Genomic DNA, 57,671 nt, shown 5'->3' on the forward strand with positions numbered 1-57,671 from the left:
CGTCAGACTTTCGTCCATTGCGGAAGATTCCCTACTGCTGCCTCCCGTAGGAGTCTGGGCCGTGTCTCAGTCCCAGTGTGGCCGATCACCCTCTCAGGTCGGCTACGCATCGTCGCCTTGGTGAGCCATTACCTCACCAACTAGCTAATGCGCCGCGGGCCCATCTATAAGTGATAGCCTAAGCCATCTTTCAATAAGAAATCATGTAATCTCTTATATTATCCGGTATTAGCTCCGGTTTCCCGAAGTTATCCCAGTCTTATAGGTAGGTTGCCCACGTGTTACTCACCCGTCCGCCGCTGTTCTTAGGAAGCAAGCTTCCTAAGAACCGCTCGACTTGCATGTATTAGGCACGCCGCCAGCGTTCGTCCTGAGCCAGGATCAAACTCTCCAATAGAGTTGAACTAGCACATATAAGTGCTGACATCGATGTTCACTACTTCATTTTTTTAAAACAAACATTGACGCTTGTGTTGTGTTCAGTTTTCAAAGAACTTTTTTTGCAGCTCGTCTTACCTGAGCAGCTTTATTATATTAACATTTTGTATTTCATCTGTCAACAACTTATTTCAGTTGTTAACTTGTTCCATCGCGTTCATCAGCGACGAATAATAATATAACATCTCATCAAAAAATAAGCAACATGTTTTTTCAAAAAAACTCAATTTAACTTCCTTTATTAAACCTTTACCCAAGAAATCTTACTTTAAACACAGAAAAAAGGTGATCCTACTTTTAATAGAATCACCTAAGGCAACTACTTATTACGCATTTGCGGGAATAATAGTACGTCTCTAATAGAAGGAGAATTAGTTAACAACATGACTAGTCGATCTATCCCAATCCCTAATCCACCAGTTGGAGGCATACCATACTCTAATGCTTCAATAAAGTCTTCATCCATTAAATGAGCTTCATCATTTCCTTGCTCACGTTCTTTTAATTGCTCTTCAAACCTTCCTTTTTGATCAATCGGATCATTTAATTCCGTGAAGGCATTTGCATATTCACGCGCAACAATAAACAATTCAAATCGATCTGTAAATCGAGGATCTTCAGGATTTTTCTTAGCAAGCGGTGAAATTTCAACTGGATGACCATAAATAAATGTTGGTTGTATAAGTTTTTCTTCAATTTTTTGCTCAAAAAACTCGTTTACAATATGTCCGTATAGCATATTGTCTTTTATCTCAACTCCATGCTCTTTCGCAAGTTGACGAGCTTCTTCAACACTCATTTCTTTCCAGAAGTCTACCCCTACGTATTCTTTAATAGCATCAACCATATGTAGTCTTGTCCAACCTGGTTTAAGTTCAATTTGTTGGTCACCATACTGTACATTGGTAGTCCCTAATACCTCTTGAGCTATATGTGCAATTAGATTTTCCGTTAAGTTCATGATGTCTTTATAATCAACATAAGCTTCATATAATTCAATCATCGTAAATTCTGGGTTATGACGAGTTGATACACCTTCATTTCTAAATACTCGTCCAATTTCATAAACCTTCTCTAGTCCACCAACAATTAACCGTTTTAAATGTAACTCGATTGCAATTCTCATATATAACGGAATATCTAACGCATTATGATGAGTTACGAAAGGACGGGCTGATGCTCCACCAGGGATAGAGTGCATCATTGGTGTTTCTACTTCTAAATAGCCTTGGTCATCTAGGTATCTACGCATTGATCTAATAATCTGGCTTCTTGCAATAAATGTTTCTTTACTTTCTGGATTCATGATTAAATCCAAGTATCGTTGACGATATCTTTGTTCCACATCTTTTAGTCCATGAAATTTTTCAGGAAGTGGTCGTAAAGATTTTGTCAGTATTTCAAAGGATTTGACTTTGATTGAAAGTTCGCCTACTTGTGTTTTAAATACATCTCCTGTAATCCCTACGATGTCCCCTAAGTCAGCTGTATCAAAAACATCATACTGATCATCACCGACAGCATCCTTACGAACATAAAGTTGAATTTGGCCAGTTAGATCTTGGATGTGTGCAAAGCCCGCTTTTCCTTTTCCACGCTTAGTCTTAATACGCCCTGCGATTGTAACAGAAATATCCTTTTCGTCTAACTCTTCTTTAGAAAGCTGATCATATAAATTTATTAATTCTTTTGCAGTATGTGTACGTTCAAATCTTTTACCAAAAGGGTCAAGTCCTGCTTCAGTAAGTTTATGTAATTTCTCTCTTCGGACTCGCAGCTGGTCATTTAATTCTTCATGACTCATAAAATCAACTCCAAAATTTAATTTGTATTATTAATACTAAAGCTAGTATATGTAAGCAGAAAAACTGCCAGTAAAGACACTGGCAGTAAGTAGCACGTTACGGGTATTATAGGCTAGCTAGATTGCTATGTCAAACAACTCGGACACAATTCTCTGTCTTTTCCTCTATTTCGTTAACAAAGTCAGTTAATAATGTTACTAATTGCTCTCTCGTATTACACTCATTAACCTTGTTACGTACTTTAGCATTTCCTCGTATTCCTTTTAGGTACCAGGCAGCATGTTTACGCATTTCTCTAACTGCAATATTTTCATTTTTTAAGTCTATTAAGCGATCAAGATGTAACACACAGACGTCGATCTTCTCACGAACTGAAGGTTCACCCATTAGTTCACCAGTTTCAAGATATTTAACTGTTTGATAAATGACCCACGGGTTACCTAATGCCGCTCGGCCAATCATTACTCCGTCAACTCCTGTTTCTTCAAGCATGCGTTTCGCATCTTGTGGTGTTTGAATGTCACCATTACCAATAACAGGGATTGAAACAGATTGTTTTACTTGTTTGATGATATCCCAATTCGCTTTACCTTCATACATTTGCACACGCGTTCTTCCATGTAGAGCTACAGCTTGACCACCAGCTCGTTCAACTGCTCGCGCATTCTCAATCGCATAAATGTGGTCTTCATCCCAACCCATACGCATTTTCACTGTTACCGGTTTATCTACAGCATCTACAACAGCAGAAACCATTTCATAGATTTTATTAGGGTCTAAAAGCCATTTCGCACCAGCATCACATTTTGTTATCTTAGGAACTGGGCATCCCATATTTATATCAATAATATCTGCTGTTGTATTTTTATCGACATACTTAGCTGCCTCTACAAGCGTTTGTTTTTCTCCACCAAAAATTTGAAGACTTAGGGGTTTTTCTCTTTCATCGATATAAAGCATATCCATTGTCTTAGCATTATTAAACAAAATGGCTTTATCACTTACCATTTCTGCACAAACAAGACCCGCTCCAAATTCTTTAACCGTCAAACGGAAAGCTGCGTTACATACTCCAGCCATTGGAGCCAACACAACTTGGTTTTTCATTTGAATGTCACCAATTTTAAACATTGTGAAACCTCCTTTTTATTCATCACTATTCTTTGGTGTTAATTCTTCTAAAGTTACATTTAACCTCTCAGCCACTTCAAGGAGAAAGTCATCACCCGGAACACGATTCCCTCGTTCAACTTCACCTAAAATAGACACTGACACACCTAAACTTTTTGCAAACTCTTCTTGTGTATAACCTTTTAACTTTCGAAAAGCCCGTATACGCCTACCCCATTTTTCCGCTTCCATACCCGTACACCTTCTCTATCTAGTAATTCATTTATGATTAAGGATATTTTTCCTTGATTGGGTATTTCTAGTGTTGATTCCACTTCTTCTAAAGGAACAATGACAAACGCTCTTTCTGTCATACGTGGATGTGGAATAATTAGTTCTTTCGTTTCAATATTTTCGTGATTATATAGCAAAATGTCAAGGTCTAATGTTCTTGGACCCCACCTGATTTCCCTTTTTCTCCCTAGTTTATGTTCGATTTCCTGATTAACACGCAATAATTCATAAGGTGTCAATTCTGTTTTTACTTTAATTACCATATTCAAAAAATGATCTTGATCTTCAAATCCTACTGGATCTGTTTCATATATTGACGAAACTTTGATAACTACAATTGAGTCATGAATATCTAGAGCTTTAACAGCTTCATGTAAATAGTATAAGCGATCACCTATATTAGAGCCAATTGAAATAAAAGCGATACTGTTCATTTAGCGACCCCTTGTTATTTCTACTGCAACTGATTGATAATGGCCTGGAATTGGCGGATCAGGTTTAATGATTTTAACAGTGCATGAATGAATATTTGAAAACCTTTTTAATGTAGCCTCTGCAATTTTTTCAGACACTGATTCTACCAGCTTATAGGGTGAACCTTCTACAATCTCTTTACAGATATTATATAGTTCAGCATAATTAACAGTATATTCTAGTTGGTCTGTAGTTCCAGCTTTCTTCAAATCTAATTCAACCGTTAAATCTGTGATAAAACGCTGGCCTAATTTATTTTCTTCAGGAAATACGCCATGGTAGCCGTAAAACTCCATCCGATTAACGTATATTTTATCGATGGTTTTCGCCTCCTATTTACCAACCAAGGCATCTGTCATTTTTGCCAATCTTGCATTTAATAAAACATCGTGCACCCTTACAATATTACAACCCTTTTGTATTCCCATACATGTTGTTGCACCTGTTCCTTCTCCTCTATCTTCAGGGGGTAAATCTAAAACTTGTCCAATAAAGGTTTTTCGGGAGGTAGCAAGTAGAACAGGATAACCAAGTGTTGTTAACTTCTCTAATTGACGCATTACCTCTATATTATGTTCAAAGGTCTTCGCAAATCCTACACCTGGGTCTAAGATGATATTTTCATCTTTCACTCCCGCCGCCTTTACAACCCTGATACTTTCCTGTAAATCTGCAATCATATCTGGCAGGAGGTCCTGATAGTCTTTATTGTCTCTGTTGTGCATTAGTATAATAGGAACATTGTACCTGGCAGCTACTTCAGCCATCTTGTCATCTGCCTTAGCCCCCCATACATCGTTAATAATATGTGCACCAGCTTCAATTGCTTGCTTTGCTACCTCTGCTTTATACGTATCTATAGATATAGGGACTTTAACCCGATTAGAAATAGATTTAATAATTGGAATGACACGCTCTAACTCTTCTTCAACTGAAATATATGTAGAACCAGGTCTAGTAGATTCTCCACCAATATCAATGATATCAGCACCTTGTTTTACGATTTCCTCCGCACGTTGAACAGCTTGATCATGGGCATTGAATTTCCCACCATCTGAAAAAGAATCTGGTGTGATATTTAAAATACCCATGATTAATGTTTTTTCACTGTAATCAAATGAAAATGGACCACAGGTAAGTTTGGAGTGCTTTAGGTTACCACGTTCAGATTTCATCTAAGCCGCTCCTTCCCTCTAATGCGCTTCGACTCCATAGAGTTTTTCTATATAAAGTATATATTTCTTGTAATTTCCTAGTTATTACACCATTCTTCCCATGTAATAAAACATTGTTGATCTCCCTAAGTGGGACAATCTCTTGGATAGAATTTGTAACAAATGCTTCATCGCTACTTAGTAGTTCTTCGACATTATAACACCCTATGTGTACCTCTATACGTAGACTCCTAGCGATTTTTATAACAAACTGTCTAGTAATGCCATCTAATATGCCCGTTTCTAGCGCCGGCGTAAATAGCTCATTACCTTTTACCCAAAAAAGATTTGAAGTTATCCCCTCAGCTGCATAGCCCTCTTTTGTTAAAAAGATCCCTTCTGTTGAAGGATTACTGCCTATTTCACGTTTGCCTAAAATGTTATTTAAGAAATGATGGGACTTAATTCTGAATTTTCCTTCAGGAGTATTTCGGACCTGTTTTAGGATGACACCTTTTTTTTCATAGCCAGCTTCAACTGCACTTGGGAGCGGTTTTATAAATACAATAACGGTCGGCTCCTGGTAGTGACCCGTCTGCAACCCGATATCACCTACACCAGCCGAAACATTAAACCTAACATAGGCATTGTTTATATCATTTGCATGTAGTAGTTTAGTTATGATTTCTACTACATCTTTACGAACAGGTATAAAATCGATAGATAACGCACTTAAACCTTCACGTAAACGCGCAAGATGGTCATCGAGTAAAAACGGATGACCATCGTAAATTCTAAATGTTTCAAATAAGCCCAACCCATAGATATACCCATGGTCATAAGGAGAGATTTTTGCTTCCTCTTGGCGCTCTATCCGACCGTTTATATAGATGTACATATGCCCGCTTGATCTTTCTTTTTGTACTTTTCTATAAAATTACTAAGCATTTGTTTCCCATAAGAAGTCATGATTGATTCAGGATGGAACTGCACACCCTCAATAGCTAGCGTTTTATGGCGTAATGCCATGATCTCATTTTCATCTGTCCATGCCGAAACTTCTAAGCAGTCAGGTAGTGTTTCTTTCTTAACAATTAACGAATGGTATCTTGTTGCAACAAAAGGGTTTTCTAAACCATCGAAAATTGTTTTCCCATCATGGTTAATTAATGATGTTTTGCCGTGCATAAGCCTTTGGGCACGTACTACATCTCCTCCGAAAACCTGTGCAATTGATTGATGACCTAGACAGACTCCAAAAATCGGTATTTTACCAGCAAAGTATTCAATTGCGTTCATACTAATCCCAGCTTCATTAGGACTACAAGGACCAGGGGAAATCATTAAAAAGCTTGGATTAAGTTTTTCTATCTCTTCTATCGAAATCTCATCATTACGCTTTACACGGAGCTCCTGCCCTAATTCTCCTAAATATTGAACTAAATTAAATGTAAATGAATCATAGTTATCAATCATCACGATCATGTTGGCTCACCTCATACTCATATTTTTCTCATACTCTTCTTCACTCAACTCTTTAGCTTTCCAAAGCGCAAATGCTTTTTTCAATGACTCTTTATATTCGTTTTTAGGATTTGAATCAATCACAACACCAGCACCAGCTTGAACATGGGCTAACCCGTCTTTGGCGATAAGTGTTCTTATCGTAATGTTTAATTCCATTTCCTCTGAAAAACTAATCCAACCAATGCTTCCAGTGTATAGACCTCTTCTAACTGGCTCTAATTCTTCTATAATTTCCATCGTTCGTACTTTTGGTGCCCCTGTAATAGTACCGCCAGGAAATGTTGCACGCAGTAAGTCATATACGCTTTTTTCTTCTGCAATTTTCCCTCTAACATTAGATACAATATGCATTACATGAGAATATTTTTCGATTACCATAAACTCATTTACTTCTACACTACCGTAAGCACTTACCCGTCCCAAGTCGTTTCTCTCAAGATCAACTAGCATAACGTGCTCGGCTCGTTCTTTTTCATCTACAATAAGTTCATTTGCTAATTGCAAATCTTCCTCATCATTTAAGCCTCGTGACCTCGTACCTGCAATAGGTCTTGTACTTATTTCGTCACCCTTCTTTTTAACAAGCAACTCGGGTGAACCACTGACTATTTGAAATTCTGGCAATTGCATATAGGCCATATATGGGGAAGGATTTAGACCTCTTAACGTTTCGTAAATTTCGAGTGGGTGTGTCTTTAAAGGTCTGGATTGTCGGACAGATAAATTGACTTGAAAAACATCACCTTGTGCAATATAGTCTCGAACCTTCTCTACAGCTTTAATAAATTCTTGTTCGGTAAATGAAAATGGTTTCTCTACTGTCTCCTCGCTTAACTTCAAATAAGGATATGACCAATCGTTAACCTCATTTGTCCATTCTATTTCTAATTTGTTTAGTCTTTCTTCGGCCTCATTTTGTTCACCTTCAAAATAGTGAGTTATAAGCCATAATACATTTTCGGTATGGTCGAAAACGAACACATCATCAAAAACAAGGAAATACAGATCTGGTGTATGTAAGTCATCCTTTGATGTATTCTCGAACTTCTCAAAATACCTTGCACAATCGTAACTAAAAAATCCAATTGCACCACCTTGGAATTCAGGATAAGCTGGATTTTGATCTGTCTTGTATTGACTCATCCATTTTTCCATTAAATCTATCGGGTTCCCAGTCAACTCTTCTGTATGATTGTTCAACGTAATCTTAAGCTTATTATTTTTCCCGTTTAAAACCGCAAAAGGTCTTAAACCCATAATACTATACTGACCCCCACGCCCACTTTCTAACAATACATGGTAGGGCTCGTTTCTTGATAGAGCCTTATATTGTTCAAACCATTTTTTTGAAGAAAAAGGTATATTCTTTGCTAATGAAGCTCTTTTAAGCTGCATTATGTCACACTCCTCATAACACTCGATAGACATATTGTACATGATTCTTTAAAAGTGTTCACCATTTCCACCCAAAAAAATGCGTTAAAAGGAATTGAAAAAAAAAACAGCCTGAGGCTGTCTTTTTACTCTTGGTCAAATTGATAAAGTGGAGTACTTAAGTAACGTTCACCATTACTAGGAAGAATTGCAAGAACTTTTTTACCTTTTCCTAATTTCTCTGCAACCTTTATGGCTGCACAAATGGCTGCACCAGATGAGATACCACCTAATATACCTTCTTCACGAGCTGCACGCCTTGCATACTCAAAGGCTTCTTCGTTCTTTATTGTAATAACTTCATCATATATTGTCGTATCTAATACATCTGGAACAAAGCCTGCTCCAATACCCTGAATTTTATGTGGCCCTGGTTTCCCGCCGGAAAGAATAGCAGAGTCTGTTGGTTCAACAGCTATAATTTTAATACCAGGGAAATTTTCTTTTAAAACATCGCCAGCACCAGTTATTGTTCCACCTGTACCAATACCTGAGATAAATGCATCTAGCCCCTCAGACATTTGTTCAACTATTTCTTTCCCAGTGGTCAAACGATGAACCTCTGGGTTTGCTTCATTTTTAAATTGTTGCGGCATAAAGTAACCATGCTCATTTGCAAGCTCTTCGGCTTTGCGAATCGCACCATTCATTCCATCAGCTCCTGGCGTCAGAACTAACTCTGCACCATAAGCTCGTAACAAATTACGTCTTTCGATACTCATCGTATCAGGCATAACAAGTACTGCTTTTAAACCTTTAGCCGCAGCTACCATTGCTAGCCCTATGCCTGTATTTCCACTTGTCGGCTCTATTAATGTATCACCTTCAGTTAATTTACCTTCTTTTTCTGCAGTTTCAATCATAGCCAGGGCTATTCTGTCCTTCACACTGCTTCCAGGATTCATAAATTCTAGTTTTAAATAAACATCAGCACTGTTTTCTCCAACCAGCCGATTTAATTTTACTATTGGTGTTTGCCCCACTAACTCATTAATTGAATTTGCCACACGTGTCATAACGTCCACCCCTAATCCCTAGTATTTGTATTGGTTATATAGAATTTATCAACTATTATCTGATTTGTCAATCAATATGCTACAAATTACTATAATTATTGTTGTTCATCATAAAACCATGACACTTCAACTTCATCCCAAAAAGGTTGGACAGAGATTGACCCTCTCATTTGTTCGATTGCAATTTGACGGCGAATTTGATTTTTCACTTCATCATAAGAATATTTGACCCCATCAATGGTTTCATGAAGCAGAATAATAGCATATCCGCCCTCGACCTTTATTGGGTCACTCCATTCATTTTCACTCAACGTTTCAGCGGTTTCAAAGTACTCAGCAGGTAAGTACTCAATATCTTCAGACATGTAGCCGAGCACTCCTCCTTGGTTTGCTGAAAACTCATCCTGTGACATTTCCATAGCTAATGCTGTAAAGCTTGATCCACTTTTTAATTCCTTATTTACTTTTTCGGCCTCTTCTTTTGTCGGAACTACTATATGTGAGAGTTGATACGTTTTAGGAATGTCATATAGTTCTTTATTATCGTTATAATATTTTTCAAGTTCTTCTTCTGAAATAACAACATCTTTTGTTAAAAGCTCTTCTAGCAGCAAACTTGATTCGATTTGTTCTCTAAAGCTTTGCTCATCATTAATCTCCTCATTGTCAAGAGTATTGTACATTGTTTTAATCATCTTTACTTCACGTTCAAGGATGTCATCAGAAATCGTAATATTGTATTTCTCTGCCATTTGTTTTATAACTTGTTTATCAATCATATTCTCTAAGGTTTCTTTTCCATAACGAACTTCTAATTCATTTAGCCATTCCTGCCTTGTGATTTGAGTATCTCCGATTTTTGCAACATTTTCCCCAGAAGATACATCTGCATTACTTATACTTACTACCTCCTTGATTTTTTCCCCTTGGTTAGATATAAAATAAGCTATTGTAAGAAAATTCAAGACTATTAGCCCTACAATCATTGACCATAATACCTTTGTATTCATACTCCCCCACTCCCACATTTTAGTCTACTTTGACTCCTCTTTTAGTTCGATAAGTTCTTCTTTTGAAAAATGGTATGTTTCATTACAGAAATGACATTGCGCTTGTGCTTGTCCATCTTCCTCTATCATTGATTGAATTTCTTCATTACCTAGGCTAATAATAGCGCTTGATATACGTTCTCTTGAACATGGGCAGCTAAACGTTATAGGCATCTTTTCAATAATTTGGAGGGTATCATCCCCCAATATCTCTTCCAAAATCCCTTCCGGAGATAACCCCTTTTGTATTAATTTTGAAATTGGTTCTATCGATCCTAAACGATTCTCAATTTTCGTTATTGTCTCGTCATCTGTTCCCGGAAGTAATTGAATCATAAACCCTCCAGCAGCTAAAATTGTATTATCTGGATTAACAAGCACTCCAACGCCAACTGATGAGGGTACTTGTTCAGACGTAACAAGGTAGTATGTAAAGTCTTCTCCTAGTTCACCTGACACAATTGGAACTTGTCCTGAAAAATGTTCCTTCATTCCTATATCTTTAACTACCGTTAACGTTCCAGTTGTACCAACAGCTCTTGCTACATCAAGCTTACCCTGATCATTTAAATCAAAATGAGTTTGTGGGTTTGTAACGTATCCTCTAACTTCACCTTTAGCATTGGTATCAACAAGGATTAGTCCGATTGGACCGCCACCTTCTATTTTAATCGTTAGTTTATCCTCTCCCTTAAGAGCCGCTCCCATCATTACACTTGCAGACATAGCACGGCCAAGAGCAGCCGAGGCAGTTGGCCATGTATTATGTCTTCTTTGTGCCTCTCCAACCGTGTCTGTTGTTTTCAGAGCAAATGCTCTCACTTGTTTGTTATATGCCAGTGCTTTTACCAAATAATCTCCCATATTTAATACCCCTTTCATATACTGTGCTTTTTCAGGCTGATGGCTTTTATTAGTAGGTATTTTATTGCGATATTTCCTATCATACGAATTTTTCCATGTTACTTTTTAGCTTCAGAGTTTCTTTCATATATTAGTTGAAGGCCCTTTAATGTTAAAAATGGTTCTACGTAATCAATTGCTGGCGATTCTTTAGCTATTAGAGTAGCTAGTCCACCCGTCGCTATTACTTTCGGCATAACCTTTGATTGTTCCTTCATTCTTGAAACAATTCCTTCAACCTGGCCTACATATCCGTATAATATCCCTGCTTGCATTGCACTAACCGTATTTTTTCCGATAATTTCATTCGGTCTCACTATTTCTATGCGAGGTAGCTTCGCTGCTTTTGAATATAAAGCTTCTGTTGATATAGCTATACCAGGGGCAATCGCTCCACCCATATACTGTTTATCTTCATTTATATAACAATAAGTAGTAGCTGTCCCAAAATCAACAATGATAAGTGGGCTACCATATAGATGAATACCAGCAACAGCATTAACAATTCGGTCAGCTCCTACTTCCCGAGGATTTTCATATTTAATATTTAATCCGGTCTTCATTCCAGGTCCAACAATTAGTGGCTTTAAATGAAAATATTTATAGCACATTCTTTCTAAGGCAAACATAATCGGTGGAACTACAGAGGAAATAATTATTCCTTTAATATCATCAAATTCTAGTCCAACATGCGCTATTAAAGAGTTGATAATCATTCCATATTCATCTTCTGTTTTATTTCTATTTGTTTCAATTCTCCAATGGAATTTTAATTCGTTATTTTGATATATACCTAAGACAGTGTTTGAATTTCCTACATCTAAAACAAACAACATGATTAATCACCCACTCTTACCATTCATTTTTACAAACACCCTATCATCATAATAGGTAGGAAAGTAAATGAGTTCAAAAGACACAGATGCTAGAACACTAACCCTCATAACTTTTGATTTCCTTTCCTAATAACATAAAAGAGGGTGCTAAATACATTAGTATGTATCAGCACCCAGTTAAAAAATTATTTATCTTCAGTGTTAGTTGTATCATCTTTTTTTGAATTAATATTGATCTTCACATCATCAGCAGGTTTTGTTGTTGATTCATTAGCTAAGTCATATGGTCGATCAGGAAGTTTACCTTCTTCAAAAAGACTCTTGATTTGCTCAGCATCTAATGTTTCTATTTCTAGCAAAGTCTTAGCAACTAGTTCTAGTTTTTCTCGTTGCTCAGTAAGAATTTTCTTTGCTTTTTCGTAACATTCTTTGATAAAGCTTTGGATTTCCAAGTCTATTTGATGTGCAATTTCATCACTATAGTTTTGCTCATTATGAATGTCGCGTCCTAAGAACACTTGGCCACCTTGAGGTTGACCAAACTGAACTGGACCTAGTTTCTCACTCATTCCATATTCAGTAACCATTTTTCGAGCTATTCCTGTAGCACGTTGGAAGTCATTGTGAGCGCCTGTACTCGCCTCACCAAAAACAATTTCCTCAGCTACACGCCCCCCCAGCAAACCAGTTATTTTATCAAGAAGCTCTGGTTTTGTCATAAAATAACGATCTTCCCTTGGAAGCATAACAGCATACCCACCGGCTTGACCACGAGGTACGATTGTTACTTTATGTACCATATCAGCTTCATCTAATACACAACCAATAATAGTGTGTCCTGCTTCATGATATGCCACAATATTACGTTCTTTCTTAGAAATGACACGGCTTTTCTTAGCAGGTCCGGCGATTACTCGATCAGTTGCTTCATCAATATCTGACATATCAACTTTCTTCTTGTCGCGCCTTGCTGCAATCAGAGCAGATTCATTTAGTAAATTTTCTAAATCCGCACCTGAAAAACCTGGAGTACGAGCTGCAATAGCTTTAAGATTTACAGATTCATCTAATGGTTTGTTATGAGCATGTACCCGAAGAACAGCTTCTCTACCTTTTAAATCAGGGCGATCGACAGTAATTTGACGGTCAAATCGGCCTGGACGTAAAAGGGCTGGATCAAGAATATCTGGACGGTTAGTTGCAGCAATAATAATGATACCTTCATTCGCACCAAATCCATCCATCTCAACTAGTAATTGGTTCAAGGTTTGCTCACGCTCATCGTGACCACCACCAAGTCCAGCACCACGTTGACGACCAACTGCATCAATTTCATCAATAAAAATGATACAAGGGGCATTCTTCTTAGCATTTTCAAATAGATCGCGGACACGGGAAGCCCCGACACCAACGAACATTTCAACAAAGTCAGAACCACTAATAGAGAAGAACGGAACCCCTGCTTCACCTGCAACTGCACGTGCAAGTAACGTTTTACCTGTACCTGGAGGTCCAACTAATAGAACTCCTTTTGGGATTCTAGCTCCCAGTTCAGAGAACTTTCTTGGATCCTTTAAGAATTCAACAACCTCTACCAGTTCTTGTTTTTCTTCATCAGCACCAGCTACATCCGTAAATCTAACCTTTTTCTTCTCTTCGCTATAAAGCTTGGCTTTACTTTTCCCAAAGCTCATAACTTTGCTGCCGCCACCTTGTGCTTGGTTAAGCAAGAAAAAGAATAAAATAAAGATAATGACAAAAGGAATAATTGAAGTAAAGAAAGTTACCCATCCACTTGTTTCTTCCGCTTGAAGTATCTCAATATTCGTATTCGTTGCAACCGCAGCATCAATGCGTTCCATCACCCTTGGCATATTTGGAACAGACGTTAGGAAGAACTGTTCTTCCTTATAATTTTGCAGTTGCCCTCTTACCTCATAAACTCCACGCACTGGCTGCATAGAAAGTGACTTTACGTCTCCGTTCTCAAGATGAGTAACGAATTTATTATAGTTCATTTGCTCTGTTTGCTGATTCGTTCCATTAAAAAAACTAACAACACCTATAATTACCAAAAATATAAGCAAATAAAAGATTGTATTTCGAAAAATCCGATTCATCCCTTACCTCCTCCCACGATGAACAAACTATAGTCAATACTATCATAGTGAATATAGTCAATACAAATTATAGACACTAAAAAATGTACAATTTTACGTGACCGCTACCTACTAATTCAGAATTATGCCTTTTCTCCACTATAAACATGCGGCTTTAATACACCGATATATGGAAGATTTCTATATTTCTCAATGTAGTCAAGACCATATCCGACTACAAAAGCATCTGGTACATTAAATCCAACATAATCTGCTTCTACGTTTGTTTTTCTGCCAGATGGTTTATCTAATAAGGTTACAATTTTAATTGACTTTGCTTTTCGGTAGCGGAACAATTCTACTAGATAACTCAGTGTCAGGCCACTGTCAATGATGTCCTCAATAATTAGGATATCTCTGCCCTCAACTGACGTGTCTAAATCTTTTAGAATTTTCACCTCTCCTGAAGATACGGTTAGATGGCCATAACTAGATACATCCATAAAGTCCATCTCTAAATATGTATCAACACGTTTTAACAAATCTGCCATAAATGGCATTGCGCCTTTCAAAACGCCGATCGCTAATGGAAAACGATCTTTATACTCTTCTGTTAACAACTTACCTAACTCTTTTACTTTTTCTTGAATTTCTTCTTCAGTAATTAGAACTTTTTCAATATCTTGATTCATTCTTCACTTGCCCCCTAGCCCTTGGTCCTGTGTTGTAATACTATGTACCTTCTTTTCGTCATATCAGCTGCTTCGTATGAGGACTTCTTTAAACTTGGCAACCAAATGATTGTTCCATTAGAATCTTCAATTATAGGCCATGTTTCTCGATCCGTAATTGATATTTTTAGATCAATGAAAATATCTTTTACTTTTTTACTTCCCTTCATGCCCTTTAGTGTCATTTTATCACCATTTTTTCTACTTCTAACAAATAAAGGCAACACAATGGAATCAGGGTCAACAATAAAGAAGTCATTGCCACTCTTTGCCTTAGGATAGTGTTCCCAAATCTCACTAATAATTTCATTCCCATTATTAAGGAGAATGTGAGCAGCTTCATCCATCAAATAACAATAAGGCATTGATTTTTCCTCATGAAAAGTTAGTGTGCATTCATCATATGACCGAATAACCCGTAATTGATTTGGGAAATATAATGTACCTGATGAACGCTCAACCTCCAATAAGGTTAACAAATTATCAATATGTATTGATGAAAGAGTAGGAGGAATTTCCTTATAAAGATAGTTTAATATTAGATGAATCCCTCTTCTTTGTAAAGATTTTGGCATGGACCAAAATAAATTCACATGAATCCGAATTTCACCTACCTCTTTCTTTTTAATAACTCTATTCAGTTTTTGTATCGTTAATTCCTCTAGATACTGTTCATCTTCTGTTAACCTTTCACTAAATTGTTGAAATCGCTCATGAACATTCGTATTCTCTTTTTTTAAAAAAGGTAAAACTGAAAGTCTAAACCGATTTCTAGTATACGTCTTTTTTTCGTTGCTTGGATCACGTCGCGGCTTTAGATTGTGTTCATGACAGTACGCCTCTATTTTATGTTTATCAACAGAAAGAAAAGGGCGAATGATATAACCCGTAGAAAAAGGTCTTTTCACCTGAATCCCAGCCTGACCAAGCATTGTACTACCTCTTACCAAACGCATTAATATGGTTTCAATTTGATCGTCACCATGATGGCCCAACGCCAGGCAATTAGCGTTATATTTCCTCATTACTTCATCTAAAAATTGATACCTACACTCTCTAGCTGCAACTTGGGGACTTAGCTTTTTTTCCTGTTGGTAAGCAGTAACATTTATTTGTGTCGTCTCGGTCGTGATACCCTTTTTATCACAAAACAACCTAACAAAATTCAAATCTTCCTCAGATTCTTTGCCCCTAAACATATGATCAACATGTGCTGCGACTATATCTACGTTCCAGACATGCTTCTGGTTCCATAAAAAATGCAGCAACGCTAATGAATCTGGTCCGCCTGATACTCCAACAATAATAGTAGAGTTTTTTTCTATTAGTTGGTGCTTTTTAACAAAGTGGTTGACTTCTTTCAACATTCCCTGATTCATTCCTCTATTATTTTATGATTCCATCGTACCATTTTCCTTTCTGGTACTGCAAAAAGAATGAGAAAATTTTTTGTCTAATTATAGACACGGTCATAAGCGTATAATTGTTTTTTGTACAGGAAAATATTAAAGTTTGAATTTAGTTTTTGGTGTCTAGCTTTGTGCTTTTCAAATCTCGGCTATAGGAGTTGTCCATATATATATAGAACATAGGCCAACGTAAGAAAAATTAGAATAAGAACCGTTTCAACAAATCCACCTTTTGATTTTTTTGAAGGTTGGTTTGGTCTTACTGCACTAGGTTGTGGAGATTTCGATTTTGCCTTCTTCTGACTGTTTCTTCGACTTGATTGACTTGGCGTATTTGCCTGACTCAACAATATAACCAAGTCCTTTCTCATGTCTGATGCATGACTATATTCCCCACTAAGTGCTTTTAGCAAAACTTTTTCATATTTCCGTAACGACTCATTTGTACGAATAATCTCCCTAAGTTGTTCCTCACCTTTACCAACCTTTGAGAATCTCTTAGGTAAAGCTGCGTTAATCATAATCATTGCAACAGCAAATAAATCATATGTAGGTTCTGCTTTTCTAGTACCCATCCCCCAGTAGCCTCTATCGAAAAACTCAGTAAACTCTTTAATTGCCCTACCTTGTATAGTTGTTCCACCAACATCAATACATCTAATCTTAGGTGTTGGACCAGTGACAATTAGATTATCTGGTTTTAAATCACCAAAAACCCAACCTTCTTGGTGTAGTCTTTCTAGGTCTGATAGTAATTGTAAGCAAAGGATCCCTGTCCATTCTTTCCCTCTTTTCTCAATAAATGATAAGAAGCTTTCACCTTTAATATATTCCATGACATAAAATGGAACAGGCTGTGGACTACCTGGCCGTAACCAATCGTCAACATCTAGTAAAGAAGGTCCAAGGGCAGATCCCTGGACCTTAGAAAAATGTTTTAACACATTTACTTCAGAAGTAATAGACATGCTATTTTCACTTATTTTCAAAGCGGCATAGCCATTTACACTTTCTGCTAAATATACAATCCCTGTTGCACCATAGCCTAATGATTTAATAATCTTATAGGATTTTTTATGCCATTTACCTGAAACAATTGTCCCCGGTGAAACCTTACATACCTGACTCTTCGATATATTGTTCATCACGAGAAATCAAGCTCCTTAACGAACGTTTTTTCTTAAAGTACGTGAGAGCCTCCCGAATAGCTGGACCTGTTGGAGTAATACCTCCTGTTGTTAGCTTTGGAAAGATACTCGTCAATGATTCGAGCTTAGGTGTCCAATCTAGCACTTTTTCGACATCTTTCCTTTTCCCAGGAAATACGAAAACCCCAAAACGATTATCTCCCATTCTTGCATTTAAACTTAACGATAGATCTAGCAGGGCTTCCTTAACAGTTGGAAGCTTATGTTTCATACTTGCACTCGTGTCTACCAATATTAGCACTTCAAGTTCTACTGTTTCACCAAGCTCATCTACCACTTCCATTACTTCTCCGCGTTTATCAGGAGGTAAATCCTCCATTGATGAACTGGATCCTAGTATCTGTTGTAGCTCTTTATTAATAACACCTTGTAGCGTTTGTGTCATTGCTTTTCTTGTAACCATTTGCACTGTATGTGAAAGCTGCTGCGCATAGACTACCTGATTGACTCCTCCACTTGCCATCGCAATTCCTTCAATTTCTTGCATACCCTGCTCATCTATTGTATCTTGATCCATCACACCAATAACATTTACCGTGATTCCTTGTTCTTTAGCAAGGGCTGCCATTGCTACTGGGTCATCACCTTGGTTTGAACATCCATCCGTAATCAATAGAATTTGTTTAATTGTACCTTTAGCCATCTTTCATCCCCTCCTAGTAAAAGTTATTACCATCTTTGACGGAATGATTATATTTTAAACCCCTTAGTATATGAATCTTTTCCAATTCTATTCATTTCTATTTACGTAATCTAGGCACTGGGAGCACAGACTATTCTTCTTAAAGGCACCTTTTTTGAAGATTGGTTTTTCTACCAAACGATAGAAGCTAGTATAAAGTTCGTATTTTTTGATATGATTAGGGAAGAAAAGCTGACACGATGCTCCGTTTTTATGGAAACTTCAATATTTTTGTTAAAATGCCTTCTTAAATAACAAGTTATTGAGCCTTTTTCTTATATGAATAGGCAGGAATAGCTGCCCATTTCGGAATATTTCTTTTGATTTGGGTCACAACAACTGTCATATCATCCTCTATATTTCCAGCTCTTGATCTTATAACCTCTTCCATTAAAACATCAGCAATTTCTTGCGGATCCTGTGACCTAATTTCGCCAATTTTTCGTTTCATCCACATATCATAGTTTTCGACATGTTTCGGCCCTTCAAAAATTCCATCACTCATCATAATTAAAATATCCCCTGCTTTTAACTGTTCACTTACTACATCCACATCAAACTCTTGAATGATGCCCATTGGCAAATTACTTGCCTGTACTTTTATGATTTTCTCGCCACGTTTAACATAACTTGGTGTAGAGCCAATCTTTAAGAACTTTGCACTAGCATCCTGTAAATCAATTACGGCCAAATCCAGTGTAGAAAAAATTTCATCTGTTGTGCGCAGCGACAATATTGAGTTCATGGATTTGATTGCGACCTTTTCTTCAATTCCGGATTTTAATATTTTTTGTAATAACTGTAATGTTTCATTGCTTTCGTGATGCGCACGTTCACCATTTCCCATGCCATCACTTATGGCAACTGCATATTTTCCAAACCCAAGCTCAATAGTTGAAAAACAGTCTCCTGAGACTAGCCCACCACCCTTAGCCGCGTGTGCTACTCCCGTGTCAATTACAAACGCTTTTACTGAACCGAAGGAAACATGACAGTAACTATTTGGGTATGCAGCACATTCTTCTTTTTTAACAGAGATTGTTTCTCCTAAAATATCGGACAGCATTGGTGCAACCAATTTTTCACACTCTCCACTTCCGTTACAATAGGGTATACTCATTTCAATATCTACATTACCTTGTTCCAAACTGTAAATTTCGACATGTCCAATTTCTACTCCAAAAGCCTGTAATGCTTCTAATATTTGTTCTTCTTGTATATGGTGATTTTCACGTTCACGTTGTATCTCTTTCGCAAAGTCACCCATGACTTGTGAAACACCAAGAAGCTGGTCTGCAACTAACCTTCTACTTTCATGAACTTGTCGCTTAAGCTTTTGGTTGGCCTGATAATGTGTTAGTTCTTGCTGAATTGCATCTATTACTTTTTTCGATTTTACACAATGCTTGTCCCACTCTCGATTTAACTGATGATTAAAAATGAGTGATTCACTATCACTTTCATGCATAATCTGTGTCATATAATCATATGTTTTAGTAAAGTTCTTTGACCAACATTGTTCTTTCTTAAAACAAGTTTGGCATGTTTTTTCGGTAACGTTACTTAGAAAGTAGTCGATTTCCCGCTCCTGGTCGACTTCTTCCAATGGAAGTCCGTAATTAGAAAAACTATTTGATAAAGCCTGAAACACAGTAGAAAATTGTGAAACTCTGTTTGCGGTTACGTCCCTTATTTTTCGTAGATATAGCTGTTGTTCTGCTGAATATTCAGAGGTTCCCGGAATATACTTTGCTAATTTACTCGTTAACATTTGAGGTGTAAGTAAGAAAAATGCGATGGCGACCAAGGATTCATATAAGGTCGATAACAACTGAGCGGACCCTTCTCCATAAAGACCGATAAGAAGTGTACCTATAATTAACCCAATTGAGACACCGATTTTTTTTCCATCTTTAAGTAAACCGCCAAGCAAACCCGAGAATGCTAATAAACTCATCTGATATAAACTAGCAACATTGGCTAAACTTAAAATTAATCCAGTCACGACACCAACTGTTGAGCCGGTGGTTGCACCTGCAACCAACGCAAAAACTAAGACAAGATATCTTGACATAATATGTTCAATAGATAAATCATATATAGACCAGCCAATCGTACCTGTCATTACGGATGCTATTAAAATAATTAAACATATAACTTCCTCTGTCTTTAGGGCTTGTTTTCTTTTCTTAAAGGTTAAAAGAGGAACACTTTGTAAAAAGATAAGTGTTAAGATAAAGCCTAATCCTGCTTCTACTCCTGCAAGCATTCCATCATATAATGTAATCCCCCCTACCGTTGCATATGTAAGTAGGAGTTTTGTCGAAAGTGATGAAAATAATACCAAGAAGGGCAGTGCTCGAATAGGTTCTTGCTTAAATTTAGTAGCTAGTTTTTGGACTAGCAAGAACAGAATTATAGATGCAAAGGTAAATATAGTTACGTTAACAGAAAGAGTCATAGCCCCTGCGAGTACTGAAAGCATTGCTATTCCTGCTCTGTCTCTCCTCATTAAATAAACTGAAGCGAAAAATGGTAAAGCAAATGGTGTGATTTGCGTAAGGATCAATGCTCGTCCAAGTAAAAAACCTATTACCATAATCATTAATCCTTTATGTAAAAACACATGTTGAATCATAGATTGAAAACGCTGAAACCAACGAGATAGTGCAGCCTGAGTTTTTCCGAAGTCTACTTCTTGAATCGGCTCGATAAGATTCCTTTCTATTTTCTCCATTTTCCAAACACTCCCTGTATTTAAATAGTTGATTTTTATTATACAAGGTAAATTTTTAATATTTTGTCAAAACAACAGGACAGAATGTAAAAAACATTCGACTTGTTTCTAGTAATCCTTCTAAAAGAATACAGGATATGTAGAATTACATAGATATTTTCGGGAATTACAACGGAAAAAGTAGAAAGATATAAGAAAAGCTCAGGGGCGCGCCCGGAGCTAGACACTAAAACTAGGTACAAACTTTTATACTTTCTTATCTTTTTAAGAAAACTCGCCGATTTGCGAGCTTGAAGGGCGAAGACAGAGGCGTAGTTGCACTTATGCGGTTTAGAATTTATGGATATAAATTCTGATTAGCTAAGAGAGGCGGGGGGCACTCAGAGCTTGACTCCAAAACTATGTTCAAACTTTTCTAACATTTAAATCTATAAATAGGATAGCGGCGGAGGGAGTCGAACCCACGACCTCACGGGTATGAACCGTACACTCTAGCCAGCTGAGCTACACCGCCATAGTAATATTATCTGAACTAAGATTTCATTAGTTCTTAGTTTTCTTGTGTCCCGATTTCAGGAAACCTAGTCAAGTAGCAGTTCAATCGGTACAACTCGATGCCGATTCGGTGGAGCTTTGCTCGTCGCTCTAGCAAGCTGATCTACACCGCCATAGTATAAGTTAAAGCATAAAATTAATAATACAAACTGGATATATTTTCGTCTTTCGTCAATAGTTTTACATAAACACAGAATAATAGAAAAGATGCGGTTCAATTGTTTTGTCTTGATTATATGCCATGTTCGGCTGACAACTTTAAAATGAGTTCATAAATAACAATAAAACACCCAAAAAGGGTGCATTTTCTATAATCATCTATATATAAGTGCAGCAAGTTAGCCTCTTTTAGCTCCGCGTCCACCACGTTTAGATTCAGTATTACGCTTTAGTGAAGTTAGTCGATCTTCACTATCTTTTAAGAAACGACTCATTTTTTGTTCAAAGCTTTCCTTTGGACGAAATTGGTCATTTCTACTGTTGTTACGAGGGCCATTGTTACGTGGACGTTGTTCGCGTTGTTCACGTTGCGGTTGCTCTTTTGCTTTTTTAATAGATAAACCGATTTTGCCATCTTTTTCAACATTTATGACCTTAACTTCTACTTGGTCACCGACTTTAAGATGCTCATTAATATCTTTAACGTAATTATCTGCAACCTCACTAATATGAACAAGGCCTGTTGAGCCACCTGGCAGCTCCACGAACGCTCCAAAATTAGTTATCCCTGTAACCTTTCCCTGCAACTTGCTGCCTACTTCGATTGACATAAAAAAATTGCTCCTCCTTAAAATTTAAAAAATCATCTTATTTTATTATACATAAAATTAAAAACAGGTGTCAATACTACGGGGATTCGCTCCCTATTTTGAAGATAATCTCATCCTCTTCAGAAAGAAAATAATCTCTACGGGCAATTTTTGCAATATACTCATCGTCATTTAATTTAACAATCTCTTCTTCAAGGTAAACCTGTTCCTGCTTCAATACAACAAGTTGCTCTTCAAGTTTAATTTTTTCTGTTTCTTTATCCTTAATTATTGCTGATTGAGTGATAAGTGTAGAGACTAAGCCATATGACATAATTACAGCAAAAATGGCAAAAGCCGCTAACCTTCGGATCAAGCCTCGACGCTTTATATTATTTGATTGCTCCTGCCCAGTTTGTTTCGAAACGTATGAAGACTGTATTTGCGGTACCTTATGTTTACGTATAGCACTCATCCCTAAAACATTCCCTCCTTTTGCTGTATAACTCCCTATATATTAAGATTTACTTATTTTTTTCCACCATTTGATTATCACATATTTGATATTCTTTATCTTTCGTAAAATTCCTGCATAGTTGTAAAAATACTTTACCAAAAGTTTCTTCAAATTTCGCGGTACTAGCTTCCATAATAATACACCAATCCAGTGTATTGGTGAAAGTATAATCTTTAATAAGACTAGTAAAATATTATAAAGAATCTTGCTAAGTGCCGTTAGTAAGTTGAAACCACCTAGAGCCAAGACAATTAGAAATTGAATTAGCAACTGTAACGGACGAACAATAAGTAAGTAAATTGTCTTAGCTATAAAACGATAGGTGCTAATTACCCCACTTATCAGCACATCTAGCAACCTCAAATAGCCTGTACGAAATAAACTCTGATATGCGGCATATCCACAAAGAAGAGCTAAAAACACATAAACTCGTAGCTCTCCTTCATTCACTGATAATAGTGTATAAAATATAATAAGTCCTTGTAGCACCCAAAACAGGATATCATTAATAAATACAAACCATTGTGCCCGCTTCGGCCGCTTTAGGAAGCGACCATATGTATCAAGCGCAGCACCCAACCAACTTCCCATGCCAATCATGGCAATCATGGTATAGAATTGGGTCGTTAAGCTCATCGAAATAACTTGCTAAAGAAGCCTTTAGCCTTCTCCGATTGTTGCTCATCCAAATACACGATGTCATATACCTTCCCTTTGATCGATACTATTCCTTTTTCTACGTCTAGGTTTTTCATTTGAAGGTTTTGGCCACGAATTGCAAGGAAGCCCATTACTGTCTCTAAAAGGAACTCTTCATTATCAAAACTTTCGACTTGTTTTACCCCTGTAATATCAAGTAATCTTCTACTCCTCACAATTACGTCATGTTCCTGGACAGTGCCTTTGTTTGAAGCATTCATTTCATAATATTGACTCATCATCATCCCACGCTTTCTACAAGTTGGAAGTAAGAGGTGAGACGGTCATTTACGATCGCATGTCTTTGTACAATCACAATGCCTCTCCTTCTTTGTTGGTATATGTTTATGAAAGTGAGATGATATTTAGAACAAGCCCTACAAGAAAAGCGCAGGGCGCTAGACACAAAAACTAGGTATATAATTTAGACGAGTCCTTTTTAAGAAACTTTACTCCCCAAGTCTCTCTTCACTAATGATTTCATATAACTCAGAAGCAGCATCTTTTTTTGTTGTTTCCTGTAAATCATTGATTTTTGCTGTTATTAGTTTTTGGCCAAATCGTATAGTAAGGATATCTCCAATTTTAACGTTTGAACTAGCTTTAGCTTGATCTCCGTTAATTGAGATACGGCCTTGGTCTGCTACTTCTTTTGCCAATGTACGACGTTTTATAATTCGAGACACTTTTAAGAATTTGTCTAAACGCATTGCCAATCACTTCTTTCTTTTTAGTTCTTCTTGAAAATTATTTACTGCATTAAGTAATTCTGTATATTTCCTTAAAGTCCTTGTTTTTTTGCAGTTTCCCATATCGAATCTAACGTTTCTAATGATTGTAACTCTATTTGTACACCCCGTTTTTTGACCTCTTGCTCAATAAATGCAAATCGCCGATAAAATTTTTGATTCGTCAAGGAAATGGCTTCTTCTGGGTTGATTTTATAAAATCTAGCGACATTTATTAGCGCAAACATTAGATCTCCAAATTCTGAAATGAGCTTATGATCATCTACTGTTTCTTTCTGTAGTTCATCTTGGAATTCCTTAATTTCCTCATAAACCTTAGCCCACATAGGGTCTATATCCGACCAATCAAACCCAACTTTGGCAGCCTCATGTTGGTATTGGTAAGCTTTAAGTACACCCGGAAGACTTTTTACGACATTATCTAGACGCGATTCCAATTCGTTTAAATTTGATTTTTCTTCCTTTTTGATAGCATTCCAGTTTTTCATAACATCTCCGATATTATCTGCTGAAACATCCCCGAAGACATGTGGGTGTCTTCTAATCATTTTTTCAGTTACTCCACTAATGACATCGTTAATTGTAAACATACCTTCATCTTCTCCGATTTGTGAATGAAGAACAACTTGAAGTAGCACATCACCTAGCTCTTCAATCATATGGTCCTCATCTTCATTATCAATTGCTTCCAATAGCTCATATGCTTCTTCAAGTAGATATTTCTTTAATGATGTATGTGTTTGTTTCAAATCCCAAGGACAGCCACTAGGTCCTCTTAATTTAGCAATCACTTTTCGTAACGTAGAAAACTCTCTGTATAATAACGTTTCGTCCTTGACCGGGGGCACATAAACACTTGTTAAATTATTCAAATCAACACTTCGGTCAAGTTCATACAGAGGAACTCGATTTATTTGTTCCTGATTACTACCTACAGCAGTCACTATGTAGATTTCATATTCATCTGGCAGCTGTTCCATTAATGCTAGCTTAACATTTGAAGCAATCATTTGATCGTATACCTGACAAATTACAATATGTTGATTTAACTGAAGCTGGTCATTTCCAAGGGAAAGTGCATCAACAAACTGAAATCCCTCAATTGGATCAATTTCCAATGATGCAAACAAGGGATCTATGAAGCTTTGCCCACCCTCAATTGTTATATTAAGATCGGATTCTCCTTTTTTCTGCAATAACAGCTGGACTGTTTTTTCCGCTACTAAAGGATGGCCCGGAACCCCGTAAACAATATCCTTGTCTTTCGCTTCGTGACATAGTATATCGACAATTTCGTTATAGACTTCCTCAAATTGATCATATTTTTCATAAATATCATCAAATGCTGTGTATGAGATACCTTCACTCTCTAAGTCGACAACAACAGGATGTTCTTTTGTTCGCAAGTATAAAAACGCTGTATCTTTGATCGATCGGTATATACCTAACGACAGTTGGTTAATATCACCTGCACCTAAACCAATAATACTAATTCGTTTTACCATATAGTTAACCGCCTTTTTTAGTTCTCATAAAGTATGCTGCCTTTTTACCCATAGGAAAAAAGGAGAGCTCAGTTTTCGTAAATACATTTCCTTTAATAATAACTAGTATGTATACAATTGCACCGAGTATAACTGCTGAGATAGATTGAAAAGTAGCAAACAATCTAGAGTCAACAGATTGCTTAAACATAGCCTGAAATAATTGTTGATGTGCAACGATTACCATTACCATCATTATAGCGCCTAGTATGGACATACCTATCGTTTTCCACTCTAAAATTGAGATAGATAATTTTGATTGCAAATAAAAGTAATTTAATAAGGTTATTAGCGCAAAAGCAACAACCGTGGCTACAGCTGCTCCCATAATTGAAAATTGTGGGATAAGTACACTATTTAAACCTGCTTTAACAAGCATACCAATGATTACACTGCCCGCTGGGAAAAGGAGAAAACCTAAACCCTGAAGAATAGCCGCAATCGTTACTATTATTGATGTAAAAAAGATTGAGATTCCTAAAACCATTAACACCTCGTTGCCCAATGAATCTTGAAAGAGCATAATATTGGTTGGAGTGATAATACTAGCCAAACCAACTGCTGCTCCTATCCCGATAATGGTTGCCACACGAAGGGATAAGTTTACTTTATCAATAATAAATGGATAATCATTTCTTTTTTTAGCACTTGATATTAATGGTACTAATGTTAAAGATATCGATGTTGCTACAACCGTACCTAATTGAATCAAAGGTTGCCCACGATCGTAAATACCCTTCACTTTTTTAGCTAGCAGCTCATCCATTCCGTTTGAAACTAAAAGTGAGTAAAGCGTAAACGCATCTACTAATTGGATAAGAATTAATAATAAACTACTCACGCAAATGGTAAAGCCTTGGATCAGTAGTACTTTTATAATGTCTTTGGACGTCGTAAATAAATCCTTTCGATTTTGTCTTTTAAACAAGAGCTCTTTCTTTTTAAATAAAAAATATAATAATACTAGTATAGCTGCAAATCCACCTGTTATAGAGCCAAAAATTGCTCCTGCTCCCGCTTCATAGACTCCATAACCTTTTCCAAGCAAAATGTATGAAAACACCAATATCGTTGTAACTCGAATTAGTTGTTCTATAACTTGGGAAATCGCAGTTGGCAACATATTATTACGTCCTTGAAAATACCCCCTGAGCATGGAAAGTACAGGTAAAATTAAAAATGAAAACGAGATTACTTTAATTAAAGTTGCAAGTTTTTCGTCACCCATCATACTCGAAATATAATCAGCACCAATATATAGGAAACAAAACAGAAAAATTCCTAGGATTAACAATACTACAAAGGAAATAGCTAAAATTCTTTGTGCCCCTGCATCGTCGCCCTGTTCATATTTTTCTGCAAGAAGCTTTGATATAACAACAGGGAATCCATATGTAGATAAAACTAAGGCAATTCCATAAATGGGGTAAACCTGCTGATAAATATAAAAGCCAATATCTCCAACGATGTTTTGATATGGCACGCGGTATGCCGCACTCAACACTTTAATGATAATACCGGCAATTGTTAAGATAAAAGCACCTTCCAAAAACCTCTGAAGCCGTTTCATGGATTGGACGCTCATTGCGATCTCCTTCCAATCTAAAAAATCCTAAAGTCTAAAAAGCGTAGTGCAACCGCTTAGCTGTGAAAAAACGTGTATATTGCAATAACATTCTACGCTTATATTCTCTTCTTTCATAATAAAGAAAAGGTAGCTAATTAAGCTACCCTTTACACTAAGTATTTTTTTAGTTTTAATTATTGTTCCATCTGTCTTGCTAAAAATCCAGCTGCTGTTTCAACAGCCTTTTGTTCGACTTCGCCAAGTGTTCTTTCCTTAGAAAGAATAACTACAGCCCCTATAGGATCACCATTTGCAACAATAGGACCTGCTGTATACGACGTTAAGGTTTCTTCATTTCCGTCAACTATCGATACTTGACGTTCTTCAGTTTCTAATACAGAGCTTCTATCATCCATCAATTTTTCAATTAATTCACTTACATTCTTATTTAGATAATCTTTTTTAGAACCACCTGCGACTGCTATAAATACATCTCTGTCACAAATGAGAACAGGCTGTCCCAAACTGTCAAACAAGGCTTCTGCATATTCCTTGGCAAAATTACCTAATTCACTAATAGGAGAGTATTTTTTTAGGATAACTTCACCGTCTCTATCTACAAAGATTTCTAACGGATCTCCTTCTCTGATTCGTAAGGTTCTACGAATTTCCTTTGGAATAACTACTCTACCTAAATCATCAATACGACGAACAATACCAGTTGCTTTCATCTTATGTTGCCTCACTTTCATCTGATGATTAAAGATTTGGTGATGTACATATTGTCTTTAATTGAATATATCACCATTTGTGTGTTGATTTTAGTATAAGTAACCTACAAAGTTCTATTCACGATGAAAGTGATTTTTTCTATTTAAGTGAAAAACCCCATTTTCATATTCGCCATATGATGTGATTCTTAATCGAAAAATGTAAAACTAAATTTTTTGTTCCGGCTTAACTAGCATTAACATTTTCCTTTTTTGCATGTTCGAGCCCTTTAATCATCTCATAAGCAATTGAGAGCCATTTATCAACTTCGTATCCTTTTATATGGAGGACAATTTTTAATTTATGTCCTTCCATACCAAGGCTAATCATTCTTCCATACTTAGTACCAAATTGGAAAAGTTTATGACCATCAATTTTACTACTTGCAGCTTCGGATAATAGAAGAGTTACCTCTTGTTTGACTTGCTTAATCATTTCAACCTTTTCTATTTTAGCGAACACTTTCATTTCAGCTATCCTGAACAAATAGGATACCTCTACTGGATATTCACCAAAACGATCTACCATATCATCTTGGAGCTCCTCTACATCCTCAAGTGAAATAATTCCTCTAAAACGTTTATACATATCAATTTTTTGACGCCCATCAGAGATATATGAGTCTGGTATATATGCGTCTACTTCAACATCAATTTCCACTTCGAATTTCTCTTCCTGCGGTATATCTGTTTGCCTTTGTTCTATTGCTTCTTTTAGCATTTGAGAATATAAATCGAATCCAACTGAGTCAATAAAGCCATGCTGTTGTGCGCCTAGAATATTACCTGCACCACGAATTGATAAATCCCTCATTGCAATTTTAAAACCTGAACCAAGTTCGGTAAATTCCTTAATCGCTTGGAGTCTCTTTTCTGCTACCTCAGTTAACACATTGTCTTTTCGATGGGTAAAATAGGCATATGCTACTCGATTTGATCTTCCTACCCTACCACGTAGCTGATAAAGCTGTGATAAGCCCATGCGGTCTGCATCAAAGACAATTAGCGTATTAACATTCGGGATGTCTACTCCTGTCTCGATGATCGTGGTGCTTACTAGAACATCATATTGCCCATCTAAAAAATTAAGCATGACGGACTCAAGCTCATTTTCAGTCATTCTTCCATGTGCAACTGCGACCCGTGCATCAGGCACTAGCATAGTTATCTCTTCAGCTTTTCTCTCAATATCTTCAACTCGATTATAAAGAAAATATACCTGTCCATCTCGTGCCAGTTCACGTTCAATTGCCTCTCGAACTAGCCCACCATTATATTCCACTACGTATGTTTGTACAGGGAATCGGTTTTCTGGTGGTGTTTCGATAACCGACAAGTCCCTAACTCCTAACATCGACATATGCAATGTTCTTGGGATCGGAGTAGCGGTTAAGGTTAGAACATCAATATTTGCTTTTAACTGCTTGATTTTTTCCTTATGCGTTACTCCAAAACGTTGCTCTTCATCAATAATTAACAGGCCAAGGTCTCGGTACGTTATATCCTTAGAGAGCAGTCTATGTGTACCTATTACTAAATCAATTGTTCCCGCTTGCAAACCTTTAATCGTATCCGTTTGCTGTTTTCTGGACCGGAAACGGCTTAGGAGGCCGATACTTATAGGGAATTCTTGAAACCGCTCTCGTATCGTTTCATAATGTTGCTGCGCTAGGATCGTTGTTGGAACTAAGAGCGCTACTTGTTTGCCATCCGCAATTGCCTTAAATGCAGCACGAATCGCAACCTCTGTTTTACCGTAGCCTACATCTCCACATAGAAGCCGGTCCATTGGTCGTTCACGTTCCATATCAATTTTAATTTCATGGATGGATCGTATCTGATCTTCTGTTTCTTGATAAGCGAAGGCAGTTTCAAATTCCCGCTGCATATCTCCATCAGGAGAAAAAGCATATCCTTTACTTGCTTCACGTTCGGCATATAATTTAATGAGGTCATCAGCAATATCTTGAACGGACGATTCGACTTTCTTTTTAACTCTTTTCCAATCATTTCCGCCGAGCTTATAAATTTTTGGTTCCTTTCCTTCAGAACCCACATATTTTTGAACCTGATCAATTTGATCAACAGGTACATAAAGCTTGTCATCACCCTGATAACGAATGTGAATATAATCCTTATGAATACCATTTATCTCTAATGTTTCAATACCTAGATATTTCCCAATACCGTGATTTACATGAACAACATGATCGCCTATTTGTAGCTCTGAGTAGTTTTTTATCCTCTCAGCATTTGACATTTTTTGTCTGCGCTTTGATTTTTTTAGCTTTTTCTTAAAAAGTTCTTCCTCAGTAATGACTGCTAGCTTTTGAAGTGGTAGCTCAAATCCATCATTTAAATCCCCTTGAATAATTTGAACCTTTCCCTGTAACAACTCTGTATCATTTTTAATAGGAATTGCCTCTATCTCGTAGTCCTCTAAGACGTTTTGGAGTTTTTTTGCCCGATCCTCACTTGATCCTAGGAAAATAACAGAATAGTTTCCCTTTTTCCACCGTTCAAGTTCGGATTTTAAAACGTGCATTTGCCCATGAAAATTCTGCATCTGTTTACATGCCATATTTAAGATATTCTGAGGACTCGTATGTGGAACATGCCTCAAAAATAAAGATAAATACAGTAAAGGTCGTGAAGACTTTTGAATAAGAGAATTAAATTTATGCGAATGGTTTAACCCGTGGATAATTTCCCCATTTGCCAGTAAGCTTGTGTACCACTCTGCTTCTTCTTTATCAAGAGAGTCTGACATTTCTTGAATTCGGCTAATCTCATCAAGTATGACAATGCCATTATCAGGTAAATAGTCTAGTAAACTAGTAGGGCTATCATAGAAAAGTGTTAAATACTTAAACATTTTTTCTATAAACTGACCACTTTTTAATAAATCTATTTCATGTGAAAGATTCTCTATCAATCCTTCCTTTACCCTTTCATCTTTTATCTTTTTTAAAGTCTTAGATAAACCCGCTGAAAGTGCTGTAGCTCCCTTATCTAACTGTTCCTTAGATAGTATAATTTCTGTTGCAGGTCCAACCGTTATCGTTTGTAACTTTTCCTTAGAACGTTGGTCTTCTAATACAAAAGTTCTGATAGAATCAATTTCCATATCAAACAGTTCTATTCGTATCGGCAATTCTTCTGTCAGAGGATAAATATCAATGATTCCTCCACGCACACTAAATTCACCTGGTGTTGAAACCATCGATGCTCTTTCATACCCCATAGATACTAATCTTTCTAAATAGGCTTCATTAATTTCTTCGCCAACAGTAAATGCTATTTGACTACTATTCCAAGCTTTTTTCGTAGGTAATAACCGTTTTAAGCCAGCAATTGGCGCCACTACAATTCCATTTTTATGAGAGTTCCAATAGTTAAGCGCATCCATCCGTTGTGATTTAAGCTCAGGGCTTGCAACAGCGATTTCAGATGCAATGAGTTCATTAACCGGATATAGAAATACTTGATCCTCACTTATTAAGGATGTTAAATCATCATATATTTTCTGAGCTTGAAAAAGATTATGTGTAACAATTAATAACGGTTGGTTTGTTTCTTTATAGATGGAAGCCATTAGTAAAGTTCGTGCCGAACCGGAAAGCCCAGCAATTAATTGTTCTTTCAATCCTTCATTTATTCCATTTATAATCGAAGTGATATCATCATTCATATAAAATGATCGTTTCAAACCATCCAACAAATTGAACCCTCCTCTCCAACTATTTTACCCTAGTTATTAGTTATATTAAGATTAAGATTAAAATGCAATAGATCCAACATTTAGAGATATTATCTTAATGTTGTAAATTTTGAAGTGTGAGTGTGGCAACTTTTCTTCCTAGATTTCATTTTTTGAAAAGAGCCTTACAACAGAAAAATGCTTTGGGACAAAAAACATCCAAAGCTTATTACTGTATAAAACTTTCATATTGGTGCAATTCTGGGTTTCTTTCTAGGGCTTCCTGACAATCTTCGCATATTGTTTTTATATGTATATCCCCACTTGTTTGGTAGGATATCATTTCTTGGCGTTCCTCGTCGTTTAATTGATGGAACCCTAACTCTTCACTATGTATAGACATCTTATCAAGAGTGCCCACCTTTGTACCACAATGTCTACAAAAATAATGGAGTGACATGTCTAACTCCCCCTTTAAGGCTTTTTTATTAGTATGAACCTTTTAAGGAAACTTTATTCATGCCCTTATACATAGTCTATAGATTAAGCATTAAATTCATTCATAACTTGTAAAAACTCTGTATTTAACCATTTTTCGCACGCTTTTGTGGATTGCTTTATAGAGTTTTCAATACCTGCTTTTTCTTCCGTCTCGAAACGACCAAGAACATAGTCCGTAATTTTCATTCCGTTTGTTGGCCTGTCCACGCCAATACGGAGCCGCTTAAAATCTTGGGTTCCTAAATGCTGAATCAGCGATTTAATCCCATTATGTCCACCAGCACTACCCTTTGTTCGTAGTCTAATTTTCCCTACCGGCAAATCAAGATCATCATATATAATAATTATATCTTCAATATCAATATCATAAAAGTCGATAAGCGGACGAACACACTCTCCAGATAAATTCATATAGGTTAGTGGTTTTACTAATAATACCTTTTCCCCGCCACAATGTCCTATACCATATAATCCATTGAATTTCGATTTATCTAATGCAATCTGTAACTCTGATGATAAGTCATCTATCACTTTAAAGCCAACATTATGTCTTGTTTCTTCATATTGTCTACCAGGGTTACCTAAACCAACAATAAGTTTCATTATTTCCCCCCTTATAAGAAAAGCGCAGGGCGCCCGCCTTTCGGCGACAAGCATAAGACGAGCCCTGACTGAAGGCGTTTTTTGCCTTCGGGAAGGGATTGGCTTATGACCTCAGGTCCGATGGCGCCCGGGCTAGACACTAAATCCAGGTGTAAAATTATTCCTTTTTTACTCCTCAAATAAAACTTTAGCCTTTATGAAGGGCTTTTTTCTAGATTAAGCTATGATGAAGGCCTAGTTTGACAAAGTTTAAACGTCATTTTTAGGTATATTTTTGCCTAAATGATTTACTTTGAAAAAGACGTAACCACTATAGGTTACGTCAAACCTTATCCTTGACTTGTTTCTCTTCCTTCTTCTGCTGCCGGTGTTCCTTCTTCTTGTTCTTCACCAGTATTTATTTCTTCTTCCTGTCTAGGTGCTAGGACAGAAGCAATGACTTCACTTTGTTCATGGTTAATTTCAAATTTCCCACCAGTCTCTATATCCCCTACCAAGACTGTTTGTCCAACTTCTACCTCTGAAACATCTACATCAAGCGTTTGAGGAATATTATTTGGTAAAGCCGTAATTGATAGTTGGTGAATTGACTGTTGCATTACTCCACCGTCTTTTACACCTATCGCATTACCAACTAAATGTACATTCACATCGACATCAACCTTAGTATTCATATTTACAATTAGAAAGTCTGCATGTACAAACTCACCTTTTAGAGGATCTTTTTGAATTTCATTTAACATAACTGAGTATCTTTCATTATTTACCACCAAATCAATAACACCATTACGCCCAGTTTCACGAATTGTTTTGATGAAATCTATACTATTGATAAATATTGGTTTACTATTATTATCACCATTTATGACCGCAGGGATATTTCCCTCTTCTCTTATTCTTCGCGTTGAAGAATTTTTAAAATCCGTTCGCTCTTTCGCTTCTAAAACTGTTACCATACAGTACACCTTCCTCTTTAGAAAATTATTTTCCATATAATAAACTCTCCCCTAAAACAAGAAGGTCTAAACCTATTTAATTATTTTTATAGAGTACTGTATGAAACATATGCAATTTTAGATTCAATCAAACAATGTACTTACTGATTGTTCTTCATGTACACGGATAATAGCTTCGCTAATTAATGGAGCTACTGATAACTGAATAATTTTATCAGTCAATTTATCTTCGCTTAAAGCGATTGAATTAGTCACAACTAACTCTTTAATTTTTGAATTTTCAATTCTATCAATGGCTGGCCCTGAAAGCACTGGATGTGTACAGCAAGCATATACTTCCAAAGCACCATTCTCTACTAGGGCATTAGCCGCAAGTGTAATTGTACCCGCTGTATCAATGATGTCATCAATTAAAATAGCCGTTTTTCCATCGATATTACCAACTATATTCATGACCTCTGCAACATTAGGTCTTGGACGTCTTTTGTCAATAATCGCGATAGGCGCTTTCAAACGATCTGCCATTTTACGTGCACGAGTAACTCCACCATGATCAGGAGAGACAATAACAATATCTTTCAAATTTTTATTTTCGAAGTAATCTGCTAAAATTGGTACGCCCATTAAGTGATCAATTAAGATATCAAAGAAGCCTTGAATTTGGGGTGCATGTAGATCAAGTGTGATTACACGGTCAGCTCCAGCAGTTTCCAATAGGTTTGCTACCAATTTAGCCGTAATCGGCTCACGAGCACGGGCTTTTCTATCTTGGCGGGCATATCCATAGTAAGGCATAACAATATTAATTGTTTTCGCTGAAGCACGCTTAAGTGCATCAATCATGATTAATAGCTCCATTAGGTGTTCATTAACAGGGGCACTTGTTGATTGAATAACGTATACATCACACCCACGGATACTTTCTTCGATATTAATCTGGATTTCACCATCACTAAATTGAGCAACTGAACATTTCCCGAGTTCCACACCAACTTCTTTAGCAATTTCTTCTGCTAAAGATGTATTTGAATTTAAGGTAAAGAGTTTTAATTTTGAATCACGATATTGATTAGGCATTTTATTGTACCCCTCCGTAAGCTATTAATCTTTAGTGTTTTTATTCAGTCGATCCACATAACCTTCTTTATTTACTTGACGAGCACGTGCGATTGATAGAGAATTACCAGGAACATCATTTGTTACAGTAGATCCTGCTGCAACATATGCCCCTTTACCAATGGTCACTGGTGCAATTAAATTGGAATTACAGCCAATAAAAGCCCCGTCCTCAATTTTGGTTAAATATTTATTTTTCCCATCATAATTTACTGTAATCGAGCCACATCCTAGGTTTACGTCAGAACCTACCTCAGCATCACCGATATAGCTTAAATGAGATGCTTTACTACCTTTTCCGAAGATTGATTTCTTCACTTCGACAAAGTTTCCGATTTTTACCTCATCACTTATCGTCGAAGCTGGACGGATATGCGCAAACGGGCCAATCGTTACATCATTTCCAATACTACTATCATGTGCAACTGAATGACGAATAACCGTTTTTTCACCGATACTACAGTTTTTTATCTCTGTATTTGGGCCAATTTCACATTGAGATAGAATGGTGGTATTTCCTTTAATAACTGTTCCGGGGTATATAGTTGTATCCTGTTGAATTATAACATCAGATGAAATGTATGTATTTCCTGGATCAATGATTGTTACACCATTTAACATATGCTGCTTGTTTATGCGGTGCTTCATAATTTGTTCTGCTTGTGACAATGCAAAACGATCATTTACCCCTAACGTTTCTTCAAAAGAATCAGTTTGGAATGCAGATACAATTTCATCTTGCTTTTTAAGAATCTCAATTACATCAGGTAAGTAATATTCACCTTGGACATTGTCATTTGATACATTATTAAGTGCTTGGAATAATAACTTATTATCAAAGCAATATGTACCAGTATTTATTTCATTTATTGTTCTTTCCTGCTCATTAGCATCTTTGTGTTCAACAATTTTTTGAACATTGCCTTCCTTGTTACGAATTACTCTTCCATAACCAGTAGGATCACTTGCATTCGCTGTTAAAATAGTTGCTTTTGCACCTGTCTCCTCATGATGTAACAAAAGCGCTTCCATCGTCTTTGAGGTGATAAGGGGCGTATCTCCACAAACAACAAGGGTAACACCCTCTTTATCTGAAAGATTGCTAGACGCTTGCATAACAGCGTGAGCAGTACCCAACTGTTCCTCTTGAAGAACATATTCACACTGTTCGCCAATTTGGGATTTCACTTTATCAGCGCCATGACCGACAACAATCACAAGTTTTTGTAGTGAAAGCATTGAAACTTGATCTACTACATGCTGTACCATTGGTTTATCACAAACAGGATGAAGTACTTTATATAATTTTGATTTCATCCTCGTACCTTGCCCAGCAGCCAAAATAACTGCATATCTATTTGTCATTTTTAGGCCTCCATCTAACCTTTTTATCCACTACGAATATATCTTAAATGGAGAGCTATTTCAAGGAAACAATTAAAGAAAGAAGTATTTGTATAATGGTAATTACCTGTTGGAGGCGTGTAACTAGGTCTAAAATGGGGATTATCTGTTTTTTATTATACCATAAAAAAGAGCCTAATTCTTATGTAGGCTCTCTGATGTATTGGGTATTTTATTTTATGAAGCTCCAGCTTCTTCGAATTCTACCTCTAATTCACCAAGTCGTTGGTATTCGGCTAAGACAGCATCTTGGATTTTTCCGCGTGTGCTAGAATTGATTGGATGTGCGATGTCACGGAACTCACCATCCGGGGTACGTTTGCTGGGCATTGCAACAAATAGGCCATTATTACCATCTATTACACGAATATCATGTACAACAAACTCATGATCTAGTGTAATTGAAGCAATTGCTCTCATACGTCCTTCAGTATTTACGCGGCGTAATCTTACGTCAGTTACTTCCATTTTTGTTCACCACCTTTTCCTAAAATAGAAAAACGCAAAAACCAGCATAAAATAAGGTACTAGGTTTTCAAGCGAGTTTCTTAACTATCAGATTTTTTATGTAGTCTGATAATTTGAAAACTTAGTTAAGTTATTCAACGTATTTTTGCATATTCCTGCTAATTCGGAAAAGTTTTTTAAAAAAATTGATAATTTTTGGATAAATAATAAAAAACGAGTGAAATTACGCTTTTATTAGTGCAACTACCTCAATTTCAACAAGTGCATCCTTTGGGAGTCTTGCTACTTCAACAGTAGACCTTGCAGGTTTATGGTTCCCAAAATATTCACCATAGACTTCGTTAAGTTGGCCAAAATCATTCATATCCTTTATAAACACAGTTGCTTTTACCACAGAATCTAAAGATGCGCCAGCTTCTGCTAAAACAGCTTTAAGGTTTTCAAATACCTGTATAGTCTGTTCCTTAATATTCCCACTTACCATTTCACCAATAGGGGTTAACGGTATTTGCCCAGAACTATAGAATAAGTTATTAACAACAATTCCTTGTGAATAAGGTCCTATTGCCTGTGGGGCATTTTTTGTTTCTACAAACTTCATTCTTCTTCCTCCTCCATTTTGGGGTTATCCCCTGCAAGTTCTTCAATATTTTTCAAATATGAAAAATAGTTCCCTTCACTAACCTGAATTCGCTTTTCTTTTACATCTACATCAGTTAGTTTCACTAATGAGATGTATTCATCGACGAGACGTTCCTCGATATCTTCTGCCTCAACCAGAACACCGATACCTGCTACATTTGCCTTGAACTCCTCAAGCATGCTTATCATTCCGTTTATTGTCCCACCAGCTTTCATAAAGTCATCAATGATTAAAACATCAGAGCCTTCATTCAAGCTTCTCTTAGCTAGCAACATCGTCTGTATTCGTTTCGTAGAACCAGATACATAGTTAATACTAACAGTTGACCCCTCAGTTACTTTACTATCGCGTCTTACTATTACAACCGGAACATCTAGGTACCTAGCAACAGCATATGCTATTGGGATGCCTTTAGTTGCCACTGTCATAACAACATCAATCTTGCGGTCTGAATACACAGATGCATAAAGTCGGCCAATCTGATTTACAATACGTGGATCACCCAAAATATCTGTTAAATAGAGATAGCCTCCAGGAAGTAATCGGTCAGGCTTAGCAATTAATTCATACAGTACACGGATAAAGTCTCTTGCTTCTTCTTCGCTCACATGTGGTATGTATTTCACACCACCAGCAGCACCCGCTATTGTTTGTAAAGTGCCTATACCCTGCTGTTCAAATGTTTGTTTAATAATGACTAAATCTTCACTAATAGATGATTTGGCAGAGTCATATCTATCGGCGAAGACAGTAAGTGAAATTAAATGGCGTGGGTGTTGCAGCAAGTAGTTCGTCATATCTACAAGCCTACTACTACGACGAAATTTCATTGTACTACCTCCCGAAAATCCGAATGTTTTTATCAATTCTAACATTATTATACGGATTTAATCAAGGTGATTTCGTTCTCCTATCATACGGACAGCAAAAACCTGATCACAAAAACCACGTAAGCCGTTGCAAATTCGGTGCATTCTTGACTCGTGCTCAACGAGTCCAAATACAGTCGGACCACTACCACTCATTAAAACAGCGTCAGCGCCAAAACGTTTCATTTGGTCTTTTATATGGGCAACCTCAGGATACATCCTTAATGTCACATCTTCTAAAACATTGCCGACACGGTTACAAATTCCATCATAATCTTTTGATTGGATAGCTTGTACCATTCCTTCTACATCCGGATGTTGTACTTTCTCGAGCTTAAGATTTCGATAAACATCTGCTGTAGAAACACCTATACTTGGCTTTGCAAGTACAACCCAACAATGAGGAGGTGCACTAATATGCTCAACCTTTTCTCCACGGCCAGTAGATATTGCCGTTCCACCGTAAACACAAAATGATACGTCAGAGCCAATTGCAGCACCAATCTCAGCTAGTTCATCTACGCTTAAACCAATTTCCCATAGCTTATTTAATCCTCGAAGGGTCGCTGCCGCATCACTACTTCCACCAGCAAGTCCTGCAGCTACTGGGATTGTTTTGGTTATTGAGATAGCAACACCACGCTTAATACCAAATCGTTTCTTTAATAAGCTTGCGGCCTGGTATGCAAGATTTCGATTATCATCTGGTACAAAACGATTATGCGAAATAATTTTGATAGTATCAGTTTCAAGTTCATACAATTCAATACGATCTGCCAAGTCGATTGTAGTCATAATCATCTTGACTTCGTGATAACCATCAGGGCGTTTATGTAGCACATCTAACGACAAATTAATTTTCGCCGGTGCCTTTACTAATAGCCTCAAGTCTTTTCACCTACTTTTACCTTCAAATATATACCCACATTGTACCATAAATTTATTTAAGGTAGTATCACGTCCATCAGTGACGTTTTCAATGCTTTTTTGAGTCAGGCCACTCTTCGTCAGAAAGAGTATATAATTCATAGGGCCAGCCCACGTCCTGTGACCAACATCGACACCAGCACATCCAATGCAAGTCAAGCATAAGCCAAAGATAATTCGACACCTACTTAGGAAGGTGTCGAATTATCCCAACAAATAAAAGCCGAAGCTTTTCGCTTCGGCCGCCGTAGTCATCTGAATTTATATTATTTATTACCATCAGAAAGTTGTTGCTGCGCAAGCTCTACTGCACGTTTCACCATGTTTCCTGCGTCCCTCGAGCGGATTCCTCCCCAACCGTCCTTTTGAACGGTATCATAGAAGCCTAAATCCTTGGCTAGTTCTTCCTTGAATTGATGAGACATAATACCTTGACGTCTACTCAAGTCAAACAACTCCTTCTTGGTTGCTACGACAATTATTAGTATTCTAAGGAGTATAGTAAATTATAAGCACCTAATATATCCTTTTTATGATATATCATGCAACGGTTTATAGCGTTTTAAAAATAAAAAAAGCAGCAAACACTGTCTACTGCCCACTTATCGCCATATTCCCAGATGTTTCTTCAAAGAATGTTAATTGTACAGTTTCCGTTAGTACGTCAGCATAGCTATACGAGACGCGCTCAAACGAATTTTCATCTTGGTCTAATTCAACCACAAATACGGAAGGATACGTTTCTGAAAGTACTCCTGAACGCTCAATTGTCTTTCTTCGGCCACCATTTGCCTTTAGAGTTAATCTTTTTCCAAGATTTACATCTAAAGTTCTTTTGATATCCAACAAAGTTTTTGCCATATCACTCCACCTCACTACTAACAATATACCACAATTTATAAATTAAGTCAAACAAAACTAAAATTATAACAGTGATACAAAACGATTGTCAATGACTTTTTTACTACAAATTTCTTAGCACATCTACAAATATTTTGCACCAATTTTTAATAATTATGTTATAAATATCATATTTCTCTATTTTTCTTCAGGATACTGTCGAATTCTGTTAATTAGGTAGGTGTTTAAGATTAATAATTATAGTTTTGTAAGCAAATTATAGCGCACTTGGATTCTGGCTAATAACCAAAGATATCAACCTTTATCTTCTTAACCTTGAGAAAAAGTCCACTAATGAGTCATGTCATTAGTAGACGATTGGCTAGTCATCATTATTTTTTTTAAACGGCATACCCGTTCTTAGTACCCCGCGCGTTTCAACTCCACCCAGGCCTTTGTCTCCTGTCAATGTATTCCGCAATACATCCCACACATTTATTCTTTCTACGAAAGGAGTAAAACTAATTTTCGCAACAATATATACAGGATCTAGTGCATGAATATTGACCCTCGAAGGCGAACTTGCAAAATTTGCACCTGCTCGTATTAGTGATTCAAAGTGGGACTGACAAGCCCCAGCGAAAATCACTAGGTGATCTAAGTGAGGTACCTTTCTTCTTGCCTGTCTAACCGTTTGGGCAAAATGTTTTGAATGGCGGTATGCCTTTAATTCAGACTTCTTCCCTTTTGATTTAGAATAAGCATCATGACCGGTAATCACTAAAATATCTGGACGAAATTCGTCAATTAAATCTCCTACTCGTTCAGACATCTCCTTTTCATTACAATGCACACCATATACAGGCACACCTATTTTTTCATATAAAGCTAAACATTTCTTCAAATATAAAGGATCTCCATCAATATGAAGTACCCTGCCTGGAATTTGAAAGTAATCTTGGTCATTGCTATATCCATTTGTTGCATGGTATTCATTTTTTTGACGGATTAAATGATAATCCTGTCGAAATAATCGAAATGACTTCTCAAGTAAATCATCATCCTTTTGTTTACGAACCTTCTTTTCTCTTTCATCTACTACTACCAAATCTCCGTAGAGAGAATCAGCTATCAATCTTACCTCCTCACCATATAAAATGGCCATTTTATCTCCGTTACTTTCTTCTTTAAGGTCAATCACTCGGAAAATTAAATCACAATTATATGACTTACGGGCAACTATGTCTCCCACTTTTATGTCCATGTCTCTTCACTCCAAATTTAGAGTCATTACAGCTATGTCTACAGTTTTCACCTAATTTGCAGACAACTCCACACGATTCATCCTTAAATAGCCTATGCAACTATGCGTTTCAAGGTGAAAATTATTGTGAGTTACGAGCTAGAATATGGAGGAAATTGGTATGGTTGGAAATAATTCAATGTGTAGAATACTTTCTTGCCTAAAAAAAAAGACCTAATCTAGGCCTTTTTATACACTGATACATATAGTTGATCACTCAATTTAGCAAATTCCTCAATAGATAATGTTTCCCCGCGTCTTCTTGGTTCTATTTCAACCTCCGCTAATGCACGTTCAATCTGTTCTTTATTTTCTTTTCCATTAGGAAGATTGCTTGTTAAATTGTTTAAGATTGTTTTTCTTCGCTGCGCAAAGGATGCTCTTATCAACTCAAAGAAAAATTTCTCATTTTGAACTTCGGCTGCTGGCTTATCTCTTTTCGTAAGCCTTATAACAGCAGAATCAACATTTGGCTGCGGAACAAAGACTGTCCTCGGAACAGTCATCACCGTTTCTGCCTCCATATAGTATTGGATTGCAATGGAAAGTGATCCATACTCTTTTGTGCTCGGTTTAGCTGCAATACGGTCAGCCACCTCTTTTTGAAGCATTACAACGATGCCTCTGACTGGCAGATGGTCTTCTAGTATCTTCATAATGATTGGTGTGGTTACGTAATAGGGCAAATTTGCTACTACCATGATATCAGCTACGTCATTAAGCTCAGCATTTATAACTTCATTTACATCAGCTTTTAATACATCATTATGAATGACATGAACATTTTGATAGGGTGCTAAAGTATCTCTTAAAATCGGTAGCAGTCGTTGATCTATTTCAAACGCTACAACCTTTTTTGCTCTCTTGGCAAGCTGTTCGGTTAATGCCCCAATTCCTGGGCCAATTTCAATCACACCACTATTTTCGGTAAGGTTCGCATGATCCACAATCCGATTTAAAATATTGGTATCGATTAGGAAGTTTTGACCTAAACTCTTTTTAAATGAGAAGCCGTATTTTTCTAAAATTGTTCTTGTTCTAATTGGAGTTGCAATATCTTTTATCACTTAATTTTCCCCCTGTAGAACTTCAGTTAATGCTGAATCAAATGTTTCTTTTGATATCTGAAACATTTGTAAACGTTTATGTAATTGCTTGCCGTTAGTATACCCAATTTTTAATATTGCACCTAATCTTTCTCGTCTTTCCTTAGACTTGGGACCGCCAATTAAACCCGCATTCACTAAATCTTGAAAATCTACTTCACCTTCAAACTCTTCTATTTCTTGCTTTACCTCTTCTAAGGCCTGTCGTATTACTTCAATCGAGGCATGTTCTACACCAAGCCCTTTGCCTGATTTAGCAATAGCCTCTTTTTTATGTATGAAAGCATGCTTACAACCTGGAACAGCTTCTGAAATTATCTTACGAATTCTTTCACCTGGATAATCAGGATCTGTAAATATAATGACACCTCTTTTTTCTTGGGCAAGCCTGATACGTTCAATCGTATCTTTGTTTATTGCAGATCCATTAGTCTCCAATGTATCAGCGTCTACTGCTCTCTTTATTTTGACTGTATCATCTCGTCCCTCTACCACAATAATTTCTTTTATTTTCATTTTTTCCTCCAAGTATGAAACTTTCTACATATGTCATTCGTCTAATGGGTTAGATAAGTGATTTAATAAAGTTCTCACATAGTTTTATGTATATAGCTCTAACATGTTAAGCGGGCACCCTACACTTTTCTTATTATAACGAAAAAAACAGAGGAAATAAAATTCCTCTGTAGGCATATAGTATTTATTCTAAAATTTTAATTTTTACTTTTTTACTTCCCCAACGATATGCCTCTGCTTTTGTTGGAAAAAATACATCAATTTTATTTCCTTTAATTGCTGAACCGGTATCTCCAGCAATCGCATAGCCATAGCCTTCTACATATACTTTAGTGCCTAGCGGAATAACACTTGGATCTACCGCAATCACTTTTATATTTGGATTAGCACGTAAGTTAATACCTGTAGCTGTTCTGCCAGAGCATCCGTTACAATAAGCAGTAAAAGCTGTAGATGAGACATAGAATTCTTTTACAAGAGTCCCATTTTCATTCCCACGAGAAACCTGACGTTGAAGCTGTTTTATCCCTACTGCAACTACCCTATCTTTACTTTTTTGTAATGTGTCTGTTTTTAGTAGTTTTCTAGATACCTCTTTGCCATTTTCTAAAACCACTTCAAAATGCTTTGCAATTTTACCTTCTGTCCCGGCATTAATTACTTTTTGCTTACCCTTTTCTATAGAACTGTCATTTTTCGTTACAACTGCATAAGCGACTGATTCTTCCACTACATCGGTGACTTTTTCTATGCGTACGACTCTAACAACACTATCCTTCTGGATGGCCGCGTCCATTGCTGGCTCGACTCGATCTAGTTCATTAAGTGTTATTTCCTGTTTTTCTAAAAAGTCAGCGACAGTAGTCGAAGTTGACCAAACCTGCTGTTTTGTTCCACCGACATCCAGTGTAAGTTGAAATGCTCTTTCAACCTGAACTGTAATATCTTTAGTAATTTCAGCATCCATTCCCGGCTCTATTTTATCATATTCATTTAATTCTACATTTTCTTTTACCAAAAGATCTTTGACAGTATCGACTGTCGTCCATACTGTTGTTTCCTTGTCATCAATCACAAGCTTTACCGGCCTGGCTGCTTCATAGATAATCTTCATATCATCCATTACGACTGCATCTTGTGAATGTGATAAATAGTCTTCTGAACGGACATCAATTTCATAGTTTTCTAGAATTTCAGCAACTGTGCTTGCATGTGTCCTTATTACCTGTTCCTCACCATTAAGTGATAGGGCAACTGTTTCCTTAGAAACCTCATACGCAGCATATCCTGTTCCAGCAGTTGCGAATGCTAGGAAACTACTAACAGAAATTATGAATCTTTTTTTGCTCATTGACTCGGAAAACAGCTTTTTCATGTTTTGTAGCACGATGAAAAACGCCTCCTTCTCTCGGACAGATTATATAAAGTATCTTACTTTCTGTCAACCCCATCCTTTATAATTTGGTTTGCATACATCATTATCCTAAATTTTCTGTTAAAAGGAAAGGAGAACTTGTCGACAAAGATATATATGAATTTAAAAAGACATGTAGAACTTTTTCTATTCATAAACAATTAGGACAAGCCCCTTCATTAACTGACAAAATTTACTATCATTTTATGTCGAATAATCTCCGTGCATTGTCGGAAGTTTTTTGTGCAAGCTCTTCAAAAGCAACACCCTTTAATTCAGCAATTTGTTCAGCAACTAATTTTACATAACTCGGTTCATTGCGCTTACCTCTGAACGGATGTGGTGTTAAATAGGGACAATCCGTCTCTATCAACAATCGTTCTAAAGGAATTTCAGCAGCAACTTCTTTCGGCTGTTTTGCATTTTTAAAGGTAACAGGACCACCAAAGGATATATAGAAGTTCATATCAATACATTGCTTCGCTATCTCTTTGCTACCGGTGAAACAGTGCATAATCCCGCCAACTTCACTTGCTTTTTCTTCCATTAAAATATCAACAATATCTGCAGTAGCATCACGGTTATGAATGACAATAGGTAACTTCACCTTTTTTGCTAATGCAATTTGTTTTCTAAATACCTCTTTTTGAATTTCTTTCGGTGATTTATCCCAGTAATAATCTAATCCCATTTCACCTAAAGCCACTACCTTTGGATGGGCTGCCAATTCTTCAATCCAGTTTAAATCTGCATCTGTCATATCAATCGCATCAACAGGATGCCACCCTATAGTCGCATAAATAAATTCATATGTATCCGCTAATTCAATCGCTTTTGTGATCGTCGCTCTATCAAATCCAACAACTACCATTGTTGAAACACCCGCAAGCTTTGCACGATCAATTACTTCTTCGAGGTCCTCTTCAAATTGTTCTGCATTTAAATGTGTATGTGTATCAATAAGCATAGATCTGCCTCCATTTATTTATTGATAAGAAAAGCGCAGGGCGCCCGCCTTTCCGCGACAAGCATAAGACGGTTCCATTAAGAAGGTGGTTTTTCCTTCTTAATGGAACCGTCTTATGACCTCGAGTCGATGGCGCCCGGAGCTAGACACTAAAACTAGGTTCAAATTTTTATGCTTTCTTATCTTTCTTAGAAAGGGCTGATTTATCATCTGCCCATTGTCTTTATTTCACTTTTGCCCCATTTGGAAGATTCTCAGCAACTGTAGCTAATGTTAATTTCCCATCTTCTGAGCCTGCTAAAATCATACCTTGAGATAATTCACCACGAAGTTTAACCGGCTTTAGATTTGTTACACAAATAACTTTTCTTCCTACTAAATCTTCAGGCTTATAGTACTGCGCAATTCCCGATACAACCTGTCGTTTTTCATAGCCAAGATCCAACTGGATTTTTAATAATTTATCTGTTTTTTTTACAGGCTCTGCATGAATAACTTCAGCCACTCGTAAGTCTACCTTCATAAAATCATCAATTGTAATTTCTTCTACAACGGGAACTTCCTTTTTCTCTTCCTGTTGCGTGGATGACCCTTGCATCTGTAGTTTGATATATTCAACCTCATCAGCTGTCTCAAGTCGTGGGAAAATCGGGTCACCTTTAGATACCATCAACCCTTCTAATTTGAGACCAAACTCGGACATGCTTTCCCATGTTTTAAACTGTTCATCTTGAATTCCCAATTGATCAAAGATTAAACCTGGTGTTTTGGTTAAAAAAGGCTTCAGCATGACTGCGGTAAAACGCAGGGATTCAACTAAATGTGACATAACAGAGCCTAGTTCACCTCTATTAGCTTCATCCTTTGCAAGAATCCAAGGCTGGGTTTCATCAATGTATTTATTTGTTCGACTAATTAGTTGCCATAATGATGTCAATGCAATTGAAAATTCCATATTCTCCATCGAGTGTTCGTATTTACCTACTGTATCCTTGGCAACCTGAACTAACTTATCATCAAATTCAGTATGTGAACCTGTATAGGCTGGAATTTCCCCATCAAAATATTTACCTATCATGGCAACCGTTCTATTTAATAAGTTTCCTAAGTCATTTGCTAGATCATAATTAATTCTTTCGACAAAGCCTTCTGGCGTAAATACACCATCAGACCCGAATGGGACTTCTCTTAGTAAATAATAACGTAACGCATCCAGTCCATAGCGATCAATAAGGGTGACAGGATCAACAACATTTCCTTTTGATTTCGACATTTTTCCATCTTTCATTAATAGCCATCCATGTGCAAAGACTTTTTTAGGTAAAGGTAAATCTAATGCCATCAGCATAATTGGCCAATAAATAGTATGGAAACGTACAATTTCTTTACCGACAAGATGCACATCTGCAGGCCAATATTTTAAATACTTTGTATCATTGTCCGTTCCATACCCAAGAGCAGTAATATAGTTTGATAGTGCATCAATCCATACATAAATGACATGCTTTGGATCTCCAGGTACTTTTACTCCCCAATCAAATGTAGTCCTTGAGACAGCTAAATCTTCTAATCCAGGCTTTATAAAGTTGTTGATCATTTCATTTTTTCTAGACTCGGGTTGAATGAACTCCGGGTTTTCTTCATAATATTGCAATAGTCGATCTGCATACTTACTCATTTTAAAAAAATATGATTCTTCTTTTACCTTCTCAACAGAGCGATTACAATCAGGACAATTACCTTGTTCTAATTGTCTTTCCGTATAGAATGATTCACAAGGGGTACAATACCATCCCTCATATTTATCTAAATAAATATCACCTTGATCAAGAAGTTGCGAAAAAATCTTCTCCACTATTTCTTTATGGCGAACTTCTGTTGTACGAATAAAATCATTATAGGATATATCTAGTTTTCTCCATAGATCTTGAATTCCAGCAACAATATCATCAACATATTTTTGAGGTGAAACACCATCTTCTTCTGCTTTACGTTGTATCTTTTGACCGTGTTCATCAGTACCTGTTAAATACATTACATCATAACCACGTAGTTTCTTATAGCGCACCATCGCATCACCCGCTACCGTCGTATATGCATGACCAATATGTAATTTACCACTTGGATAATAGATTGGTGTCGTTAAGTAAAACGTTTTTTCCTCTGCCATCGTATTCCCTCCTAAATATCAAAAAGTAGACAGTCCCAGCCAATACCGATTGAGAGCGTGACTACTATATTTTCTAAAATTCCACCTAGTTTTGGTGCCTAACTCGGGACGACTGCGCTTTTCTTAAAAGATAAGAAATTATAAAAGTTTGTACCTAGTCTTAGTGTCTAGCTCCGCGCGCCCTGCGCTTTTCTTACGTAGCTAACGAGTAAACGTAGGCATAAATTAGTTGATTACATACCTCTTTTACGCATCTTTCAACCTATAAGTTCTTCATAATTTCATCATATCCTCTTATATCAACAAAATATACCTGTATTATAGAAGTTATGTCAACTGATGTCATATAGTTTAGCTTGTTTTACGATGGTAACCTAAAATATTTTTAAACTATATTCCATTATGTAAATACTACCAGTTTATTTTTTGTCGAATATTTATTGTTTTTTGTCGAATTGCCTGTATAATAATATCTAGAAAAGATTTGAAAAAAAGTTATGAACTGTATAATGTTTTTTACATAATTTTCTATTATAAAATCAGTAATAGCAATGATGTTAGTAACGAAATAGACGAAAATTAAAAAATATGTAAAGTTTTGCAACTAAATTATTGACGTTTATTGGAAATGTTGTTATTATAAAAGCATAATTATTTTGTCGAATAATGACGAAAAAGATAGATATTTGTACTATATATTTGGGAGGAGAACATTAAAATGAAATCTACAGGTATTGTTCGTAAAGTTGACGAGTTAGGACGCGTGGTTATCCCAATCGAACTACGTCGTACATTAGGAATTGCTGAAAAGGATGCTCTAGAAATTTATGTCGATGATGACCGAATCATCTTAAAAAAATATAAGCCCAACATGACATGTCATGTTACTGGTGAAGTTTCAGACCATAACATTACTCTTGCTGGTGGTAAAATAATACTAAGCCGTGAAGGTGCTGAACAAATTCTTGAAGAAATTCAAAACAACTTAGAATTTGCGAAATAATACTTTTACCAAAAAGCTTCTCATAGCCATTGTGCTAGAGAAGCTTTTTTTAAATAAAAGAAAGGATAAAATTCGAACAAAGTTATGCGCCCTGCGCTTTTTTAATCCACATGAAATTCTTGGTATATATCTCGTTTTGGTACCTTGCGATCTATTGCTACTTGCTTAATGGCATCCTTTGATTTAAGTGATTTTGTATTGATGTAATAATTTACATGATCAACTATTGTTATCTCATCCCACCAATTACTTTCAGGAATACTATCACTTTCATTTGCCCCTTCAAGCAAAAGACAAAATTCACCTCTTACATTCTCTTCATTTGCCCATTCAATAACATCTTCAATGTCACCACGGATAAATTCCTCAAATTTTTTCGTTAATTCCCTTGATAACGTAACCTTCCTGTTACCTAAAACTTCTGAAATCGTTTGGAGAGTTTCTTTTAATCTGTGGGGTGACTCATAAAAGATAATCGTATCCTGGATGTACTTTAATTTCTCAAGCTGTTTTCGTTTGTCCCTTTTTTGTCGATTAAGAAAACCGTAATAATAAAAGTGATCCGTTGGAAGTCCAGAAGCTATCAGTGCAGTTAATGCTGCATTTGCGCCCGGTAATGGAACGACATGACATTTTTCCTCTAAAGCCTGTTGGACTAATTCGTAGCCAGGATCTGAGATCGTTGGCATGCCAGCATCACTTACAATAGCGACATCTCTGCCTTCCCTCAGCACTTTAATCAGTTTTGAACCACTAACTTCCTTATTATGCTCATGATAGCTTGTAACATGCGTCTCAATTTCAAAATGATTACACAGTTTTTTTGTTTGTCTAGTATCTTCAGCTGCTATAAGATATACTTCCTTTAATATTCGAATAGCACGGAGAGTCATATCCTCTAGATTTCCAATTGGAGTTGGAACTAAGTAAAGAATTCCCCAATCATTATTTTTTTGAAAACTCTTCTGCTGCCACATCAATTTCTGACACCTCTCTTATAAGAAAGTTTTCCTTCTGCTTGCGATTAAATTTTTTAAAGCGTATTTCAGCTTTTAAAGCTTCACTCTTTGTTATAAATTCTTTTGCAAACAATAATTCAACAGGTCCTCTTCCTCTTGTGTATTTAGCACCTTTACCCTGATTATGTTTTGTAATACGCTGTTTAATGTTATTCGTATATCCTGCATAAAAGGTACCGTCACGACATTCTAAAACATAGAAATAATGGCTATTTTTTTCCATAAAGAATCGTTTGAAGCTCCTTCGTATAGTCATTATCCTCATTATATACAATTAGAGGTGGTAATATCTTAAGGTCAGGCCTACCTCCTTTTATTCCTTCTATTAAAAGAGTGTTGGACTCCTTACCTAACTTAGGATAAACAAACTGAAGACGCTTAGGTTCAATTCTATATTTTCTCATCAACGTTACAATATCAAGTAGACGTCCTGGTCGATGGACAAACGCTACTTTCCCACCTTGCTTAACAAGCTGACTACTTACTCGAATGACATCCTCTAATGTACAATATATCTCATGCCGCGCTATCGCTAAATGCTCATTTTTATTCATTTCTTCTTGATTAGGAGTCGGAAAATACGGTGGATTACAGGTAACAATATCATACTTACCATGCCCCAATTCCTGCGGCATATCTTTGATATCCCCATGAATAATCCCAAGACGGTGATCTAATTGATTATATTCAATGCTCCTCTTCGCCATATTGTAAATTCTCTCTTGAATTTCAACTCCGGTTACCATACCATTTGTTCTTTGACTTAAAAGTAGTGGAATCACCCCATTGCCTGTGCATAAATCAAGCAGATTCCCCTTTTGTATTGGAACATAAACAAATTTCGCTAAAAGTACAGTATCTAGTGAAAAAGCAAATACAGAAGGACTTTGGATAATACGAAGGTTCTCCCCTAATAAATAATCTAAACGTTCATCATCATATAGTTCTACCATTACTTTGTTTTCCTTTCATATAGAGCACTTTTCTAAAACTTTTTTTATGTAAAAAGGATAAGTCATAAATTTTCCACAGGGTAACAAACAGTAATTCATGTAAAAACAAATACCTAATACTAGTGTGTCATTTTTTGGGCTAGAAAATCATAACGCTTAGAATAGCGTAGGGAGCCAGGTGCTAGAAACCTATACTTTGTTCATATTTTATACTTTCATATAATTTAAAAAATGGACCTTTCTTTAGAAAAGGTCCAATTACTTTTTATTTAAAAAGGAAAGGCAAAACAAACAATCTCCGTCTCTTCGAACACTTCCATAATGGACGTTACAGATATGGAAACCTTCTTGATAAAGTCTTGCAAGATTGTCATAGCCCTCCCCAATATCCATCGCTTTAGCTTCTTCGCTATGTTCAGCAGATTTTTGCCCATCTTTAGCATTATTACGAACAGATGATTGATTAAGGCGACGGCGTAAATGCTCATTTTCAATCATTAAATTATTGTTTTCTTCAAGCAGTTGTCCAAGATGTTGTTTTAGCTCACCTAATTGTCGATATAAATGGCCGATTTGTTCTTCCATGCTACTAACAGATTCAAAGATTTCTTTTTTTTCCATGTTATCCACCTCATTAATCTGTTGCTTGAATAGATACAGCTCCTTCTTTATTTAATTCTTCCCATGAAAACTCAACGGTGCGCTCTCCATCACCTAAATCAATTTGAAGTACTCTTTCTAGTATATTCAAGCCTACTACTCGTCCCTTTCCGATAGGGGTTACGATTGACTCTCCGATATCAGGTAACTGTTCTTTTGCTGATTCATATTCATCATTTTCATATTTAAGGCAGCACATTAAACGGCCACATAAACCAGAAATTTTAGTAGGATTTAACGAGAGGTTTTGATCTTTTGCCATTTTGATTGACACTGGTTCAAAATCACCTAAAAAAGTGGAACAACACAGCATTCTTCCACAAGGGCCAATTCCTCCAAGCATTTTAGCTTCGTCTCTAACTCCAATCTGACGCAACTCAATTCTTGTACGGAAAATTGCCGCTAAATCTTTTACAAGCTCTCTGAAATCAACTCTACCGTCTGCTGTAAAATAGAAGATCACTTTATTGCGATCAAATGTATATTCTACATCAACTAGTTTCATATCTAAACCATGTTCTGTCACTTTTGAAATACAAGCCTCATAGGCCTCTTTTGCAGCATGTTTATTCTCATCAACAATCATTCTATCTTTTTGGTCAGCAATACGCATCACCTTTTTAAGAGGTAAAACAATATCATTTTCACCAACCTGTTTTTTATTTATGACAACTTTACCAAATTCAATTCCACGAACTGTCTCTACAATGACATATTCACCATCTGGAATGGTTAATTCATTTGGATCAAAGTAATAGATTTTACCCGCTTTTTTGAAGCGTACACCAACTACATCATACAAGCTCTAACCCCTCCTGCAATTTAAATACCAATTGCTCCATCAATAAATGTGGATTCATGTTGGTGTTTAAGCGTCTTTTTGCTTCTAATATTGCCTCTATTTGATCACAGATCCGTCTTCCTGAAGTTTGAAGGGCCTGTTGTTTTAATTGCTCGATTTGGTCGCTATAGACGATCTTTTCGTCATTACCAAATTGAATATATAATAAATCTTTATAAATGAGTAATAATAAGTCTAAGCCTTGAATTAGTTCTTCTTTCGCTTTAAAGTGTGAAAGCCACTTATCTTGTATAAAAAAAAGCGCATGACTTGGCCTATTTATTAGTACTTCATATAATTGTAACACTATTTTTCGTGACTGTGCAAACGAATCATCCTTGCACAAATTAATCGCTTCATCAATATTATTAGTCATATAAGCAACAAGCGCAGAAACCGGTAAAGGATTTCCTAATTCTTGTAGCTGATTTGCTATTACAATAGGTGTTAATGGACGAAACGATAGTATTTGGCAACGTGAAAGAATCGTATTAAGGATTCTATGTTGCTGCTCTGTTAGTAGTATAGCAACAGTTTGCTTGTTTGGTTCTTCTAAAAACTTAAGTAAACTATTTGCTGCATTAGAAGTCATTTTATCTGCATGCTCAATAATATAAAGCTTTTTATTTGATTCAACACCCGTTTTTGAAAATTCCTCCTGCAGGGCCTGAATTTGGCCCTTCTTAATCGAAAGTCCATCAGGCTCAATAATATGAACATCAGGATGGTTTCTTGAAGTAATCCTACGGCAATTTGAACAATCATTACAAGGCTTACTACCATTACTATTTAAGCAAAAAAGACTTTTAGCAAACAGTAAACTCACTTCTTTTTTTCCTGTTCCACGGCTACCTTCAAATAAGTAGGCATGGGAAACACGCCCTTTTTGAAGACTTTTTTCAATCATTTTTAGAACAGTAGGCTGATACTGTTCTAGCTGTTCCCATGTTTTTGCCACGATTATCACTCTTTCGTATTACATAAAATCTTGACTAACCTAATTATTCCTCCATCAAAACTCTATCGTTAAAATTGGTGGAATTGATCAATAGGAAGAACAAACACTGTAGCACCGCCTACTTCTACTTCTACTGGGTATGGCACATAGGAATCAGCATTCCCACCCATAGGTGAAATCGGAGCAACTAACTGATCACGATGCTTACAATTATCTTTAATGATTTGTAAGGCACGATCAACACGTATTTCCTCAGTTCCTATCATAAACGTAGTATTTCCTGATTTAAGAAACCCACCTGTACTAGATAGCTTTGTGGCACGAAAATTATTTTCTACCAAAGCTTGCAACAATCGATTACTGTCTTTATCTTGGATGACTGCAAGTATTAATTTCATTGTTTCAGCCTCCTTATATTTTAACATTATTTAATGAATACTTCATTTTACGTTTATTGGAAACAAATTGTTAATCAATGTTACCTTCTATTATAACAAGAATTGTCCAAACTGTAAGAAAAACCTCAAAAACCTAAAGATTTTTGAGGATAGTTTGTTCATCTGAGCTGAGATTCAATAATTTGTTTCACTTGTTTAAATACCTCTTCTAATGATTGGTCTGCATCCACCACTGTAATTCGCTCTTTAAAACGGTCAGCCAATAAGTGATAACCCTGATGAACTTTCTCATGAAATCCGATTGTTTCTAAATCCAAACGATTTACTTCCCTGTCTTGATTTTTATAAATTCTTTCCATTCCCTTATCAGGGCTAATCATAAATAAAAGGGTAAGGGAGGGCATCATATTCTCGATTGCAAATTGGTTAATTGACAAAACCTCGTCAACACCAAGTCCTCGGGCATGTCCTTGATAAGCAAGAGAGCTATCAATAAAACGGTCACACAATACTACTTTTCCTTCATTTAATGCAGGTATTACCTTTTCGGCTAAATGTTGTCGACGAGCCGCAGCATATAACAGAGCCTCCGTCCTACTATCCATCGCTGTATTTTCTTTATCAAGAATGACTGATCGAATTTGCTCTGCAATTGCAATGCCACCAGGCTCTCTAGTAGAAATAACATCTATGCCTTGTTTTTGTAGCTCATTTTCAATAAGCCTTAAAATAGTTGTTTTGCCAGCTCCCTCTGGGCCTTCAAACGTTATAAAATAACCTGCCACCGCTCATTCTCCTTATGTGAAAACTTCTAATGAATTATTTAAAATGGATGTACTTCCTTGAAATTTTGAACCACTTCTTTTAAATGCTAGTAGCAAATCAATATGTTCATTTGTAATTTTTTCACCTATTACCAGCATGGGGATTCCAGGTGGATAGGGAGTGACCATTTCTGCCGCTATTTCCCCAATCGACTCTTTAATAGGAACAATTTTTTTATTGTAGCCTTTTAGCTCTTTATATTGAATCGCTAACTCTGAGATTTTAGTCGCATTTGAAGGTAGGTCAATATAAGTATAATTTGTTTGATTACAACTCGGTATATCGCTTATTGATTCCTTGATTTTATTAAACGTATGCTGATGATATTGTTCTTTTGACAAAGCTAATACAAAGAGAATATTGTTTGGATCTGCAAGCTCAGTATATACTCCTCTACTTTCAAATCTCCTCTGAAGTTCATATCCTGATAAATTAAACTCATTTTGAACAACAACCTTTAATATATCCTGTTTGAATGTCCTATCGGTTGATTGAACAACCTTCAAACCATCAATTCGCTGAATATCTTCTTTAAAGGAAATAGCCTGTTCCTTTATTAAGCTAAAATCTTTAGCATTTAGGGATGCTAAATAATGTCTAGCTAAATCCAGTGATACCATAATAGGGTATGAGGGACTACTTGATTGTAACATCTGAAGATAGTATTTAAGTCGCCTAAGGTTAATTAATTCACTATTAAAATGTAAGTATGAACCCATTGTCAGCGCAGGTAATGTTTTATGGGCTGAATGTACAACAATATCTGCACCATACTCAATTGCTGACGAAGGGAATAGAGTAGACTTAAAGTGAGCTCCATGTGCTTCGTCAACCAATACGGCCATTCCATTTTTGTGTGCTAGCTTTATAATATTGGATAAATCTGCCGCCATGCCGTAATAATTGGGATTTGTAAGCAGCAAAGCCGTTGCTTTTGGATATCGTTTAAGAGCTTCTATAACTGTCTTTTCAGAAACACTAGATGCTACTTTTACATTTGAATCATACTCCGGAGCTAAGAAAACAGGCTTAACACCCGCTAACTGAAGTCCATTCATAATCGACTTATGAGAATTCCGTTGAACCAGCACTGTTTCACCTTCGCCACATGCTGCAAGAATCATTGCTAAATTCCCAACCGTTGATCCATTCACTAAAAAAAAACTTTCCTTCACGCCATACAATTGGGCTGTCAATTGTTGTGCCTGTAAAATAGCCCCTTCAGGATCATGTAAATCATCCAATCCTGAGATCTCTGTCATATCTAGCTTCATTATAGACTCAAAATCTAGATAACCTTCCTGAGAAAAAACCATTCCTGATTTATGACCAGGCACATGAAAAGATATAGGATCATTCTTCAAATGATTTACTAATGCTGAATATAATGGGGTATGTAATTGATTCATAACGGCACATTCCTTTTACTTTTAGCTTTTCCTATTATAACAGGAAAGAAACTTGAATGTAAGAAAAGCGCAAGGCACGCCCGGTGCTAGAAATAAAAATAAGATGGAAATTTTATACATTCTTACCTTTTAATAAGAAAAGCGCTAGGGCGCCCGGAGCTAGACACTAAAACTAGGTTCAAATTTTTATACTTTCTTATCTTTTAAAAAAAGGTCCAGAAAAAGGACCTTTAAATCTATGAATATATCTCAGGTGTTGTTACCTTTTTTAGTTGTGATAAGTAATAGTGATACTTAGGATCATTGGTTTCTGTTTGAATCATATCTCTTTCACATTCAGTACAGATAAACTTTGTGTACAGGTGTATGCCTCTATATTTACTCTGTTCACATATTACACACGTTTCCCCAATATTCTTTTTTGCAATGAGTGAATTCATCTGCCTCCACCTCCATACACTTATTTTGTCCAAGTTATCTAAAGTGTATACACAATTTTAAATTTAATGAACAGTAAATATGGCTGTTTTTAGCCAAATTAAACTTGTAATAACTCGGTAAATTTTATCTTTACATATTACTCTATGAAAAACTTTACCCTGTGTGTCTGTCTAGTTTAAGAATGTTTTAGTTTTCCTTAGCAAAGGTTCACAGTACTAGTCATTGCTATGTACTTTAGTGGGATAGCATTGGGTTTTTTTAAATTAGATCTTTTCTATTTCCGTTAATTTTTCAAGCCAAATCAAGTTTAACCAATCAATTTGCATTATCTAAGTTTGTGAATTCCTCTAATAATAGGCGGCTCAATTAAGTTGCGAATTGGCTCGTTTTTCAGTTGCGAAAAAAAGAACCAGCTATAAAAGTAAGTAGTTCCGTTAAGTGGAGACACATACTAAATAGCATATAATAATTAGCAGACCAAATAACATATGATTTGGTCTTTCTTATTCCTTGTATATCAACATTATTGGACTTTAACATATGAATTATAATATGAAGTCGCAACCCAAATAACACACTGACAACAACTATTGACAACGTGTTAATCACTGTGTTAATTGGAATGATTTTTACTATGTTGATTTGGTAAACCTAAAAGATAATTGTAATTTTATGTTAAAATAAATATTGAGATTGTGAAATAATGTTCTGTGCGAAACGTTTCCTTATAAGTGCCAAAGCACGAAATAGGAGAATTGCTGAAAAAGCAATTACAACTGATTAATCAACACTCGGAATGAAGGCCGTCATGTTGAGCTGAAACTATTTGTCTGATACTCCTACATGCACGGAACGGTAGTAGCCTGAATAATTAGTGGATCTAGAATAAAAACTAGGTCTATTTTTATCATAACAGCCAAGAAGAACCCCTCCTCAAGGAATGTGAAGGGCTTTAGCCAATGGGTAGGGTGGGGATGAATCGCCCTCGGACAAGGGATAGCATTAGCTGTTTCAATTGTCCGAAATAAAAGGGAGTGACATAACACCTGAAAATAGTTTTGCAAAGGTAAAAGCAAATGCTGCGAAGTTTAAACTTCTCATGATTTTGGCAGGCCCGCTTATCGGCGCGTCGATTAAATCCCACCACGTCCTGTGGCGAACATCGACATTAGCACATCCTGTGCAAGTCAAGCATAAGACGGTTTATTCAAGAAGGTGGATTTGCCTTCTTAAAGGAAATGGCTTATGACCTCAGGTCCGATGGCGCCCGGAGCTAGACACTAAAACTAGGTACAAACTTTTATACTTTCTTATCTTTGAACATAGACGTGCAATCTGACAACAGATTTGACACCTCTTTGACACCCATAAATAAAAATAAAGAGCGAACCCTCAAGGACCAAGAGATGAGGGAATCAGCATGGTTTAATAAATAAGCGGAGAAATTTCTCTTAATTACGAAATAGCACTTAAAATAGCTTAAATAGACGGAGGAATTCCGACTATTTACACAAAAAACGTCAAAATGGATCATTTTGCATTACTTAAGCGGAAAACCTCCGCTTATATACCCCGAACCAAGCCTTATTACGTAATTTAACCGGA

General features: G+C 36.4%; 56 protein-coding genes, 1 tRNA gene and 1 rRNA gene. 1 reads left to right on the forward strand and 57 read right to left on the reverse strand.

Features of this window, described 5'->3' with window-relative positions; all coding sequences use genetic code 11:
• From PY093_RS14075 to metG, 47 genes are all read right to left on the reverse strand, one after another.
• Positions 1-397 (reverse strand): 16S ribosomal RNA (locus PY093_RS14075); the annotation flags it as partial.
• Between the two features lie 360 nt (positions 398-757).
• Positions 758-2,242 (reverse strand): lysine--tRNA ligase, encoded by a 1,485-nt coding sequence (gene lysS / locus PY093_RS14080; RefSeq protein WP_275646494.1) that lies wholly within the window; start codon positions 2,240-2,242, stop codon positions 758-760.
• A gap of 130 nt (positions 2,243-2,372) precedes the next feature.
• Positions 2,373-3,374, reverse strand: coding sequence for a tRNA dihydrouridine synthase DusB (gene dusB, locus PY093_RS14085; RefSeq protein WP_275646495.1), 1,002 nt, complete (start codon positions 3,372-3,374; stop codon positions 2,373-2,375).
• A gap of 15 nt (positions 3,375-3,389) precedes the next feature.
• Positions 3,390-3,605 carry a helix-turn-helix domain-containing protein gene (locus PY093_RS14090; RefSeq protein WP_275646496.1) on the reverse strand — a complete coding sequence of 72 codons (216 nt, stop codon included), beginning with the start codon at positions 3,603-3,605 and terminating at the stop codon, positions 3,390-3,392.
• The gene (gene folK / locus PY093_RS14095) at positions 3,557-4,081 is read right to left on the reverse strand and encodes a 2-amino-4-hydroxy-6-hydroxymethyldihydropteridine diphosphokinase (RefSeq protein WP_275646497.1); all 525 of its coding nucleotides are present in this window, start codon (positions 4,079-4,081) and stop codon (positions 3,557-3,559) included. Before folK ends, PY093_RS14090 begins: the two co-directional genes overlap by 49 nt.
• Complete coding sequence (gene folB, locus PY093_RS14100; protein WP_275646547.1) at positions 4,082-4,441, reverse strand: dihydroneopterin aldolase; 360 nt, start codon at positions 4,439-4,441, stop codon at positions 4,082-4,084. It abuts the gene before it with no gap.
• A gap of 12 nt (positions 4,442-4,453) precedes the next feature.
• Positions 4,454-5,296 carry a dihydropteroate synthase gene (folP, locus tag PY093_RS14105; RefSeq protein WP_275646498.1) on the reverse strand — a complete coding sequence of 281 codons (843 nt, stop codon included), beginning with the start codon at positions 5,294-5,296 and terminating at the stop codon, positions 4,454-4,456.
• Positions 5,286-6,173 (reverse strand): aminodeoxychorismate lyase, encoded by an 888-nt coding sequence (gene pabC / locus PY093_RS14110; RefSeq protein WP_275646499.1) that lies wholly within the window; start codon positions 6,171-6,173, stop codon positions 5,286-5,288. Before pabC ends, folP begins: the two co-directional genes overlap by 11 nt.
• Complete coding sequence (pabA, locus tag PY093_RS14115; RefSeq protein WP_275646500.1) at positions 6,158-6,760, reverse strand: aminodeoxychorismate/anthranilate synthase component II; 603 nt, start codon at positions 6,758-6,760, stop codon at positions 6,158-6,160. The genes pabC and pabA overlap by 16 nt, the downstream gene beginning before the upstream one ends.
• A gap of 6 nt (positions 6,761-6,766) precedes the next feature.
• A complete protein-coding gene (pabB, locus tag PY093_RS14120) occupies positions 6,767-8,197 on the reverse strand; it encodes an aminodeoxychorismate synthase component I (RefSeq protein ID WP_275646501.1) in 1,431 nt (476 codons plus the stop codon).
• A gap of 125 nt (positions 8,198-8,322) precedes the next feature.
• Entirely contained in the window at positions 8,323-9,252 is a 930-nt protein-coding gene (gene cysK, locus PY093_RS14125) for a cysteine synthase A (protein ID WP_275646502.1), read from the reverse strand.
• Between the two features lie 95 nt (positions 9,253-9,347).
• A complete protein-coding gene (locus tag PY093_RS14130; RefSeq protein ID WP_275646503.1) occupies positions 9,348-10,262 on the reverse strand; it encodes a peptidyl-prolyl cis-trans isomerase in 915 nt (304 codons plus the stop codon).
• A gap of 24 nt (positions 10,263-10,286) precedes the next feature.
• Positions 10,287-11,165 carry an Hsp33 family molecular chaperone HslO gene (hslO, locus tag PY093_RS14135; protein ID WP_275646504.1) on the reverse strand — a complete coding sequence of 293 codons (879 nt, stop codon included), beginning with the start codon at positions 11,163-11,165 and terminating at the stop codon, positions 10,287-10,289.
• Positions 11,166-11,263: 98 nt separating this feature from the next.
• Positions 11,264-12,040, reverse strand: a complete 777-nt coding sequence (locus PY093_RS14140; RefSeq protein WP_275646505.1) for a type III pantothenate kinase — start codon at positions 12,038-12,040, stop codon at positions 11,264-11,266.
• Positions 12,041-12,225: 185 nt separating this feature from the next.
• Complete coding sequence (gene ftsH, locus PY093_RS14145) at positions 12,226-14,160, reverse strand: ATP-dependent zinc metalloprotease FtsH (RefSeq protein ID WP_275646506.1); 1,935 nt, start codon at positions 14,158-14,160, stop codon at positions 12,226-12,228.
• Between the two features lie 122 nt (positions 14,161-14,282).
• Complete coding sequence (gene hpt / locus PY093_RS14150) at positions 14,283-14,831, reverse strand: hypoxanthine phosphoribosyltransferase (RefSeq protein WP_275646507.1); 549 nt, start codon at positions 14,829-14,831, stop codon at positions 14,283-14,285.
• Positions 14,832-14,845: 14 nt separating this feature from the next.
• Positions 14,846-16,237 carry a tRNA lysidine(34) synthetase TilS gene (tilS, locus tag PY093_RS14155; protein ID WP_275646508.1) on the reverse strand — a complete coding sequence of 464 codons (1,392 nt, stop codon included), beginning with the start codon at positions 16,235-16,237 and terminating at the stop codon, positions 14,846-14,848.
• A 191-nt stretch (positions 16,238-16,428) separates the two neighbouring features.
• The gene (locus tag PY093_RS14160; protein WP_275646509.1) at positions 16,429-17,427 is read right to left on the reverse strand and encodes a serine/threonine-protein kinase; all 999 of its coding nucleotides are present in this window, start codon (positions 17,425-17,427) and stop codon (positions 16,429-16,431) included.
• Positions 17,393-18,130, reverse strand: a complete 738-nt coding sequence (locus PY093_RS14165) for a VWA domain-containing protein (RefSeq protein ID WP_275646510.1) — start codon at positions 18,128-18,130, stop codon at positions 17,393-17,395. Before PY093_RS14165 ends, PY093_RS14160 begins: the two co-directional genes overlap by 35 nt.
• Before the next feature lie 298 nt (positions 18,131-18,428).
• Complete coding sequence (gene spoIIE, locus PY093_RS14170) at positions 18,429-20,906, reverse strand: stage II sporulation protein E (protein WP_275646511.1); 2,478 nt, start codon at positions 20,904-20,906, stop codon at positions 18,429-18,431.
• Positions 20,907-21,346: 440 nt separating this feature from the next.
• A tRNA-Met gene (locus PY093_RS14175) sits at positions 21,347-21,420 on the reverse strand.
• A 379-nt stretch (positions 21,421-21,799) separates the two neighbouring features.
• Positions 21,800-22,231: a S1 domain-containing RNA-binding protein gene (locus PY093_RS14180; protein WP_275646512.1), complete on the reverse strand. Its 432-nt coding sequence runs from the start codon at positions 22,229-22,231 to the stop codon at positions 21,800-21,802.
• Positions 22,232-22,307: 76 nt separating this feature from the next.
• Positions 22,308-22,685, reverse strand: coding sequence for an FtsB family cell division protein (locus tag PY093_RS14185; RefSeq protein WP_275646513.1), 378 nt, complete (start codon positions 22,683-22,685; stop codon positions 22,308-22,310).
• A gap of 42 nt (positions 22,686-22,727) precedes the next feature.
• Complete coding sequence (yabQ, locus tag PY093_RS14190; RefSeq protein WP_275646514.1) at positions 22,728-23,363, reverse strand: spore cortex biosynthesis protein YabQ; 636 nt, start codon at positions 23,361-23,363, stop codon at positions 22,728-22,730.
• A complete protein-coding gene (yabP, locus tag PY093_RS14195; RefSeq protein WP_275646515.1) occupies positions 23,360-23,665 on the reverse strand; it encodes a sporulation protein YabP in 306 nt (101 codons plus the stop codon). Before yabP ends, yabQ begins: the two co-directional genes overlap by 4 nt.
• A 210-nt stretch (positions 23,666-23,875) precedes the next feature.
• The gene (locus PY093_RS14200) at positions 23,876-24,136 is read right to left on the reverse strand and encodes an RNA-binding S4 domain-containing protein (RefSeq protein WP_275646516.1); all 261 of its coding nucleotides are present in this window, start codon (positions 24,134-24,136) and stop codon (positions 23,876-23,878) included.
• 71 nt (positions 24,137-24,207) lie between these two features.
• Positions 24,208-25,680: a bifunctional methyltransferase/pyrophosphohydrolase YabN gene (gene yabN, locus PY093_RS14205; protein ID WP_275646517.1), complete on the reverse strand. Its 1,473-nt coding sequence runs from the start codon at positions 25,678-25,680 to the stop codon at positions 24,208-24,210.
• A gap of 4 nt (positions 25,681-25,684) precedes the next feature.
• The gene (locus PY093_RS14210) at positions 25,685-27,304 is read right to left on the reverse strand and encodes a putative polysaccharide biosynthesis protein (protein WP_275646518.1); all 1,620 of its coding nucleotides are present in this window, start codon (positions 27,302-27,304) and stop codon (positions 25,685-25,687) included.
• Positions 27,305-27,480: 176 nt separating this feature from the next.
• Positions 27,481-28,017, reverse strand: a complete 537-nt coding sequence (spoVT, locus tag PY093_RS14215) for a stage V sporulation protein T (protein ID WP_275646519.1) — start codon at positions 28,015-28,017, stop codon at positions 27,481-27,483.
• 226 nt (positions 28,018-28,243) lie between these two features.
• Entirely contained in the window at positions 28,244-31,774 is a 3,531-nt protein-coding gene (mfd, locus tag PY093_RS14220; protein WP_481769303.1) for a transcription-repair coupling factor, read from the reverse strand.
• Between the two features lie 211 nt (positions 31,775-31,985).
• Positions 31,986-32,216: an anti-sigma-F factor Fin gene (fin, locus tag PY093_RS14225; protein WP_275646520.1), complete on the reverse strand. Its 231-nt coding sequence runs from the start codon at positions 32,214-32,216 to the stop codon at positions 31,986-31,988.
• Between the two features lie 83 nt (positions 32,217-32,299).
• Entirely contained in the window at positions 32,300-32,860 is a 561-nt protein-coding gene (gene pth, locus PY093_RS14230; protein WP_275646521.1) for an aminoacyl-tRNA hydrolase, read from the reverse strand.
• Between the two features lie 329 nt (positions 32,861-33,189).
• Entirely contained in the window at positions 33,190-33,816 is a 627-nt protein-coding gene (locus tag PY093_RS14235; RefSeq protein WP_275646522.1) for a 50S ribosomal protein L25/general stress protein Ctc, read from the reverse strand.
• Positions 33,817-33,939: 123 nt separating this feature from the next.
• Positions 33,940-34,893: a ribose-phosphate diphosphokinase gene (locus PY093_RS14240; protein ID WP_275646523.1), complete on the reverse strand. Its 954-nt coding sequence runs from the start codon at positions 34,891-34,893 to the stop codon at positions 33,940-33,942.
• Positions 34,894-34,917: 24 nt separating this feature from the next.
• The gene (gene glmU / locus PY093_RS14245) at positions 34,918-36,297 is read right to left on the reverse strand and encodes a bifunctional UDP-N-acetylglucosamine diphosphorylase/glucosamine-1-phosphate N-acetyltransferase GlmU (protein ID WP_275646524.1); all 1,380 of its coding nucleotides are present in this window, start codon (positions 36,295-36,297) and stop codon (positions 34,918-34,920) included.
• A 216-nt stretch (positions 36,298-36,513) separates the two neighbouring features.
• Positions 36,514-36,804, reverse strand: a complete 291-nt coding sequence (spoVG, locus tag PY093_RS14250; RefSeq protein WP_275646525.1) for a septation regulator SpoVG — start codon at positions 36,802-36,804, stop codon at positions 36,514-36,516.
• Between the two features lie 223 nt (positions 36,805-37,027).
• On the reverse strand, positions 37,028-37,405 hold the full coding sequence (locus tag PY093_RS14255) for a RidA family protein (protein WP_275646526.1): 378 nt from the start codon (positions 37,403-37,405) through the stop codon (positions 37,028-37,030).
• A complete protein-coding gene (gene purR, locus PY093_RS14260; protein ID WP_275646527.1) occupies positions 37,402-38,277 on the reverse strand; it encodes a pur operon repressor in 876 nt (291 codons plus the stop codon). The genes PY093_RS14255 and purR overlap by 4 nt, the downstream gene beginning before the upstream one ends.
• A 57-nt stretch (positions 38,278-38,334) precedes the next feature.
• Entirely contained in the window at positions 38,335-39,204 is an 870-nt protein-coding gene (ispE, locus tag PY093_RS14265; protein ID WP_275646528.1) for a 4-(cytidine 5'-diphospho)-2-C-methyl-D-erythritol kinase, read from the reverse strand.
• Positions 39,205-39,509: 305 nt separating this feature from the next.
• Positions 39,510-39,689, reverse strand: a complete 180-nt coding sequence (locus tag PY093_RS14270) for a small, acid-soluble spore protein, alpha/beta type (protein WP_275646529.1) — start codon at positions 39,687-39,689, stop codon at positions 39,510-39,512.
• 145 nt (positions 39,690-39,834) lie between these two features.
• Positions 39,835-40,104 carry a biofilm formation stimulator Veg gene (gene veg / locus PY093_RS14275; protein ID WP_275646530.1) on the reverse strand — a complete coding sequence of 90 codons (270 nt, stop codon included), beginning with the start codon at positions 40,102-40,104 and terminating at the stop codon, positions 39,835-39,837.
• Between the two features lie 361 nt (positions 40,105-40,465).
• Entirely contained in the window at positions 40,466-41,347 is an 882-nt protein-coding gene (yabG, locus tag PY093_RS14280; RefSeq protein WP_275646531.1) for a sporulation peptidase YabG, read from the reverse strand.
• Between the two features lie 218 nt (positions 41,348-41,565).
• On the reverse strand, positions 41,566-42,453 hold the full coding sequence (gene rsmA / locus PY093_RS14285; protein ID WP_275646532.1) for a 16S rRNA (adenine(1518)-N(6)/adenine(1519)-N(6))-dimethyltransferase RsmA: 888 nt from the start codon (positions 42,451-42,453) through the stop codon (positions 41,566-41,568).
• Positions 42,454-43,008 carry a ribonuclease M5 gene (gene rnmV, locus PY093_RS14290; RefSeq protein WP_275646533.1) on the reverse strand — a complete coding sequence of 185 codons (555 nt, stop codon included), beginning with the start codon at positions 43,006-43,008 and terminating at the stop codon, positions 42,454-42,456. It lies immediately after the preceding gene.
• Between the two features lie 184 nt (positions 43,009-43,192).
• Positions 43,193-44,395 (reverse strand): G5 and 3D domain-containing protein, encoded by a 1,203-nt coding sequence (locus tag PY093_RS14295; protein WP_275646534.1) that lies wholly within the window; start codon positions 44,393-44,395, stop codon positions 43,193-43,195.
• A 226-nt stretch (positions 44,396-44,621) separates the two neighbouring features.
• Positions 44,622-45,389: a TatD family hydrolase gene (locus PY093_RS14300; RefSeq protein WP_275646535.1), complete on the reverse strand. Its 768-nt coding sequence runs from the start codon at positions 45,387-45,389 to the stop codon at positions 44,622-44,624.
• Positions 45,390-45,612: 223 nt separating this feature from the next.
• Positions 45,613-47,559, reverse strand: a complete 1,947-nt coding sequence (gene metG / locus PY093_RS14305; RefSeq protein ID WP_275646536.1) for a methionine--tRNA ligase — start codon at positions 47,557-47,559, stop codon at positions 45,613-45,615.
• Between the two features lie 712 nt (positions 47,560-48,271).
• Between metG and PY093_RS14310 the strand changes: the two genes are divergently transcribed.
• Entirely contained in the window at positions 48,272-48,562 is a 291-nt protein-coding gene (locus PY093_RS14310) for an AbrB/MazE/SpoVT family DNA-binding domain-containing protein (protein ID WP_275646549.1), read from the forward strand.
• 101 nt (positions 48,563-48,663) lie between these two features.
• Here the strand turns inward: PY093_RS14310 and rsmI are convergent, their stop codons facing one another.
• From rsmI to PY093_RS14360, 10 genes are all read right to left on the reverse strand, one after another.
• Positions 48,664-49,539 carry a 16S rRNA (cytidine(1402)-2'-O)-methyltransferase gene (rsmI, locus tag PY093_RS14315; protein WP_275646537.1) on the reverse strand — a complete coding sequence of 292 codons (876 nt, stop codon included), beginning with the start codon at positions 49,537-49,539 and terminating at the stop codon, positions 48,664-48,666.
• The gene (locus PY093_RS14320) at positions 49,508-49,804 is read right to left on the reverse strand and encodes a GIY-YIG nuclease family protein (protein WP_275646538.1); all 297 of its coding nucleotides are present in this window, start codon (positions 49,802-49,804) and stop codon (positions 49,508-49,510) included. Before PY093_RS14320 ends, rsmI begins: the two co-directional genes overlap by 32 nt.
• Positions 49,791-50,534 carry a tRNA1(Val) (adenine(37)-N6)-methyltransferase gene (locus PY093_RS14325; protein ID WP_275646539.1) on the reverse strand — a complete coding sequence of 248 codons (744 nt, stop codon included), beginning with the start codon at positions 50,532-50,534 and terminating at the stop codon, positions 49,791-49,793. The genes PY093_RS14320 and PY093_RS14325 overlap by 14 nt, the downstream gene beginning before the upstream one ends.
• A gap of 258 nt (positions 50,535-50,792) precedes the next feature.
• The gene (gene yabA / locus PY093_RS14330) at positions 50,793-51,155 is read right to left on the reverse strand and encodes a DNA replication initiation control protein YabA (RefSeq protein ID WP_275646540.1); all 363 of its coding nucleotides are present in this window, start codon (positions 51,153-51,155) and stop codon (positions 50,793-50,795) included.
• A gap of 13 nt (positions 51,156-51,168) precedes the next feature.
• Complete coding sequence (locus PY093_RS14335) at positions 51,169-51,996, reverse strand: PSP1 domain-containing protein (protein WP_275646541.1); 828 nt, start codon at positions 51,994-51,996, stop codon at positions 51,169-51,171.
• Positions 51,989-52,993 carry a DNA polymerase III subunit delta' gene (holB, locus tag PY093_RS14340; RefSeq protein ID WP_275646542.1) on the reverse strand — a complete coding sequence of 335 codons (1,005 nt, stop codon included), beginning with the start codon at positions 52,991-52,993 and terminating at the stop codon, positions 51,989-51,991. The genes PY093_RS14335 and holB overlap by 8 nt, the downstream gene beginning before the upstream one ends.
• Positions 52,994-53,061: 68 nt before the next feature.
• Positions 53,062-53,391 carry a cyclic-di-AMP receptor gene (locus PY093_RS14345; protein ID WP_275646543.1) on the reverse strand — a complete coding sequence of 110 codons (330 nt, stop codon included), beginning with the start codon at positions 53,389-53,391 and terminating at the stop codon, positions 53,062-53,064.
• 158 nt (positions 53,392-53,549) lie between these two features.
• Positions 53,550-54,176, reverse strand: coding sequence for a dTMP kinase (tmk, locus tag PY093_RS14350; RefSeq protein WP_275646544.1), 627 nt, complete (start codon positions 54,174-54,176; stop codon positions 53,550-53,552).
• A 12-nt stretch (positions 54,177-54,188) separates the two neighbouring features.
• Positions 54,189-55,625, reverse strand: a complete 1,437-nt coding sequence (locus PY093_RS14355) for an aminotransferase class I/II-fold pyridoxal phosphate-dependent enzyme (RefSeq protein WP_275646545.1) — start codon at positions 55,623-55,625, stop codon at positions 54,189-54,191.
• A 236-nt stretch (positions 55,626-55,861) separates the two neighbouring features.
• A complete protein-coding gene (locus PY093_RS14360; RefSeq protein ID WP_275646546.1) occupies positions 55,862-56,065 on the reverse strand; it encodes a sigma factor G inhibitor Gin in 204 nt (67 codons plus the stop codon).
• Positions 56,066-57,671 lie beyond the last annotated feature (1,606 nt).

Source organism: Cytobacillus sp. S13-E01 (assembly GCF_029193815.1).
In the GTDB taxonomy this organism is placed as follows: Bacteria; Bacillota; Bacilli; order Bacillales; family Bacillaceae_L; genus Bacillus_BV.

What these genes read in the sequence shown, in the direction of transcription:
- metG (WP_275646536.1), bottom strand. Translation starts at nt 47,559, where the DNA reads ATGGCAGAGGAAAAAACGTTTTACTTAACGACACCAATCTATTATCCA.
- folK (WP_275646497.1), bottom strand. Translation starts at nt 4,081, where the DNA reads ATGAACAGTATCGCTTTTATTTCAATTGGCTCTAATATAGGTGATCGC.
- pabA (WP_275646500.1), bottom strand. Translation starts at nt 6,760, where the DNA reads ATGATCGTGATGATTGATAACTATGATTCATTTACATTTAATTTAGTT.
- rnmV (WP_275646533.1), bottom strand. Translation starts at nt 43,008, where the DNA reads ATGAAAATAAAAGAAATTATTGTGGTAGAGGGACGAGATGATACAGTC.
- PY093_RS14355 (WP_275646545.1), bottom strand. Translation starts at nt 55,625, where the DNA reads ATGAATCAATTACATACCCCATTATATTCAGCATTAGTAAATCATTTG.
- cysK (WP_275646502.1), bottom strand. Translation starts at nt 9,252, where the DNA reads ATGACACGTGTGGCAAATTCAATTAATGAGTTAGTGGGGCAAACACCA.
- spoIIE (WP_275646511.1), bottom strand. Translation starts at nt 20,906, where the DNA reads ATGGAGAAAATAGAAAGGAATCTTATCGAGCCGATTCAAGAAGTAGAC.
- PY093_RS14325 (WP_275646539.1), bottom strand. Translation starts at nt 50,534, where the DNA reads ATGGTAGAACTATATGATGATGAACGTTTAGATTATTTATTAGGGGAG.
- PY093_RS14210 (WP_275646518.1), bottom strand. Translation starts at nt 27,304, where the DNA reads ATGAGCGTCCAATCCATGAAACGGCTTCAGAGGTTTTTGGAAGGTGCT.
- PY093_RS14180 (WP_275646512.1), bottom strand. Translation starts at nt 22,231, where the DNA reads ATGTCAATCGAAGTAGGCAGCAAGTTGCAGGGAAAGGTTACAGGGATA.
- yabP (WP_275646515.1), bottom strand. Translation starts at nt 23,665, where the DNA reads ATGAGTCAATATTATGAAATGAATGCTTCAAACAAAGGCACTGTCCAG.
- PY093_RS14300 (WP_275646535.1), bottom strand. Translation starts at nt 45,389, where the DNA reads ATGCTTATTGATACACATACACATTTAAATGCAGAACAATTTGAAGAG.
- lysS (WP_275646494.1), bottom strand. Translation starts at nt 2,242, where the DNA reads ATGAGTCATGAAGAATTAAATGACCAGCTGCGAGTCCGAAGAGAGAAA.
- ftsH (WP_275646506.1), bottom strand. Translation starts at nt 14,160, where the DNA reads ATGAATCGGATTTTTCGAAATACAATCTTTTATTTGCTTATATTTTTG.
- PY093_RS14235 (WP_275646522.1), bottom strand. Translation starts at nt 33,816, where the DNA reads ATGGTAACAGTTTTAGAAGCGAAAGAGCGAACGGATTTTAAAAATTCT.
- PY093_RS14165 (WP_275646510.1), bottom strand. Translation starts at nt 18,130, where the DNA reads ATGGCTAAAGGTACAATTAAACAAATTCTATTGATTACGGATGGATGT.
- PY093_RS14240 (WP_275646523.1), bottom strand. Translation starts at nt 34,893, where the DNA reads ATGCCTAATCAATATCGTGATTCAAAATTAAAACTCTTTACCTTAAAT.
- folP (WP_275646498.1), bottom strand. Translation starts at nt 5,296, where the DNA reads ATGAAATCTGAACGTGGTAACCTAAAGCACTCCAAACTTACCTGTGGT.
- pth (WP_275646521.1), bottom strand. Translation starts at nt 32,860, where the DNA reads ATGAAACTTATTGTTGGTTTAGGTAACCCTGGTAGACAATATGAAGAA.
- yabQ (WP_275646514.1), bottom strand. Translation starts at nt 23,363, where the DNA reads ATGAGCTTAACGACCCAATTCTATACCATGATTGCCATGATTGGCATG.
- PY093_RS14090 (WP_275646496.1), bottom strand. Translation starts at nt 3,605, where the DNA reads ATGGAAGCGGAAAAATGGGGTAGGCGTATACGGGCTTTTCGAAAGTTA.
- PY093_RS14320 (WP_275646538.1), bottom strand. Translation starts at nt 49,804, where the DNA reads ATGGAAAAAAATAGCCATTATTTCTATGTTTTAGAATGTCGTGACGGT.
- pabC (WP_275646499.1), bottom strand. Translation starts at nt 6,173, where the DNA reads ATGTACATCTATATAAACGGTCGGATAGAGCGCCAAGAGGAAGCAAAA.
- dusB (WP_275646495.1), bottom strand. Translation starts at nt 3,374, where the DNA reads ATGTTTAAAATTGGTGACATTCAAATGAAAAACCAAGTTGTGTTGGCT.
- PY093_RS14255 (WP_275646526.1), bottom strand. Translation starts at nt 37,405, where the DNA reads ATGAAGTTTGTAGAAACAAAAAATGCCCCACAGGCAATAGGACCTTAT.
- veg (WP_275646530.1), bottom strand. Translation starts at nt 40,104, where the DNA reads ATGGCAAAAACTTTGTTGGATATCAAAAGAACTTTAGATGTAAATCTT.
- PY093_RS14185 (WP_275646513.1), bottom strand. Translation starts at nt 22,685, where the DNA reads ATGAGTGCTATACGTAAACATAAGGTACCGCAAATACAGTCTTCATAC.
- PY093_RS14345 (WP_275646543.1), bottom strand. Translation starts at nt 53,391, where the DNA reads ATGAAATTAATACTTGCAGTCATCCAAGATAAAGACAGTAATCGATTG.
- hpt (WP_275646507.1), bottom strand. Translation starts at nt 14,831, where the DNA reads ATGAATCAAGATATTGAAAAAGTTCTAATTACTGAAGAAGAAATTCAA.
- fin (WP_275646520.1), bottom strand. Translation starts at nt 32,216, where the DNA reads ATGTCACTCCATTATTTTTGTAGACATTGTGGTACAAAGGTGGGCACT.
- PY093_RS14200 (WP_275646516.1), bottom strand. Translation starts at nt 24,136, where the DNA reads ATGCGTTTAGACAAATTCTTAAAAGTGTCTCGAATTATAAAACGTCGT.
- spoVG (WP_275646525.1), bottom strand. Translation starts at nt 36,804, where the DNA reads ATGGAAGTAACTGACGTAAGATTACGCCGCGTAAATACTGAAGGACGT.
- purR (WP_275646527.1), bottom strand. Translation starts at nt 38,277, where the DNA reads ATGAAATTTCGTCGTAGTAGTAGGCTTGTAGATATGACGAACTACTTG.
- PY093_RS14360 (WP_275646546.1), bottom strand. Translation starts at nt 56,065, where the DNA reads ATGAATTCACTCATTGCAAAAAAGAATATTGGGGAAACGTGTGTAATA.
- spoVT (WP_275646519.1), bottom strand. Translation starts at nt 28,017, where the DNA reads ATGAAAGCAACTGGTATTGTTCGTCGTATTGATGATTTAGGTAGAGTA.
- yabA (WP_275646540.1), bottom strand. Translation starts at nt 51,155, where the DNA reads ATGGAAAAAAAAGAAATCTTTGAATCTGTTAGTAGCATGGAAGAACAA.
- PY093_RS14130 (WP_275646503.1), bottom strand. Translation starts at nt 10,262, where the DNA reads ATGAATACAAAGGTATTATGGTCAATGATTGTAGGGCTAATAGTCTTG.
- yabG (WP_275646531.1), bottom strand. Translation starts at nt 41,347, where the DNA reads ATGGACATAAAAGTGGGAGACATAGTTGCCCGTAAGTCATATAATTGT.
- glmU (WP_275646524.1), bottom strand. Translation starts at nt 36,297, where the DNA reads ATGACAAATAGATATGCAGTTATTTTGGCTGCTGGGCAAGGTACGAGG.
- rsmI (WP_275646537.1), bottom strand. Translation starts at nt 49,539, where the DNA reads ATGTGGCAGCAGAAGAGTTTTCAAAAAAATAATGATTGGGGAATTCTT.
- hslO (WP_275646504.1), bottom strand. Translation starts at nt 11,165, where the DNA reads ATGGGAGATTATTTGGTAAAAGCACTGGCATATAACAAACAAGTGAGA.
- pabB (WP_275646501.1), bottom strand. Translation starts at nt 8,197, where the DNA reads ATGCAGCTTAAAAGAGCTTCATTAGCAAAGAATATACCTTTTTCTTCA.
- tilS (WP_275646508.1), bottom strand. Translation starts at nt 16,237, where the DNA reads ATGTTGAAAGAAGTCAACCACTTTGTTAAAAAGCACCAACTAATAGAA.
- PY093_RS14140 (WP_275646505.1), bottom strand. Translation starts at nt 12,040, where the DNA reads ATGTTGTTTGTTTTAGATGTAGGAAATTCAAACACTGTCTTAGGTATA.
- yabN (WP_275646517.1), bottom strand. Translation starts at nt 25,680, where the DNA reads ATGGTAAAACGAATTAGTATTATTGGTTTAGGTGCAGGTGATATTAAC.